Here is a 42678-nt window from a genome sequence, read left to right as displayed (position 1 = left end):
GACCGCCACAGCGACCACGGCGAAGCACACCCGAGGCCCAGCCCGGACCTGGAGGCCAAACCCCACAACGCGGAGCCCCCAGGTGGTGATTGCGGGTAACTTGTTTTACGCTACTAGCAGATTTAACCGCGATGCTGAGTTAAAATGGACGAAAAGAAACCAGGGGGTAATCCGCATGAAGATTTATACCAAAGTTGGGGACCATGGCCAGACAAAACAGGTGACGGGGCACATGGTGTCGAAAACCGACCCGCAGATTGAGGCACTGGGCGCTATTGACGAGTTCCAGTCTTACTTGGGTGTCGCCGTTGCCGCGCTAACACCAGCAACCAAGGAGCTTGGCCCAGTGTTGCAGGCGGTGCAGAGAAAACTTTACGTTCTGCAGGCCGACTTGGCGGTGCCGCGCAGTGACAAGATGACGCCGGAAGACACAACCTGGCTCGAGGCGAAAATCGATGAGTACTGGGGTGAGATGCCGCACCTGAACGCGTTCATCATCCCCGGCGGCCTGCCCGGTGGTGCCGGTGCCCACCTGCAGTTTGCGCGCACCCTGGCGCGGCGGGCGGAACGGGCCGCGGTGGCGCTGAGTAACCAGCAGGAGATTAGTGATGCGTGCATGACGTATCTGAATCGCGTGTCCGACTTCCTGTTCGCGGCGGCGCTGTATGCGAATTGGCGGGATGGATACACCGAAATCCCGAGCAAGTAGGGTGATTTACGAGTAAAGGACTGATAAAAATCGGCTACATTGAGGATTTGCGCGCGGTGATTGGTCCGCGCCCGATTATTTTGAACGGTTGCTGCGGGGTGCTGCTGAACAAGCGCGGTGAAGTGCTACTGCAGGAGCGGAACGAGCCGGCGCGGCGTTGGGGTTTGCCCGGCGGCCTCATGGAAATGGGGGAGACGACCCAGCAAACCGTCGTGCGTGAGGTCCGCGAAGAAAGCGGATTGGAGCTGGACCCAGAAGATTTGCACCTGCTAAACGTGTATTCGGGACCAGATCACCACGTGGTTGCCCCTAATGGTGACGAGTTTTTCAACGTGGTGATTGCCTACTACGCGCGGGGAATCGATGGTGCGGTGCGCGTCAGCGATGGTGAGTCCCTGGCGTATGCGTGGGTGCCATTGACCAGCTTGCCGGCAAATATGGTTGCGACCCACTTGCAGGCCATCAACGATTATTTAAAGTTGCACCAGTAATCAAATTATTGATGGCAAGAGGTACGCTGTGATTGTAGTTAATTAACGAAAAAATCGTAGAATGCAGAGGCGGGGAGCAAAATGACGAACGCAATTATTGGCACTTGGAGAATGGCGGCTGAGGGGGTTGAGCTTGCGGCCCCGGATTTGGTCAAGGGCGGCAGCGCGGCTGATGCCGTGACGCGCGGGATTATGGCGGTTGAAGATAATCCCGACAACATTTCCGTCGGCTTTGGCGGACTGCCCAATCGTGATGGGGTGCTCGAGATGGATTCGGCCTTTATGAACGGCGATGATTTTCAAATCGGGGCGGTTGCTGGCGTGCGGGATATCGCCAACCCAATTCTGGTTAGCCGGCGCTTAAGCCAGGAGCGGGTGAACAACGTGCTCGTTGGCATCGGGGCCGAGGAGTACGCGGCCGCGCAGGGCTTTGCGCGCAAGAACATGCTGACGGACAAGGCGCAGGCAGAATACACTAAGCGCAAGGCCGCATCTCAGCGGGGTGAGCGCCTCACGCCGTACGACGGCCACGACACGGTGGGCATGATCGCGCTCGACGAGGCCGGCACGATGGTCGCCGGCACCAGCACATCGGGCCTGTTCATGAAGCATGCGGGTCGGGTTGGCGATTCACCACTGGCCGGCAACGGCTTTTACGTCGATAGCGAAGTTGGTGGCGCCGTAGCGACCGGACTGGGCGAGGACATGATGAAGCGGCCCCTCTGTTTTGAGACGGTTGACCTGATGGCGCGGGGCCTTGGCGTGCAGGACGCGCTGGATCAGGCGGTGTACGGTTTTATCGCCAAGCTCCAGGCGCGTAACGGCAAGGTCGGCGAATTCTCGTACGTTGCCCTGGACAACCGTGGCAATTTCGCGGTGGCCTCCAACGTGGAATTTCAGTTCGCCGTCGCCGTGAACGGCGCAGCGCACCTGTACCTGGTGACACCACTTGATCTTGGTCAGGTGCAGCTCAGGCAGGAGTATTAGGTAAGGCGTCTGGCCGTGTGGTACCGGCAGATTCGCCGTTGCTCAACGGAAAAGTCGCCTTTTTGCAAATTTGATACACGACCTATTTAAATATATGCGCAGAAATCGCCCGAACCCTTGGGCCCACTCAACTTTCGGTCAACCTAACTTGCATTCTGCGCATATTTAAATATTTGTCCTGGGTCAAATTCACTTTTGCGCCACTTTTCCGTTGAGCAAGCGGCCAAAAGGGGGCCGCGCCGTGCTGCAATCTGGTGGGGCTCCTTGAGTGATTCCGGTGCGTGTCCGGACGGCGAGGCGAGTGATTACGGCCGCTGTGCGTGAAACCGGCGCGTAGATTGTGCTACGCTGCCGCAATATTGCCACTTTGTTGCGAGCGACGCCATTTTGTTCAGCCGCATCGATTTGCTTGTGCTTATCTACTTGGCCCTGCGTAAATCGGTGCGGTTTTTTGTATGAATGAGCGCATGCTCTTGAACGCGCCGTGGTGATCCGAACGCCATTTGGTAATTGCCAAATGGTGGTTTGCAGCATTTGCGCCGAAAATAAGCGACTAGTAACCTAGTGATTGACATAAGGGTTACTAGCCGCTATTATTAACCCCATCAATGAACGAAGGGTTGGGTTGATTATGAAAAATCGGGAAATGGTGCGGCAGCTCACGGCGACGGCAATGATGCTAGCGGTTCTGTTAGTCCTTGGGCTGCTTCCAGCAATTCCAATCGGCGTGATTCCGGTGCCAATCTTGCTGCAAAACATGGGCGTCATGCTGGCAGGACTGATTCTGGGACCGCGCTTTGGGACGGTGGCCGTGGGGCTGTTGCTCCTGCTCGTTGCGCTGGGGTTGCCCGTGCTCTCCGGTGGTCGCGGCGGGGCCGTGATGTTTGTCGGGCCAACTGCCGGGTACCTGCTTGGCTACTGCTTTGTGCCAGTCGTGGTGTGGCTGATGCAAAAGGTGCTGGGCAAACAGGGGCAAACGTGGTGGGGTGAATTACTGGCCGTGCTTGTTGCTGGGGTGCTCGTCGTCGACCTGAGCGGGACCTTGTGGCTGATGCACCAGGCGGACATGCCGTTTGCCGCCGCGCTAGTGTCGAACCTGGCCTTTATTCCCGGTGATATACTGAAAGCGGCGCTGACGGTAATAATTGCGCGGCGACTGAAGAAAACGAGGCGTTAAGATGGCAGACAGCACACGGAAACGAGTATTAATTGATTTGTTGCAGCACCAAGATGCGTGGCGTTCGGGTGATGAACTGGCGGCGGATTTAGGGGTCACGCGCGAGACGGTTTGGAAGGCAATTAACAATCTGCGCAAGGCTGGCCACCAGATTGAGGCCCGCAAGAGTCAGGGCTACCGCTATGCGGCCAGCCCGGTGCTCGATGCCGATGCGATTAGTTACCACGCGCACGCAGCAATTCCCGTGACGGTTTTGCCTTCAGTTGAATCAACGCAAATCTGCGCCAAGGCGGCCGTCAATTCGGGCGCATCCCTGCCGTTTGCGGTCATCGCGGACACGCAGACTTCGGGCTATGGGCGGCGCGGCCGGCAGTTTTATTCACCGGCACAAAGCGGACTCTACATGAGCATCGTGTTGCCCAACCAGGCGGATTCGCTGCAAAATGTCGGGTTGCTGACGACCGGGGTTGCTAACGCGGTGGTGGACGTGCTGGAGCAATATTTCCCCGGACATAATTTTGGCCTCAAGTGGGTCAACGACGTGCTGCTGGATGGGCATAAGGTGGGGGGCATCATCACCGAAGCCGTGCTGGAACTGGAATCTGCCTCCACCGCAGCCTTTGTGATTGGCATTGGCCTGAACCTGACGACGGCTAACTTCCCGCGCAATCTGGAGGCGATTGCCGGTGCGATTGCGACCGGGACCAATGTGGACCGCAGCGAACTGGCCGCCGCCATTCTTGATCACGTGGCGCAGATGGCCGGTGAATACCAAACCGGCGCTTTTTTGCCAGTGTACCGCAAACGGTCGGTCACCATCGGCCACCGCGTCACCCTGGATTTGGGGCTAACGCAGGTGACCGGGCTGGTGGTGGATATCGCGGCTAACGGTGGGCTGATGCTACAAGACGCGTTCGGGGAAACGACAACATACACGGCCGGCGAGGTGATTAAGGTTAATTAGCAGCGGGCGCGCCGTCCTGCTGTGCGTAAAATACCCGAACTGCGCGGCAAACCTGTGCCACGGGGTTGTTGCCATCATCTTGACGGTTCACCAGGTAGAATTGCCGCACGAATTTCGGCCCGAGCGAAACGTGCTGAATGCCCGCCGCGGCCCGGGCGGAAATGATTGACTGACCGAACCCGCTCCGGAGTAAATTGACGATGACCGCGTTGTTGTCAATCTCGATGACGTCGTTGGTGATGCCCTTTTCCGTCAAGAAGCGGTTCGTGTAATAGTAAACCCCTGATGCGTTTTCGCGGATGAGCCAAGGACCGGTCGTGCCGGCGTGGACCAGCTGATCGTTGATTAAGGTGTGCCGGTGCAACTGTTTGGTGGCGAGCGGTTTTTCGATGAACCCCAAATCCGCATCGCGGCGCAAGAGTGCATCCTGGACGCTTTGGGAGTTGGCCATCTGCACGCTGAACTGAACCGCGGGGAATTGGTCAACCAGCAGGGGCAACAGGTCCGGCAGCAGGTAGGTCGCAAATGTGTGCGAGCTGGCAATGCGGCAGATGGCTTGTTTACCGGTGGCGCCGGGCAAGCTCTGGTGTAATTTTGCCCACGTCCCGAGCATGGTTAGTGTTTCCTGGTACAGCTCCTTCGCGGCGGGGGTGATGCCGACCTCACCGCGGCCGTTGCGAATGAATAATTCGAGGCCGAATTCCGCCTCCAGCTGCTTGATTTGGGCCGAAACGGTCGGCTGAGCAATGAATAACAGGGTCGCGGCGCGGGAAAAGCTGCGAGTTTCGTAGACGGTCTTAAACGTGGTCAGATTTTTAAACATTGATTTCTCCATCAGTATTTGTGATAGCTCGTATTATAGCAATCAATCACATTAATGAAAACACTCCGGTATACTTGGTCGAGTATAGAAGGAGTGAACTTGATGGAAAACACTAAGACAATCAGCAAAATGATGGATCGTGCCCCGATAATTCCCGGACTGGCGGTGGCAATCATTGTTGCAATCGGCGCCAAGGTATTGGGCACGTACGTTCCGAGCGTCGGCGGGGCAACCTTTGCCATCTTGTTCGGAATTGTGCTCGGCAACACAGTTTGCCGCCAGCCAGCACTTGGCGTCGGGACCAAGTTTGCTGAAAGTAAGTTGCTGGAGGTGTCGGTGGTCCTGCTGGGACTGACCGTGACCTTCCAGACAATCGGGCAAATCGGGGTGCGGGGCGCGGTGTACGTCCTGCTGATGATGAGCGTCGTTATTTCCGCGGCGTACCTGCTCGGCCGCAAGCTTGGGTTCAGCGAAAAGATGGCGCTGATGATGGCGGGGGGCAACGCGGTCTGCGGTTCGTCCGCCATTGGGGCGATTGCGCCGGCGATTGACGCCGACGACGCGGACAAGGGCCAGATTATCACGCTGGTGAACCTGCTCGGGACGGTGATGATGTTGACGCTGCCGTTTCTGGGCACCGCGCTGTTTGGCAAGGCGGGCATGGCCACGAGTGCCCTGCTCGGGGGCACGTTGCAATCCGTTGGCCAAGTGGTTGCCGGTGCCAGCCTGGTTAACAGCCAGACGGTTCAGTTTGCGATGCTGTTCAAGATTATGCGCATCATCATGCTCGTCGTCGTGGTGTACTTGTTCACGAAGAAGGTGGAAGCTCACGGGTCAAAGCCAGCATCCAAGGCTGCGGGCCGAAAACTGCGCCTGCCGATTCAGTGGTACGTGCTGGGATTTTTACTGTTTTGCATTCTCGACAGCGCGATGACCCTCCCAGCATTCTTGGGCGATGGTGCGCACTTTTTGAGCACCTGGTGTGAGACGATTGCGCTTGCTGCCATTGGGTTGCGCTTGGATTTGGCGCGGTTCATTAAGGAAGGGCGCAGTTACGTGCTCTATGCGCTGGGTGTTGGTGCGGTGCAAACGGTCGCGGCAATCACGTTTATTAAGTTGCTGGGACTGTAAGGGCGACGTTTAAAACTCTGAACGGTCTTTTGCAGAAATTGATGATATTGCGACTTAGTGTCAAACAGCCGATAGTAAGGGCCGGTGTTCAAGCCAGTCCTTACTATCGGCTGTTTTTATTTGATCAATCAAAAAGGGAGCTGGGGGCAAGACGCCACCAACTCCTTTTGTGCTAGAATCCAAAGTTGCCGTCCGTGGATGGCATCATCTTTGCAGATTTGCGCTACTGTAGCTCGTCCACAGCACCAAGCCGACCGTAACTACGGCCAGTGCGCTGAAGCCCAGACCAACACGGGCAACTATGTAACCAGCGACGATTAGCACCACCAACAATAAAGAAGTGATTGGGAGCAGGCGACGGCAGTTAAAGATGCCCAGGCCAACCACCACCAGCAATAGTAGGGCAATCAGGGTGTTGATGATGTACAGGCCCTTGGCGCCAGTCACGAATTCCAGACTGGTCACGGCATCAAAGCCAAATGCGCTTACCACCCCGTTTAGCAAAAAGATTAGGGCGGTGCCAATCCCGATAACGGAAAAAAGCACCTTGATAAAAACGGTAAATGTATTATTTTGACGCATGGCACACACACTTGCATGTTCGCTGGTCCTGAACGGCCACGCACATGCATTCCTTTCTTCATCTTCAGAAACGTAATATCATCTTAGTGCTAATAATTGCGGAAGCGGGCAAGCTGTCACGAGTCAGGGGCGGCCGTCCGTTTTGTAACTGAGGTAATAATACCACAATCAGCCCAAAAAACATTTTTTTATGGTAGCATTTAATCTGAACTCAATTACCAGCTTATGGCAGCTGTCAGTCGATAATAACGGCCGCTTAATTTGTCAGCCACTGGTTGGTCATACATGATGCACTAACCTATGGCGGGCAAACAGCTGAACTGAGCAAGGCTTTGATTTAGCTTCAGTCTCCTAGTGTGTTATCAATTATTTTGGTTAATAATTATGAAGACATGACATCATATAAAATTACTTGATTTTTTTAAAAGGACATTTATACTTTATTTTGATAAGAAACCTTGGCGCAGTACGAGCAGCTTTGACTTGCCGTGCTAATCACGAGTACTAATTGGGATTGAGAGTTGCGGAAATGGTGTTTCAAGGTGTCGGCAATGAAGTCCCATGCCTTCAAAATGTGCACCAATAGTAATAACCGGCGCACAAAACTAGTCGGGACCAAGACGACTTACAAGAAAATGTTCTAGAAAGGACACGTTATGGAACAAGAATCAGGAATCAGCAGTTTAATCCTCTGGGGGATAGTTGCAACCTTCTTTATCTTCCTGTCGGGGTACGAATTTGCACAGTTCAAGGCAAATAGCGACTATTCCGCGTTGCTATGGGCAGGAGGTTCGATGATTTTAGGAATCTCCGTACTAATTCGCTTCAAGAGGACCAAGTTAAATTAACCAAATGGCGTGGTGGTAATGTCCGGTTGTCGATTAGCCAACCGTGGCAGTTGAGCACCTTAGCCAAGATGATCCAGGCAATTGGTCATTGTTATACTGCCTGGCTGACACCGGCGTGGTTTGTTTTGGTTTTTTGTTTGCTGGAGTGATCTGTGACGCCACAAAAAAGGGCCCCAAATCTGATTATTCAGATTCGGGGCCTTTTTATTTCGAAGCCGAATTAAGTTTCGACCTTAGTTATGCGGGTGAAAGGACTTGAACCTTCACGGCCGTAATTGGCCACAAGATCCTTAATCTTGCGCGTCTACCAGTTCCGCCACACCCGCATCATTGGTAGTTGTGCCTCAAGCACAAGAAATAGCATACCGGAAAATGGGGGTGTCTGTCAACCGTTCTGCGCAAAATTAATCGGTAATTGTCTAGCCGATGTACTTTCCGACCACGGGTTTGTCGTCAAGGAACTTTTTACCGTGTGGCGAGTGGGTGATGGCAACGGACAAATCCTGGCCGGCAACGTTGCCGTGGTGATTGTCGCCACTCCAGGCAGGCACGTTCGTTAAATCGTAAACGACACCGTCAACTGCGACGTATTTTTCTGGGTTCTTCTTGCCGTCGTATTCGGCAAGCTGTTCCTTAGTGAATTCACGCATGAATATCATCCTCCATTGCAGTAGTATTTGCATTCTTGCTTACTATTATATAGCAGTTGGCGGTGAAAAGGAAACCGTTTCAGCTTGTTGACGTACGGCGGTGGGAAAATGATTGGCATGTTCCCCATAATGATTGAAATATATTCAAAAAAACGAGCCGCGAACGCGACTCGTTGGTTCTTAATGTTCTAACTTGCATTTCTGATAATGCCCCTTGGCCTTAGCCTGCTTCAGGGTCATCTTGTACACGTGCTTGCTGCGCTTGAGGGAAGAGCAGTTGCGGGTTAGGTGGTAAACGTGGCCGCTACCGACGATGTAAACTGTAGTTTTGTCGGAAAGGGTTTTGGTTGTTTTCTTGGCAACTGACTTCTTCGCGGGCTTTTTGACCGGTTTCTTGGCGACGGATTTCTTTGCCGGCTTCTTGGCTGGTGCCTTAGTGGCCGCTTTTTTAGTCGTTTTCTTAGCGACTGTCTTCTTGGCCACAGTCTTCTTAGCTACTGTCTTCTTCGCTGGTTTCTTAGCCGGTGCCTTCGCAACCGACTTTTTAGCCGGTTTCTTAGTGGCGGTCTTCTTGACTGCTGCCGAGGCAGCCTTTGAAACCACGCTGTTACCAGTTCTGTAGTCTAGCTTAACCCCTTTTTGGACGTTGAAGATGTAAACGTTGAAGGCAATTGCCTTGCTGCCGAGGCTCTGGGCTTCCATGTGCACGCCGCGGGCCAACAATTCTTTGCCACGGAAGATTGGCTGCACGCGGTAGCGGACGTAATTCTTGTGGTTCTTGCGCAGGTACGCGGCCACCTGATTCTCGTAGTGTTCCATGCTCGGTGTGTTCAGTGAGGCAGTGCCGGTAATCAGGTTCTTCATGTTGTTGTTCTGGCCGGTCAGCTGGAAGCCAATCAGGTGGCTGCGATTGAAGAGATAGCCACCGCTGATTTTCTTGTTATGCCAGCCGGTTGGGTCAATGTACAGTGGCTGCCGGTCTTTCTTCGGCATCAGCTTGTAGTTCAAGTTGGCTTGGGCCATTGTCGCGCGATTGTAGTGGTCAAGGTTGCTGTAGGTTGCCCAAGCTTTCTTGCTTTTCAGATCTTTGGCGGAGAAATCGGTGCGATTGCCGTTAACGGTGATAATCTGCTTACTGTGGTAATTCTGAGCGGCAAACCACGCGTATGTATTGGGTTTTGGCGTAGTCGCTTGCGCTGGTTGCGGCGTTGCGTAGGCCAGGCCGAGGGTGACACCAATCATCGCCACGAAACCAGTGACGGCGCTGCGGAACTTAAATTTGTTTAGCAAAGTACTTCTCCTCCAAAGAAACTTACTAGCGACAAGCGCCAACCAATAGTGTGACCGGTTTGCCTGTAGATTGCAATCATTTTATTTATATCACGTTCCGCTGCGCCTTAATTCTCGCACTACCGGGATGGCGCGCAGAAGGCTTTGGACTGGAATTGAGTGGCCTCGGCGCAGACTGTGGCAGACACGGTGACGGAAAAATAACACGGTTGGTCAATTTTAGCTCAATAATTTGTGCACATAAGTTATAATAAGAATATTTGTTGGAGAGGTGGATAAATCATGAAGCTAAGGCGGGACAAAAATTTTGTTGTAACACTGGTTCTACTTACTGTGGGGCTGCTCTTGGGTCTGATGAGCACGCAATCTGAGCCGGCGCGCGCCGATACGGCTACAAGCCAGTACGGAACCGTTGTGCAGGCAGACGCGCCAATGTGGCGGGATGATTCGCTGCAGACGCAAAGTGGAACTGCGGCGGCGTTTGCCGGGCAGACGCTGACGATCACGCGGACCATGCAAATTGCGGGCAATGAATACGCACAGGTGGCTCGCGGACAAGCAAACCTCGGGATTATGCGCACAAGTGCGCTCAAGCTGAGCAATGGACCGCAAGGGGGCGCGCTCGGGTTTGGTAAGTACGTCACCATCACGAGTAAGAATTACAGCGTGTGGGGAAACTTTAACTGGGACAAGCGCAACTTGTCATCCAAGTTGTACCATCACACCTACCTCGCAAAGGTTGCTTACCACCACGTTAATGGTGGCACCTACTATTCGCTATATTCTGGTAAGCATTGGGTTGGCTACATCAACGCCGGCGCCGTGAAGGTCGGTCAAGGTAGTCAGGGTGCTGCAATTAGCACGAACCAGTACGTCACCATCACGAGTAAGAATTACACCGTGTGGGGTGATTTTGCCTGGCACAGCAAGCGTCACAAAACAGCTAACTACTACCACCATACTTTTAACGTGAAAGTTGCCTATTACCACAGCAATGGTTCGGTATATTATTCACTCTATCAAGGCAATAAGTGGTTTGGCTACCTCAACGCGAGTGGGGTGAAGGCCGCGAAGGGTGCTCAAGGAATTGCCGTGGGGACGAACAAGTACATCAAGATCTCCGGCAAAAGCGGGGCTGTCTGGGGTGATTTCAACTGGCGAAGTAAGCGGCACATGGTGAAGAACTGGTACAACCACGTGTTCCAAGTGAAGTGTACCTACTACCACAGCAACGGTAGCACGTACTACTCGCTCTACCTGGACGGCTTGTGGTTTGGTTACCTCAATGCCAGTGCCACTAAGCCAAGCAGCAAACCTAAGCCAACTGCGCGCAGTTACGCGGCGACAAGTAAGACGGCCAAGAAAACCGACCAGATTGTCGGCGTGGTCGGTAGTGGTTCGCACGCACGCGTGTACTTGTTCGAAAAATCCGGCGGGGTGTGGACGCAGGTATTCAGTGTCGCCGGTCGGGTCGGCTATAACGGTATCGGCACGGCGCACGAGGGTTCCGGCCGCACGCCGCGGGGGTCTTACCCGCTGACTTACGCGTTTGGTACCGGTAGTAATCCCGGGACCAAGCTCAGTTATCGCCGGATTACGCGCAAGTCGTATTATATTTCCAACACCAAGGACAAGCATTACAATACTTGGCAGGAACGCAGCAAGAGTAGCAGCAAAGACGAGCACATGGCCGATTATCCGACCCAGTATCAATACGGGATTGTTATCGGCTATAACCACGGTGTGGGTGGCGGCTCCGCGTTCTTCCTCCACGTCAACGGGCGGGGATCAACGGCGGGGTGCGTTTCCGTACCGCGCAGTACGATGCTCACATTCATGCGGCGGATTCATCGCGGTGCGTACATTATGAACGTCACCTCTACGGCGCAATTAGCTAAATATTAGGCACAAGGGCAAAGCTCAGATTAACCTAATTTGAGACTTTGCCTTTTTTGTTGCCATAAATATAAGCAATGTTGTCAGATAAACGTGCTGATTTCTGAAAATAAAATGAAGCCGAGTTCGCAAACCGAGTACACTTGTGTATAATGCTTATATTACTTTCGGAAATGCAGGAATTCGCGCAACCTTACTGGAGGGGGAACCATGGCAGACACCAAGCCAGCACTGGCAAGAAATCTGAAGAGTCGGCACATTCAACTGATGGCCATTGGGGGCACAATTGGGACGGGGCTGTTCCTTGGCGCTGGTCAGTCAATCCACCGCGCGGGGCCATCGATTATTTTTGCCTACCTGATTACCGGGTTAATCTGTTTTCTCATCATGCGGGCGCTCGGCGAACTGCTCGTGGCCGACCTGCACCAGCAGTCGTTCATTGAGAGCATTGACAAATACCTGGGGAAGACGTGGGCCGTTGTCACCGGCTGGACGTACTGGGTCTGCTGGCTCGCGCTGGCGATGGCGGAGGTCACGGCCATCGGGGTCTACGTGCGCAACTGGTGGCCGAGCCTGCCGCAGTGGCTACCGGGGCTGGTGGTTTTGGTGGTGTTGCTGCTCATGAATCTGATTTCCGTTGGCCTGTTCGGTGAGGCCGAGTTCTGGTTTGCGCTAATTAAGGTCGTCGCGATTGTTGCACTGATTGGCATTGGGATTGTGCTACTGGTATTGCACCACCCAACCCCGTACGGGCACGTCAGCTTGGGCAACCTGTGGAATTATGGTGGCCTGTTCCCCAAGGGGGCCCACGGATTCCTGCTCTCGTTCCAGATGGTCGTGTTCGCCTTCACCGGCATCGAGCTGGTGGGGATGACGGCGGGGGAAACGGCGGATCCGGGCAAAACAATCCCGGATGCGATTAACAAACTACCGGTGCGCGTCATTTTGTTCTACATTGGCGCACTGATTGTCATCATGGCCATCAATCCGTGGTCCAGTGTCAGCCCCGATAACAGTCCGTTCGTGCAGGTGTTCCAGCAGGTGGGGTTGCCCGCGGCCAGTGACATCATCAATTTCGTTGTCCTCACCGCGGCCGCATCCGCCTGCAATTCCGGTTTATTCAGCACCGGGCGGATGCTCTTTTCGCTCACCTACACCAGCAAGGATAAGCGCCTGCACAAGCTGGCCAAGTTGTCGAAAACGCAGGTGCCGGGGCGGGCGATTGCCCTGTCAGCGGCGGTGATTGCCATTGCCGTCATTTTGAACATCTTCCTGCCCGCGGCGGTCTTCTCGCTGGTTTCCAGTGTTGCCACGATTAGTTTCCTGTTCGTGTGGGTCATGATTGTGCTGGCCCATCTGCGTTACCGTAAGCTCAACCCCAAGGGCAGTGCGTTTCGGGCCCCGCTGTTTCCGTTTGCCGATTACCTGGTGCTGATATTCCTGGCGGGGGTAGCGGTGGTCATGCTGACAAGCGTCGAAACGGCGATTGCGACGCTGGCGGCGGTCATTTGGGTCATCGTGGTTTACGCCTTGGTCAAATTCAATCGTCAGTAAATAAACAGGCCCGGCTGGGATGAACAGATTGGTGTTCATCCCAGCCGGGCCTGTTTGTTTGCAATTAATTACTGATGTCTAGTTCTGCTTAGCTTTTGGCCGCCAGATACCGAGGATGAGCCCGGCAACGATTGCACCAACCAGCAGGGAAACGAGGAACCCAACCTTCTGATCGGTCAGGGCTAGGGCAACAATCCCCCCGTGCGGTGCGGGGACGTTGACCTTGAACAGCTGCGTCAGCCCACCGGCGATGGCAGAACCGATGACGGAGCTCCCAATGACGTGGACGGGGTCGGTTGCGGCGAACGGAATGGCACCTTCAGTGATGAACGTGAGCCCGAGGACATAGTTGGATAGCCCGGACTGGCGCTCGTTTTCCGTAAACTTTGCGGGGAATAAGGTGGAAGCAATGGCGATTGCAAGTGGTGGAATCATGCCCCCAACCATGACTGCGGCCATCCAGCGACCATCAGTGTAGTTGGATGCGGAGTAAATCCCAATGGCGAAGGTGTAAGCGGCCTTGTTGAAGGGACCACCCATATCGATACTCATCATGGCTGCCAGGATAATACCAACGAGGATGGCGTTACCCGTGCCCATGCCTTCAAGGAAGTTGATGAGGGCACCGTTAATTGCGGCGAAAATCGGGTTGACGACAAAGAACATGATAATCCCGATGAGCGCCAGGCCGACGACGGGGTAAAGCAGAATGGTTTTGAGCCCATCAAGCGACTTTGGCAGGCCCTTGAAGGCTTTCTTCAGGTAAACAACGAGCCAACCGGCGACGAACCCGGCAACCAGGCCGCCCAGGAACCCGGATGGGTTGCTGGCCTTGACGATGGACGCGGTGGCAATGGTTGCCATGTACCCACCGACGAACCCAGGCATGAGGGCTGGCCGGTCACCGATACTCATCGCGATGTAGGCGGCGAGGACTGGAACCAGGAAGCTAAAGGCGTAGTTCCCCAGGTTGTTGGTGAAGGTGAACCAGAGGGATTCCTTACCAGCATACTGTTCGAAGATGAAGGAGAGTGCCATGATAATCCCACCACCGACAACGAATGGTAGCATGTTGGAAACCCCGTTCATGAGGTCCTTGTAGATGCGGTTCCAGAGAGTGCCGTTGCTTTCGGTGTCCTCGGGTTCATCCTCGTCGTTGTTACCGGCGTAGATGCCGCCCTTTTCCTCGAGCGTGTCCTGAATCAGTTCCTCGGGCTTCTTGATGCCGTCGATTACGGGGTGGTTGATCAGATGCTTACCGGCAAACCGGTTCATGTCGACCTTCTTGTCGGCGGCGATGATCACCCCAACGGAGCGGTCGATGTCGGACTTGCTGAGGAGGTGCTTGACCCCCTCGGACCCGTTCGTTTCGACCTTGATGTCGACGCCCATCTTCGCGGCGGTTTCCTTGAGTGCGGCCTCGGCCATGTAGGTGTGCGCAATCCCGGTTGGGCAGGCGGTAACGGCGACGACGAATGGCTTCGTGCTTGCGGCCGTCGCTGCTGCGGCTCGGGCAGCTTCGTCAGCTTGCTCCTTTGCGGCTTCGGCGGCGTCCTTTTCGTCCTTGGCCTTCTGGGCTGCGGCAAATAGGCGCTGCACTTCATCGGGCGTCTTTGCCTGGCGCAGTTGGGCCACAAAATCAGGGTTGATCAGCAGCGAAGATAGTGCGGAAAGAGCGGCGAGGTGCGTGTTGTCGGCACCTTCCGGGGCAGCAATCATGAAGAACAGGTGCACGGGCTTGCCGTCGAGGGCGTCATATTCAACGCCGGCATCACTCTTGGCGAACAGCACGGCTGCCTGGCTCACGGCCTTGTCCTTGGCGTGGGGCATTGCGATGCCGTCGCCAATCCCGGTGGTGGACTCGGCTTCACGCTTCAGGATGTCCTGTTTGTATAGGTCCGCGTCGGTGATAATGCCACTTGCCGCGTATTTGGCCACCAATTCGTCAATCACATCGGCCTTGGTCGTGCTCTTCAGGTCCATGATCATGATGTCTTTGCGTAATAATTCACGGATGTCCATAGTTAATCTCCTTCAATTGGTATTTGTAGTTTAGCGTTAAAGTTCGGTAATTGTGATGGTTGCTTCCACTTCGTCAATCTTGTCGCGGTCTGCCAGGTCGGTGGAAAAGGCGGTGGCACTTCCGCAGGCGATTGCCTTCTTGAAGCTTAGCAGTGGGTCATGGGTAAGGGCGAACGTCCCGGTGAAGCCGGCGAGCATGCTGTCACCAGCGCCAACTGAGTTCTTGACCTTGCCCTTGGGAACGCTGCCGTGCCACGCCTTGTCCTGCGTAATCATCAGGGCACCGGCGCCGGCCATGGAGACGAGCACGTGTTGGGCGCCAAGGCCAAGGAGCTTGCGGCCAGCCGCAACGGTTGCCTGCAGGTCGGGGTATTCGGCGTCACCGAAAAGTTCGGCGAGTTCGTGGTGATTAGGCTTAACCACAAGTGGCTTGCTGGGCAGGGTGTCAAGGAGCGCCTGGCCGGTGGTGTCAATCACGAAGTCGGCGCCGTGAGCTTGAATCAGCGGAATGAGGTCGCGGTAGAATGATTCCGGCAAACCGGCGGGAATACTGCCGGCCATGATGACCACGTCACCTTTTTTCAGCTGGTCAAAGCGGGCCCGAAACGCTGCCACTTCGCCATCCGTAATCTCTGGACCGGGTGCGTTCAGTTCGGTTTCCTGATCCGCCTTGAGCTTGACGTTGATGCGCGTGTCCCCGCCGATGTGGGTGAAGTTCGTCCGCAGGTTTAGCGCCCGCAGCTGTTCCTCCACGAAGCGACCAGGCAATCCGCCGGTGAAGCCCCAGGCCGTGGTGTCAATGTCCAGCTCTTTTAAAATCCGCGAAACGTTGATGCCCTTGCCGCCGGGAAGTTTAATGGCGGTTTCGAGCCGGTTGACTAGGCCCAGTTCAAGCTTGGGCAGACCAACCACGTAGTCAATGGCCGGATTTAAGGTGATGGAGTAGATCAAAATGTTGCCTCCTTGATATTGTCGAGTTTGGTGAATTCAGAATCAATTGCCGCAAAGTCGTCGGTAATGATGGTGGTGCTTGCGAGGGGCGCAATTTGGGCGAACGAGACGTTACCGAACTTGCTGGCGTCGGCCAAGATGAAGCTGGCTGCGGACTGACCGATTGCCACGCGCTTGGTGGCTGCTTCTTCGGGGTCGGGGGTCGTGCATCCGTAATCGATGTGGACGCTGTTGGCCCCGATGAAGGCACTGTTGAAGCGGTATTGCGCGAGCTGCTGGGTCGCGGCCGCGCCAATAATGGCTTTGGTCAGCGGCTTGATGGTGCCGCCGAGCATGATGGTCTTGACGCCGTAATCGGCGAGCAGTGAGGCGTTATCCACACCCGTTGTGACCACCGTGACGTCCTTGCCCTGTAGCAGGGGCACCATCTGGGCGGTTGTGGTGCCGGCGTCGAGGAAAATCAGGTCACCGTTTTGCACCATTTCGGCTGCACAGCGGGCAATTGATGCCTTGGCCGTCGTGTGCGCCGTGGCCTTCTCCTGCACCCCGGGCTCATCACGCAGCGAGCTAATCTTCTGCGCGCCGCCGTGGACCCGCCGCAGCAGGCCCTCCTTGGCCAATTCGCCAAGATCGCGGCGGATGGTGGATTCGGACGCAGCCAGTTGCACGGTCAGGTCCCGGATGTGGACGGTGCCGTTATGTTCAATATCGGTCAAAATCCGTTGTTTGCGTTCCTCAGTAAGCACTTTCAATCACCTCTTGACTCTTATTATACACAGCAACCGGTTACAATCAACCAGAAAACGTCAAAATCAGTCAAAAAAGTTCAAAAATATCCGCCAAATCGGGCCGATTCAGCCCAAAATGGGGTTAACACGCAAAATAAACGCTCAATTGGTCAAAAACCGTCACGTTCATTCAACTTGTTTGCTTCAGCCGTTTCGTCTATATTGGAAGCAACAACTATACATATATGGAGGCAAACATGGGCTTAATTATTCGGGCGCCAAGAACTGACGACTTGGCGGCAGTCATGCAGATTGAACGGGCGGGGTTCACGCCGGCGGAAGCGGCAAGTGAGACCAGCATGGCCGAGCGTATCGCCGTGATTCCGGACACGTTCTTCGTAGCAGAGCTGGACAAGGTGGTGGCCGGTTTCATCGTTGGGCCCGCGATTGACCGGCGTTACCTGACTGATGACTTATTTGACCACCTCACGCCGAATGCGCCAGCCGATGATTATGCGGCGGTGCTCAGTATTGCCGTTGCCCCCAGTCACCGCAACGAGGGGCTGGGTTCAGCGCTCCTGACGGCATTTGCGCACCGGGCCAAGGAGCAGGGCCGCAAGCTGGTTTCACTGACCTGCTTGGACCGCTTAATGCCGTATTACGAGAAGAACGGCTATGTTAATGAAGGCGTGGCCGAATCCACGCACGCGGGCGAAGTTTGGTTCAACATGACTAAGATAATCTAAGCGTGGCGGCAGCTGGCGGCGTGCGGTTGCACCGGCTTACATCAATGATTGCGCACGCTTAATTCGGATTAAAACAACAAGGCGGGGTGCACTGGTATGGTTACCGGTGCATCCCGCCTTTGTGTTTATTTAATTAACTTGGAAGTGGTCAGGGAATTTGCTGACGGCGTTCGAATTTGGAGTAGCACCGCCATCATGTTCACGCGTTACAGCGCCTCGATAAAATCATCCAGTGTAGCTTGTTTCTCCTTGAGTGCAGCGTTAAGGCCAGGAAACTGGTTGAGGTATTCGGGGATGTTCAGTTGTTCGAGGGCGGCCTGGGGCATTGCACGCACCAGCCGCGCCACAGCGCCGATTTCCTGGTTCCGCCACTGCGTGTGAATACCAAAGCTGGTGAGAATGTGGCGCCGGTTGTCAATCATTCCGTCCGCCATGACGGGTTCATTGAAGTTGCGCCAAGCTTCGATCATGGGGTCCGTTACCGCGTACACGGCATTTGCATTTGGTAACGCGGCGGTCAAGCTTGTCATGAAGAGCCGAACCTGCTTGGCGTCACCGGGCAGAGTGGTAAGGCTTTGCCAGCGCTTCACGACCCGCATTGCTTCGGTGCGCTTGCCCATGAACAACAGGGTGAACAGGCGGTTGTGGCACCAATCACTGGCGAGCTCATTGTAGCGCGACAGTTCGCTAAAAACTTGGAGGCGTCGCCAGATTTTTTCGGCTTGCTGGGGGAAGACGGGAATCAAAGGAATCATCGCCTCAATCTGGGCTAAGGTGGTGACGGGTGCGGTGAGGGCATAGCGCGTGATTGCCGCGCGCTCCATTTCCGTTAGCGGCCAGTCGCCCCAAGAGGTGAACTCACCCAGCGCCTTGGCCAGCAACTGCGGCAACGGTTTGGCCTCCGTCACCGTGTCCCCTTGTTCGTGCGTTAGGAGCGCGTTGAACTCGTCGGCGGACATGTGCAGCCGCTCCAGAATTGGGAAGAGTAACTGGGCCTTGATGTCATTACTGCCGGATTCCAGCCGAATTGCCTGACGCTGACTGAGCAGACCGGAATACAGACGGTCCTGCTGGATGCTTTGGCCCAAACGCACTGCACGCAGTAGTTTGCCAGTTTCACCTGCCACTTCTGTCACCTCTTTCTTGTTTTGCTTAGTGTAGCAGATACACTAGCAACATGAAAGGACGTGGTTCAAATGATGATCAACGTGAAATGGGTGCTGCACAGACTGCCGCACTGGGAAATCTTGTTATTACTGGTATTTGCCCTTCTGGGGAGTTTTGAAGGGGTGCTCAACGGCTTTGTTCTGGGGCGGCTACCAAGCCTAACGCAGGCGACGACCGTGCAACGCTATCAGTATCTGGGTGTGGCATTGCTTGCTTACGCCGGAACGTACACTTGTCTGTTTGTTTTCCAGCTGCTGATTCAGGATGCACTAAGGCGCCTGAACATTGCGCTGAAGGAAACTCTGCTGACGGTCAGTTTTGAGATGGGGGAAGAGCCCGCAGCGGGCCTGAACCGATTAACCAATGATGCAGCGCAAATTCAGGGCCGCTATTTTGAAGTAATTCTCGCTATTTTATCCGCCGGGTTCGGTGCCATTACCGCCGCCTTGTTCGTTCTGGCGACCAACTGGGTGATGGGTATTATCAGCATTGCCTTTTCCGCGTTGACCATGGTCCCGATGCTTTTTGGTCAGGCCAGGCTAGCTGCACTGGGGGAGCGCTGGAGTACCGCGAGCCAGGCGACACTTGCGGCTGGCAGCGACTGGCTTAACGGCCGCGGTGACTTGGTTCAATACCAGGCTGCAGGCAGCTTCTTCGGTCGGGTTAAGCAGCGGCTGGCCGTCAGCGAAAAAAGGCTTCAGCAGCAGACTAACGGTCAGTTGCGGGTACAGTACGGTAACTGGATGTTGACCGTGCTCACGCTAATTGGTCCGCTTGCAATTGGTTTTTGGTTGATTCACATTGGCGGGTTTGGTGTCACCATCAGTGTGCTGTTGACGTTGTTATTATCAGTTGATCACGTCACCATGAATATTCGCATGCTGATTCAGTACTGGAGCCAGCTGACGGGGACGCGGGAACTGCGGCACCTACCGCAAGCACCAACGCCGCTGGCCGGTCAGAACGCAGCCACGCACGGCAAAGGACAAGTAGATCTCCAGGACCTGACCATCGCATATGGTGAACGCAAGATTTTGAATGGGACTGATTTGACGCTGGCCCCAGGCTCGAAGCTACTGATTTCGGGTCCGTCTGGGGCTGGAAAATCGAGCTTGCTGCGCGTTCTTGGCGGGTGGCAGCAGCCCAGTTCTGGTGTAGTGCGGCTAGATGGTGAAACGCCGACACCGGCAGATGCGACGTACATTAACCAAACGCCGTGGATCTTTGACGGTACCGTGCGGGAGAACCTGACGCTCGGCCAATCTTTTCCTGACGGTACACTCCTCGCGGCATTGGATCAGGTGGGGCTGACAACAGAACTTGGGGACAACCCATTAGACCGAGCCATCCATCCCAATCAAACAAGCGTTTCTGGTGGTCAGATGCAGCGCCTCGTTCTTGCCCGGGGGTTGCTCCGGAAACGGCCGGTCATGCTACTCGATGAAATTACGGCCGGGGTGGACGACCAAAATGCGCAGCGGATTCGCGACTTAATCTACCGTTTGCCCAACACTGTGATTGAAGTCGCACACCACTTTGATGACGCGCAACTACAAGCCAATCAGGTGCTACATTACGAACTGACACCGGCGCACACCTTGGTATTTTTAGGGTGAAGCGCGACTGATGCACCGCTGACATTGCTATTTGTGCCTGTTAATTAGTAATCTACCGCTAGCAAAAAATTGCCAGCTTCCGAATGGGAGGCTGGCAATTTTAATGCTGTTGAGGGCCACTGAGTCTGTCTGCATATTGCTGGCCATTTTACAAAATCAATAAGTAGGTTCGTTCCATATATGACTGCGTAATCGTGAAATCGGCCATAGCAGCCTCAGTGAAAAAGCTGAACCATTGTGGGTACTGGGGGATGACTTCAACGCGGTCGGTAGCAGTTGTAACCACTAGCTCTTTAGTGTTAGTGTTCAGTGTCCATTTAGCCTTTGGGAAATCATAGTTCTTTGGCGTGGCTAGTGCCCGCCAGTTGTGGGCAATCTCGTGGGCACCGATACTCTGATACAAGTGGTTAGCGGGCAGGTCACTGCGAGTGAAGATTTCAACAAAATCAGCACCTGCAGCTTTCAATTCTGTTAGACACGATTTAAGCAGTGCACGTCCGACGCCTTGACCCTGTGCGGCGGGGTTAACGGCAAAGACTTCGATGTAACTGCCCCGGCCGCCTAATTTTCATTGGATTTCCTTTCTGGGGACAAGAGTAGTAACGCGTGCAGTGTTCGAGCCGAAGCTGCATTGCTTTTAAAATTGGGCTAATTATACCAAATCGGTCATTATTTTTGAACCGACAAAGCTAGCACCCCATCGAGCCGTTGCGCCGTTGCGTCTGTCAGGTGGTGCGTCACGCTGATCACGGTCAGTGGCAGACTCAGGACCAGTTCGTCGATGGCTTTAGCGGCGGGTGCGTCCAGACTGGCGGTTGCCTCATCGAGCAGCAGTACCGAGCGCCCTGCCAGCAGGGCCCGCGCGATTGCAATCCGCTGTTTTTGGCCGCCGGAAAGCTTGGCACTGGCAAAACTGATGCTGGTGTCCAGGCCATTTGGCAATTGATTGACGAACGTGGTCAGGCCGACCTGAGTGAGGACGGCGGTGATTTCGGCGGTCGACGCCGCACGCCCCAGCAATAAGTTGTCGCGCAGGGTAGTGTTGAATAGTAGCGGCTGCTGGTCAACCACGGCAATTTGGTCATGGAGCGACCGAGCAGCAATCGTTGCTAGCGGCTGGCCGTCAAACAGAATTTGCCCACCAGTTGGCTCTAGGTTGCTGTCAATTAGTTTAAGCAGCGTCGACTTACCGATACCGCTCGGGCCGGTGATTGCGTAATGCTGCCCGGCGCAGAATTCGTAGCTGATATCGGTGAGCGTTGCCTGGTCATTATCTGGGTAATGGAAACTAACGTGGTCGAGGACTAAGGCGTCATGCAGGGGCGTAGTGGGCTTCCCCTGCGTGTCATCGGTGGTCGGGACAGCCTGGTACTTGTCCAGTAATGGCTGGACGGTTTGTCTTTCCGCCAAATTCTCGGTGAGGCCCATCACGGAGCTGAAGATGGCACCGGCGAGGGATTCACTGGTGGAGAACACCCCCAGCGGGACCTTACCGTGCAGGTAGAGGTAGGCAGTCAGAATCAGGACCGCCAGCATGCACGCGGAGACGGCACCACGGTTCACCGCGTAGAAGCGGTTGCTGGCCTTCGCGTAGGCCACGCGTTTGTCCGCGCGCTGCTGCCCGGCCCCCTGCACGCCAGCAGTCAGGCGGGTTGTCTGGTTTAGCATCAGTAGTTGGCCGAAGCCGCTGAGCAGATCGGTTGCGACCGTGGTTAAGTGCTCGTTTGCCGTTGAAACCGCGGCGTTAGCGGCATTCATTTTTTTAGTGAAAAAGCGCGGAACCAGTAACATGAGCAGACTCAGCGCGATGACCAGCACGGTGAGTGACCAGTTGTAGTGCAGCAGTGCCGCCCCGCCGATGACAACCTGCAGGGCCTGCCCGAACGCCATCCAGGTGTTTTCGAATCCATAGTCGTTAATTGTTGCTAGGTCGTTCGTCAGCCAGGACACGTATTCCGGGACCGGGCGCTGGTGAAATTGCGGGGCGCTCGTGTGTGCCAGCCGCGTGGTGATGTCTCGCCGCACGCTGAGGCCCATCGCCTCGTTCGTGTGCATCTCGACCACGGGCTCGATGTAGCACTGCAAGCAGTAAAGAATCAGGACGACGCCGGTGGATGCCATCCAGATAACCACACCGGTTGCGGAGTGATGCCCCAGTGCGGTCAGAATATTCCCGAGGGTGATGGTGTACGCCGTGTTGAGGACGGTGCCGACAATCAGTAGTAGTGAGACGAGCAGTCCCATGTGCCAGTGGCGAACAAAATAGTGGTTAAGGCGCATGTTAAATTACCCCCTTTCCCGGGTGATTGAGGGTCAAAGGGTTAGCCGCCAGAAATGCTTTGGCCGCTGGGAGCGGGGCAGGGCAGTTCAAAGCCCGCAGCAAGACGTGACTGCATGCAAAATTTGAATCAGTATTTATCAAGTGGAATCCTCCAAGGAATCATTGCACAAAAAAACAAGCCGACACGTGTCGACTTGCTACATGGTCCCTTAGCGGAGATGTCTGATAGTTCAGAGATTGTTCCCAAGGCGGCAGAGCGTGAATCGACGCGTTTTGAATAACTTATGAGGTGTTTCATTCTTAATGTATTTCATCATGAGTGCCTCCTTGTGAAGATTTTATTTTTAAAACACTGCGAGTGTACCACTTGGCTTTTTCTTTTACAACAAGATAATTGCGGGTGAACTTGACCACTCACGGGTGACTCAAGCAAACGGTCAACATATTCTGCAGCCTGTTTGCTGCTAGTTGTGGATTGCCGTCTGAATCCGTGGGTCCACGGTCTCGTCAATGGAGAAGTCGGCATCAACTTGCAATTCGTGAATGCGCGCCTTACCCCAGGCACACATGCCGTTAATAATTGGCATTAATGAATGACCAAGTGGGGTGATTGAGTAATAGACTTTCGGCTGCTTTCCCGGTTCCACGGTGCGGGTAATTAGGTGGTCCTGTTCGAGCTCCCGCAATTGATTGGTCAGGACCTTGTGCGTGATTTTAGGCAGGAGGCGCCGCAAATCGTTGAACCGATACGTCCCGTCATCGAGGTGACAGATGATCGGCAGCTTCCATTTTCCAGAAAACATCGCCAGGGTCATTTCCTTTTCACAACTGTAATCGCCGTCAGCAAGGCGTGCGAGAACATCTTTGCGGATAATGTCGGTCATTTTTTCTCCAATCGTCATCAAGGCACCTATAAGTGCGTTATTGTCACAAACAGGTAGTAAGTATAAATTAGATACCTGTAAGGAGCAAGCTTAACTTGCCCGGAAAGGACGACAACATGAAATACCGTAAGCTAGGAAAAACAGGCTTTAACATCAGTGAGGTATCACTGGGAACGTGGCAATTAGGGGGTAAATGGGGCGCACCGTTTGACCCAGCAGACGCAGAGGCAACGCTGCAGGCGGCATACGATCACGGGGTTAATTTCTTTGACACTGCCGATGGGTACCAAGACGGTGCGAGTGAACGGGCCGTGGGGGCGTTTGTCAAGCAGCACCCAGACGTACACTACACCACCAAAATTGGGCGGAAGGAAACCCCACTTAGTTTGGCCCACTTCACCCCTGAGGCGCTGCGGCGTTACGTTGATGATTCGCTGCAGAATATGGGGGTTGATTCACTGGATTTGGTCTTACTGCACTGCCCACCAATGCAAAAATACTACGACCCAGAAATGTTTGCGACGCTGGATGCACTGCAGGCAGAAGGCAAGATTCAGCACTACGGGGTCAGTGTTGAACGCGTGGAAGAGGCAATTAAGGCCTTGGATTACAACGTTGCGGTGGTGGAGATTATTTTCAACATGTTCCGGCTGCGTCCTGCAGAACTATTCTTCAAGCTGGCCAAGGAACACAACGTTGGGATTTTGGCCCGCGTCCCACTGGCTAGTGGCCTGCTGACGGGGAAGATGACCGCGGACACCAAGTTCGCGCCAACGGACCAGCGCGCAAACAACCGGCACGGGGAGCTGTTTGATAAGGGCGAAACGTTCTCCGGTGTGGACTTTCTTACCGGGGTGGCGGCAGCGGACGAACTCAAGACGCGGCTGCACACCGACAATTTGGCGGCGACCGCACTGCGGTATATTTTGATGTACGATGCCGTTTCCGCCGTGATTCCTGGTGCCAGCAACCCACACCAGATTGAACGCAACACGATTGCCTCTGATTTAGCACCACTGACCGCTGACCAGATGGCGGTTGTGCAGGATGTTTATGACACCAAAATCAAGAATCCCGTTCACTATCTCTGGTAGGAGGTAACGAGACCTGATGCGGTGAAAAATGGGTACAGAAAAGCGCATCCGCTTAGGCGGGTGCGCTTTTTAGATTCTACATAATGGGTGCTACACGTTCGGGCTGAAAAAAGCACAATTAATTTGGGCTTTTAGATTGCTCGCATGCAGTCCACCTTCGCTTTGTACGCAGATTAGCACTATTTTCCGAGTAATTCTTTGTGAGACCCAGAACGAATTAATTCCAGAATTAACTCAGATTTCTCGATGCGATATATTAGTAGCCAGTCGTTATTGTAACTTGAATCTACGTGTAGCTCATGGTGCCCGCGCCATTCACTGTTTCCAGACAGCAGATGATCGGCGTATTGTGTGCGTAATATTTCTTGATTCGATCCAGATAGCAGTAGATCAATTACTGTTTTTAGGGAATCAATTGGGTAGTGTTTCTTGGCAAGGCGTTTAACATCACGTTTAAATGTTGGGGTGGGATTAGGCTTATACATCTAAATCAGACCACATTTCTTCGGCAGAGTCATATGTTTTGTAATCGTTATGATGCTCAGCCTCGCGCAATGCTTGTAACGTTTCAGTGGGCAGCCCAGTTGGTGTAAATGGAAGACGCTGCTCTTTAACCATGCTCGTGAGGAACATTTTAACTGCGGTTGTCAGGTCCATGCCCATGTTATTCGCAACGTCCTGTGCTGCAGATTTCAAAGAGGGATCGATACGGATGCTGAGACGCGTGTCTTTATATTTTGTGTCCATAGATTATCACCCTCCATGAGATAATGATACACCAATGTGTTACCAATGTACACCAGTGTGTATCTCGATTCTTGCTTATAATCGCTGTGGATACAATAATCAATTTGTTGTTTCTGCATATAAAAACCGATAGTAAATGCCAGCGTGCAGTGCCACCAACTTTCACTATCGGTTAATTTAATTATTAAAGCTTACTTGTACATGTATTCGCGGGTCATTGGCAACGTCTTCCCTGAGGCACCCTTGTTGAGCAGGTACTGGATGACGTCGATGTTCCCGGATTCGAATGATGCAGAGCAGGCCTGCAGGTACAGGTCCCACATGCGGGTGAATTCTTCGCCCATCATGTCCTGGACCTTGTCGCGGGCGGCGTTGAAGTTGTCGTCCCAGATTTCGGTAGTCTTCTGGTAGTGACGGCGCAGGGGCTCGAGGTCGTTAATCTGCAGGCCGGCGTCGATAATGTGGCCGATGTTTTCTTGCAGACCGGGCACGTAACCACCTGGGAAAATGTACTTGGTGAGCCAAGCGTTCGTGGCACCGCCTTGCTGCCGGGTAATCCCGTGAATCAGCGCGGTCCCGTCATTTTTCAAGAAGCGAGCGACGTCCTTGAAGTACAGGCCGAGGTTTTCCTCACCGACGTGTTCGAACATGCCGACGGAAGTAACGTAATCAAATGGTTCGTGCTTGAGTTCGCGGTAGTCACACAGGAAAATTTCTGCTTGATCTTCCAGGTGGTCTTCCTTAATTCGCGCCTGAACAAAGTCGAACTGTTCCTGAGAGAGGGTGATACCGGCAACTTTGAGGTTGTATTCCTTCGCCGCCGTGAGCATCAACGTACCCCAGCCGCAACCGATGTCGAGCAGGGTTTTACCAGGCTGGGGGTCGAGCTTCCGCAAAATGTGGTGAACCTTGTGCATCTGCGCCTTTTCGAGCGTGTCATCAGGGTGTTCGAAGTAGGCACAGGAGTAGGTCATGGTTGGGTCCAGCCACAACTTGTAGAAGTCGTTACCGACGTCGTAGTGTTTTTGAATATCTTTCTTGCTGGCGCGTTCAGTGTGGGATTGCTTGGGAATAATCCGCATCAACTTGCTGTTACGCATGAATGAATCGGCGCTTTCATATGCGGCCGTCAAAATTTTCTGGAGTGGGTGGCCCTGACCAACGACTTCGATCCGGCCCTGCTGGTACGCTTCACCCAGCGCAAGGGAGGCGTTCTTCGTGAGTTCCTTAACGGGGATTTCTTCGTGGAACGTGATGGTGGCGTCAGGAGTGCCGTCGCCATAGGTTTCAGTGGTGCCGTCCCAATAGTTCACAGTAACGGTGAGGCCAGTAAAAGAGCTGGCGAACATCTTGCTGTACAGTGTTTTCTCGAGCATAAGATACCTCCATCTATGTTTTCACGATTAGTTTACATCTAATAGTAAAAGCATGTAAGCAAAACTAGACGGAACGTCATAATTGTCCTATCTGGGTTTGGAAGATGGCTGCGGCTGGCAATGTGACGCTGGAAGTTTCAGCGTAGTGTGCAAAATGTGTGGAAATAAAACCGGGAAATTGGTGATTGCGCCCATGAATTTGGGTGAGGTTGGTATTAATATATTCGTATTTTCTGTAAACTTTTAACGCATTGGGTCCCCATTGCCGGAATCTTTCCGGGCGAGGGCCACAGCGCTGAAAATGACAGTGGAACTGAATCGACGCAAAAAAAGCACACCAAGAAGTGATGTGCCGGGATTTCTGTTAGTTGCTTTCAAGTACGTACAATGCGTAGTCACCATGGTGTTTGATAATCACACACAGTTGCTTATCCTTGTTCGGGAAGGCGTACGTGGCACTGCGCATTTCGTATTTCACCGTCGTGGCACGGGTTGGTCCCTGAACGATTTGGTAAGAGGTTGAACTTGCTTGGTTTTGCCAACTGTTACGCGCCAAGATGAGGGCGGCGCCAATGGCTAACCCAAGGATGAACGTAAATAGCGGGATTAGCTTTTTCATTATTGATACCTCCAAAGATTAAGCTTAACGGTAAAAGAATAGCAACTTTGCGGCATTATTTGAATTGCGACTAATCCTAAATTCATGAGCCTGCAACGGCACGATTAGACAACCCTGTTGAAAAGTTAACCAAACAACTGGCTTTACAGCGCTAGATAATCATTCAGCTCATCAGGATATCGCTGCGCATAATCACGTCGCTAATTGGTCGTAATTTTTGTGACGTTGTATTACCACTTGGAGCGGCGCCTAGGGGAGGAAGAAGAATCGCCTTGATTAGGCTTGTTATTGGTTTGCGCCGATTATCTTTTAATAATAACAGTGGCCGCGGACAAACTGTAAATGTAAAAAATGGTTTCACACATTTTTTCAACGTCTGAAATCTCCCAGTTCACCCACATTCGTTTATCTCTAAGCAAAAAGATGGCCGAACCAGAAATTCGAACAATTTCTGGTTCGGCCATCTTTGCTGATGAGCCTGTCACTTTGGTTTCTTCACTTAAATGGAGCAACTCTCGCAGGCGTTGGCCCCAACTTCCTCTGCACTGTCCGTGAACGTGCGGATGTAGTAGATGGACTTGACGCCCTTGTAGTGTGCGTAGTTGCGCAGGATGTTCAGGTCGCGGGTGGTCATCTTGTTCGTACGGCCCTTTTTCCACGGGTAGAGCCCTTCTGGAATGGTGCTGCGCATGAAGAGGGTCATCGCCATCCCCTGATCGATGTGCTCCTGCGCCGCCGCGTAGACGTCAATGACCTTGCGCATGTCCGTATCGTAAGCACTCTGGTAGTACGGCAGGGTGTCGTTGGCCAGACCGGAAGCGGGGTAGTAAATCGTCCCAATCTTCTTTTCCTGCCGGTCTTCAATCCGGTTCACGATTGGGTGCAGGGAACTCGACGTGTCGTTGATGTAGCTAATGGACCCGTTCGGCGCCACGGCCAGCCGGTTCTGGTGGTAGAGGCCGTCACGCATGATTGCGTCTCTGAGCTGCCGCCAGTCGTCTTGCGTTGGCACGTGGATGCCGGCGAACTGCTTGGCAACCTCTGCGCTCTTTGGGCCCCAGTCCTGGTTGATGTACTTATCGAAGTAGGAGCCGTCCGCGTACTTGCTCTTGTCAAAATTGTGGAACGTGGTGTGGCGCTCCCGAGCAATCGCATTGGAGGACTTCAGTGTGTAGTAGTTCAAAAGCATGAAGTAAACGCTGGTGAAGTCGATGGATTCGGGGCTCCCGTAGTGCATGTGCTGCTTGGCGAAGTACGTGTGCAGCCCCATGCCACCGAGACCGATGGAGTGGGCGAGGTTGTTCCCATTTTGCACGGATGGCACGACGTCGATGTCGGAGTGGTCGGTGACGAAGGTCAGGGCCCGGACCATAGCGTCGACGCTCTTGCCGAAGTCGGGGCTGTGCATCAGGTTCGGGATGTTGGTTGAGCCCAGGTTGCAGGAAACGTCGGTGCCGAGCACGTCGTATTCCTGGCGGTTGTTCAGCTTGCTTGGGGTCTGGACCTGCAGGATTTCGGAACACAGATTGCTCATGATAATCTTGCCGTCAATTGGGTTGGCGGCGTTGACCGTGTCGATGTTCAGAATGTATGGGTAACCTGATTCCTGCTGCAACTTGCTGATTTCGTTCTCCAAATCGCGCGCGTGAATCTTGGTTTTGCGGATGTCGGGGTCGACGACCAGCTTGTCGTATTCCTTCGTGATGTCGATGTAGGAGAACGGCTTGCCGTATTTACGCTCAACGCTGTAAGGGGAGAACAGGTACATGTCCTCGTTATTGCGCACCAGTTCGTAGTACTTGTCGGGCACAATCACGCCGAGGCTCAGGGTCTTGAGCCGGTACTTTTCGTCCGCGTTTTCCTTCTTGGCTCCCAGGAAGGCGATGATGTCGGGGTGGAACACGTTGAGGTAAACAACGCCGGCACCCTGGCGCTGGCCAAGCTGGTTGGAGTAGGAGAATGAGTCTTCCAGCAGCTTCATGACTGGCAGAACACCGCTGGCCGCGCCCTCGATGCCCTTAATTGGGGCCCCGGCTTCACGGAGGTTGGACAGGGTGAGCCCGACACCACCACCAATCCGGGACAGCTCGAGTGCCGAGTTAACGGCCCGGCCAATGCTGTTCATGTCATCGGTCACCTGGAGCAGGAAACAGGAAACCAGTTCACCGCGGCGGGCCCGGCCGGCGTTCAGAAATGATGGGGTGGCGGGCTGGTAGCGCTGGTGAATCATTTCGTCGGCCAGCGTCATGGCTAGCTCCTCATTACCATCCGCGAAGAACAGGGCGTTGGCAAACACCCGATCCTTGAAGCCTTCGAGGTACTGCTCGTTGTCGTCAGTTTTGAGGGCATACTGCGCGTGAAACTTGTAGGCGGCCATGAAACTCTGGAAGTGGAAATCCTGGGCGTTCAGGTAGTCATCAAGTTGCTGCTTGAATTCATCCGTGTACTTGGCCAGAAAATCGGCTTCGTAATAGTTATTCGCCACGAGCCAGTCCAGCCGTTCCTTCAAAGACGCGAACTTCTTGGTGTTCGGGTTAACGTTTTCCGTGAAGAAGGCAGCGAGTGCTTCCTTGTCCTTGTTCAGCGGAATCTGGCCATTGACGGGGATGTTGATTTCGTTATTGAGCTTATAATAGGTGACTTGCTCGGGGTCGATTTCTTTGAGTCCCATGATTTCCTCCTTAATATAGAAAGGTGGAGTTAAAACTTTACGTTTTAACTCCACCCCAAAGCGCTGTTATGTGCGTCGATTATGCTAGTTTGGATAAAGCGTCGGGGCGAAAACCAGAAAAGGCGCTCATTCCTTCTGCTTCAACAACGGGGACAGCCTGGAAGCCCTGGGCCTTCAGGTAGTCAACACATTCGGGCTCCTTGTTGATGTTGTGTTCGGTGAAGGGAATGTTATGTGATTCAAGGAAGTTCCGCGTCATCCGGCACTGAGGGCAACCGTTTTTGGTGAAAAGTGTAATGTTCTTCATAAATAATGACCTCTTTTACTTAACGGTAACACCGCCAACCACAACCTGTAGTGGGTGTTCCTTACTTAATGTCAACATTGTACTTGATATTGATTGTGAGTTCAATCCCACCCCAATATCTTGTATGCATGAAAAAGCCATGTAAACGGCGGCGTCAATGCCTTTTACCCAAATTGGGTCCGGAATATTAAATTTTTCCGGAAAATTGTAACTTGTTACCCCTATATATATGAGTTAAAGTTTGGCTATACGAATTCAAATAGGACGATATTTTTTGCGAGAACTGGTGTTATTTATCGGTGATGACAGCAAAGCGGAGGTTAAGTTATGACGGACAAACTAAGCGAGATTGGCAACTACAAGACGGTCAACTGGGACCGGGTTGACGATGCAATTGATAAGGCAACCTGGGAAAAACTGACTGAGCAGTTTTGGCTGGACACCCGGATTCCGGTATCTAACGACATGAACGACTGGCGTGATTTGGATTCCGACCACCAGTGGGTCGTCGGGCACGTGTTTGGTGGCCTCACGCTCCTTGATACCGTGCAGTCCCAAGACGGGATGCGCTCGCTGCAACTGGGCGCGGTCACCCCGCACGAAAAGGCCGTGCTGAACAACATCCAGTTTATGGAATCGGTCCACGCCAAGTCCTACTCCACCATTTTTTCAACGTTGAACACCCAAAACGAGATTGACGAAATCTTTAACTGGTCCGACTCGGAAGAATTCCTGCAGAACAAGGCGCGCTGGATTGTTGACCTGTACCGCAACGATCCGGACCCGCTGCACAAGAAGGTGGCCAACGTCTTCCTCGAAACCTGCCTGTTTTACTCCGGGTTCTACACGCCACTTTATTACCTGGGCAATAACAAGCTGGTGAACGTGGCCGAAATCATCAAGCTGATTCTGCGTGACGAATCCGTCCACGGCACGTACATCGGTTACAAGTACCAGGTGCGCTACAACCAATTGAGCAAGGCCGAGCAGCAGAAGCAGGACGACTGGGCCTACGATTTGCTCTACAAGCTGTACGCGAACGAGGAGAAGTACGCGGCGCTTTGCTACGACCAGGTTGGCTGGACCAAGGACGTCATGACCTTTGTGGAATACAACGCCAACAAGGCCCTCATGAACCTGGGTAAGGGCGGGCTGTTCCCAACAACGGCCAGCGACGTTAACCCAATCATTATGAACGGGATTAACACGACCACGTCCAACCACGACTTCTTCTCGCAGGTTGGGAATGGTTACCTGCTCGGGCAGGTGGAAGCCATGAGCGATGATGACTACACCATCGGGATTGACGACTCCCTAGACGCAAAGTAGGAGGGCGTACACATGGATAACGCATTAAGAATTGTCTACATCAGCATCTCCGGCAACACCGAGGCCTTTGTTGAACGCGTTGCCGAATACGCGGCGCAAAAGCACGCCAAGGATGCCAGCCAGCCACTGGTCGAGGCCTACGAATACACCGAGCAGTTCGATGAGCAGATTTTGGATCAGCCCTACTTTGTTTTCGTGCCGACCTACCTTGATGGGGGCGATGGCATTCACACTGGCTACCACGAAATCCTGACCGTTGATCTGCGCGACGAACTTGACGCCGGCAACACCGATAACATGCTCGGGATTGTTGGTAGTGGTAACCGCAACTTCAACGCCCAGTTCGGGCTGACGGCAAAGCACTACGCCCGCCGCTTCAACACGCCACTCATCGGGCTGTACGAGCTGCGGGGCAACGCCGAAGAGGCCGCTACGATTTACGCCCGGATGGTGAAGTACGCCAATAACTTCCACGCGACCGGCCAGAAACTGGTGCTCGCTTAATCAAAAGAATGTAAGGCCAAGTTCACCGCCAGTTTGAGGTGTGACTTGGTCTTTTTTGATGGGCGCTGGCGTCTAAAACGGCCGTGGAGATATTGCGGCGCCAAAATAAAATAAGCAGTTTTGCATAACTGTAATGTTATCTTATCGCAAAAATTCGGGAAAAATTTTTCGCATATCGGTTGGCACTGGTTGCTGAACTTGTTATTATATTCGTGTAAGGAAAGTCTCCCCAACTTTCCTGCAGTTCTAAACTTACACTCCCTATGTTCCCCATATACATCCCAATGGTAACGGACTTCGCCAGCTTTGACTCCTAATGTGCTGGCGGCTTCCGTTATTTTTATTTTCTGGTGATTTATTTCACGATAGTTATCTTAAAAACAAAAAAGCGTTTCGTATAGTTGCTGCCACAGCCAAAAACGCCCCCGCAATGAATAGCGGCCAATAGCCGACTATCGCTTGCGGGGGCGTTTGCGCTAGTTCGGGGAAACCGGCGCGCGCGACAATACACAAATCTGGTTGGAATCCCGTTAGGCCAGACCCTGTCGCGGAGGAATGGCCCGGAATAATTGAGTTAGTGCTTGGTGACCATTGCGGGGGCGTCGCTGAGTGCAATCAGGAACGCATTGATGGTATCCAGGCAGGTGAACAGCGGAATTTTGTGGACAATGGCCTGTTCACGGACGGCGATGGCCTCGGCGTCTTCGCCCGGATCGGTGCTGATTACAATTGCCAGCTTGCCGGACTTAATTGCCGTCAGCGGGTCGGTGCAAAGCGGCGCCTTGATGCCAGCACCAGCCAGGAACATGGCGGTGTCGTGGCCGGCACAGATGGTGTAGCCGGCAGCTTGCAGGTGCTTTGCGAGGGGGACGGTTTCGCTGAGGGTGTGTTCGTCGACACTGATGTAGGCGGTGCCCCCGTTAGCTGGCACCGTGAATTTGGCTCCGGCAAAGGCGCGGGCCAGCGCGTCGGCGAATGTGGCGCCACTACCCATGACTTCCCCGGTGGACTTCATTTCGGGGACGAGAAGCGGATCAACACCCGGCAACTTGGCGAACGAGAAGACCGGGGACTTGACGTGGATGCGGCCGGTTTCGGGGACTAAGCCGGTGTGGTAACCGTAATCGCTTAATTTGTGTCCCAGCATTGCGGCCGTGGCCAGCTGCGTCATTGGCACGTTCGTCACCTTCGAGATGAACGGGACGGTCCGGGAAGAACGCGGGTTGACTTCAATCACGTAGGCCGTGTCGTTGTGGATGACGAACTGCACGTTCATGATGCCGACCGTGTGCAACTCCTTCCCCAGCGCGATGGCGGCGTCAACGATTTCGCCCTTCACCTTGGCGGACATGGTTTGCGGCGGGTAGACCGACATCGAGTCCCCGGAGTGCACCCCGGCGCGCTCGATGTGCTCCATGATGCCGGGGATGACGACCGTTTCGCCGTCAGCGATGATGTCCGTTTCAGCTTCCTGGCCCGTGAGGTAGGAATCAATGAGCACGGGGTGGTTGTCCGAGATTTTGACGGCCCGGTCGATGTAATCGCGCAGCTCGAACTCGTTGTGGACGATTTCCATGGCGCGTCCGCCCAGCACGTACGATGGCCGAATGAGGACGGGGTAGCCCAGCGCATCTGCCGCGGCCACGGCACCTGCGCTTGTCATCGCCGTTTTGCCCTGCGGCTGCGGCAGATTGAGCTTGTTGATGACCCGATTGAACTCATCTCGGTCCTCGGCCCGGTTGAGGTCCGCCAGCGAGGTGCCAAGAATCTTGACGCCCGCTTCAGCGAGGCTTGCGGCCAGGTTGATGGCGGTTTGGCCGCCGAACTGGACGACGACGCCGACTGGGTGCTCGAGGTTGATGACGTTCATGACGTCCTCAAACGACAGGGGCTCGAAGTAAAGCTTGTCGGAAACGGAAAAATCGGTTGAGACCGTCTCGGGATTGGAGTTGATGATGATGGCCGCATAGCCGGCTTTGCGAATGCTTTCGGCGGCGTGCACCGTGGCGTAGTCGAACTCCACGCCCTGACCGATACGAATGGGGCCGGACCCGAGCACGAGCACGGACGGTTTGGTCAGTGGTGTCGACTCGGTGTACTGGTCGTAGGTGCTGTAAAAATACGGGGTCGAGGACGCAAACTCGGCGGCGACGGTGTCCACCATTTTGTAGACCGGCTGCAGCTTGAGCTTCGCCCGCTGCGCCCGGATGGTCGCCGCGTCGCTGCTTGTCAGCTCGGCGATGGTTTGGTCCGCCAGTCCGTACTTCTTGGCTTCCGTCAGCATCTTTGCATCAAGGGTCTTGGCTGCAGCAAGTGCCGCCTCTAATTCGGTGATGTGCAGCAGCTTATCGAGGAAGAATTCGTCAATCTTGGTGATGGCGTGGATCTGGTCAATAGTAATCCCGCGCCGCAGCAGTTCGGTGACGACAAAGAGGCGGTCATCTTTGGCTGGCATCAGCTGGTTTAACAACGTTTCAGTGCTGGCATCCGCGTACCGCTTATCGTTCAGGCCGACCACGCCGATTTCGAGGGAGCGGACGGCCTTGTTGATGGCTTCTTCGAGGTTACGGCCAATTGCCATTACCTCCCCAGTTGCCTTCATCTGGGTCCCGAGTGTGCGGTCCGCCGTCGTGAACTTGTCGAAGGGCCAGCGGGGAATCTTGCAGACGACGTAATCCAGCGCTGGTTCCAGTTCGGCCATGGTTGCGCCGGTCACGGGGTTGGTGATTTCATCGAGCGTTAACCCAACGGCAATCTTGGCCGCCATCTTGGCAATCGGGTAGCCGGTCGCCTTGGACGCGAGGGCACTTGACCTAGAGACCCGCGGGTTAACTTCGATGATGTAGTACTGGTAACTCTCGTGGTCAAGGGCCATCTGGATGTTGCAGCCACCCTCAATCTTGAGGGCGCGGATGATGCGCAGGGCCGCGTCACGCAGCATCTGCAGTTCCTTGTCCGACAGTGTTTGCACCGGCGCCACGACGATGGAATCACCGGTGTGGATACCGACCGGGTCGAAGTTCTCCATTGACGCCACAATCAGGGCGTTGTCGTGCCGGTCGCGCATGACCTCGAATTCGATTTCCTTGAAGCCGGCGATTGACTGTTCAATCAGTACCTGGGTGACGGGGGACAAATCCAGACCGTTAGCGGCGATGGTCGCGAGTTCCGTGGCGTTAGCGGCAATCCCGCCCCCGGTGCCGCCCATGGTGTAGGCGGGCCGAACGATGACGGGGTAGCCAATCTGGTTACTGAAATCGAGGGCTTCTTGCACCGTGGTCGCAACCGTGGATTCGGGAATTGGTTCGCCGAGCTGGTTCATCAGTTCCTTGAACTCCTCACGGTCCTCAGCCTGGGCAATTGCACTCATCTTCGTGCCGAGCAGCTCAATGCCCAGCTCATCGAGGAGGCCGGATTCGGCCAGTTCGCGGGCCATGTTGAGGCCGGTCTGCCCGCCGAGAGTTGGCAGGATTGCGTCGGGGCGCTCTTTTTCGATAATTGGCTTCAGGCCGTCGAAGGTGAGGGGCTCGAGGTAAATCTTGTCGGCCATTTCCGCATCCGTCATGATGGTTGCCGGGTTGGAGTTGACCAAGATAACGTTGTAGCCCTCTTCGCGCAGGGCGATGGCGGCCTGGGAGCCCGAGTAGTCGAACTCGGCGGCCTGACCGATGATGATGGGGCCGGAGCCGATAATCAGAATTTTGTGGATATCTGTGCGTTTAGGCATGTTGCACCTCCTTTTGGTGCGCGACGATGTTGGCCTTGAACTGGTCGAACAGGTTTGCGTAGTCGTGCGGACCAGGAGCCGCGTCCGGGTGGAACTGAACGGAAAATGCCGCGTGGTTCGCCAGGCGCAGGCCCTCAACGGTGTGGTCGTTAATTTCTTCGTGCGTGATGGTTAGCTTCGTGCAGGCCAGGGAGTTCGCATCCACGGCGTACCCGTGGTTTTGCGAGGTGAAGCCGATGCTGCCATCTTGCAGATTGCGGACCGCGTGGTTGAACCCGCGGTGACCGAATTTCATCTTGAACGTCTTTGCCCCATTTGCGAGCGCGAACAGCTGGTGACCCAGGCAGATGGCCATGAGGGGCAGTTTGTCCTCAAGCTCACGGATGACGGGCAAAACTGCGGGCAGCGATTCTGGGTCGCCCGGCCCGTTCGACAGCATGACCCCCGCTACGTCGGCCGCGAGCACCGCGGCGGCGGTGGTGTCCGCGGGGAACACGACGCACTCCAGACCGCGCTGTTTCAGTGCACGCAAAATCGAGTCTTTGAGGCCAAAATCAAGCACCGCAACGCGAATAGTGCCGGCGAACGCGCTTCTGGTTGCAGGCATAACCTGGTCGGTGACGTTTGCTACCTGATTGGTCGCTGGGCGCAGACTTGCTGCCTTGGCGAGCACGCTGGGCGTGACCTCATCAACAAGCAGCGCCTGCATGACCCCATCTTCACGGATTTCGCGGGTGAGGGCCCGGGTGTCCACGTCGGTGATGCCGGGCAGGTCTTCGGCAGCTGCCCAGTCCGCAATGCTCATCGTGCTGCGCCAGTTGGACGGACGGCGCGCGATTTCGTGGCAGACGATGGCACAGGGCTTGGGGGTGCCAGATTCGTAGTCGTCGGGATTGACGCCGTAGTTACCGATTAGCGGGTAGGTGAAGGTGAGAATCTGGCCGTAGTATGACGCGTCGGTGATTGCTTCCTGGTAGCCGGTCATTCCGGTGTTAAAAACCACTTCGCCCTGAATAGATTTGGTGCTACCAAACGCGGTTCCGGCGAATACCTTGCCATTTGCAAGAACTAGAAAACGTTGCATAGTTGTACTTCCTTAAGTGTGAAATTTGCTTTGCTTTGGTTGCGGAATTGGCGGGCGCAAGGCAAACGCCAATATGTATGGGGTGGCCGGCGCAATTGATTCCGCCGGCCATCGTTATTCGTTACTCTTCCGCTAAGACGGGGATGAAGACGTGGCCGAGGCTTGCCGCCATGACGGCCTTAATGGTGTGCATCCGGTTTGCCGCCTGCTGGAACTGCTTGGCAAACGGGGCATTGAACACTTCATCCGTGATTTCCAGTTCACTCAGGCCGAACTGGTCGTGGATGTCCTGGGCCAGCTTGGTGTTCAGATCGTGGTAGGCGGGCAGATCGTGCATCACGATTGTGTCTGCCTTGCCTGTCTTCTTGACCGCCGCCATGTTCAACTGGTATGGCTGCAACAACTTAATCCGGCTGGCCCACTGATCTTCTTCGCCCATGGACGCCCAGATGTCGGTGTAAAGCACGTCGCTGCCGGTCAGACCCTTTTCCAGGTCGTCGGTGATAAGCAGCTGGCTGCCAGAATCTTGGGCAAATTTGGTGGCGATGTCCTGCACTTCCTGGCTTGGCTGTAGGGAAGCCGGACCCACCAGGTGGACGTTGACCCCGAGCATGGCGCCGGTGACGAGCAGCGAGTTGGCGACGTTGTTGCGCGCGTCACCTAAATAGGTAAGCGTGATGCCCTTGATGTGGCCGAACACTTCGTCGATGGTCATGAAGTCGGCGAGCATCTGGGTCGGGTGCCACTCATCGGTGAGCCCGTTCCAGACGGGGACACCGGAGTACTTGGCCAGGCCTTCGACAACTGACTGCTCATAGCCGCGGTATTCAATGCCGTCGTACATGGAACCGAGCACCTTGGCCGTATCAACCAGCGATTCCTTCTTGCCGAACTGAATGTCCTGCGCACCGAGAAACTCGGGGTGGGCACCCAGATCAGTTGCAGCCACCGTGAAGGATGAGCGCGTCCGCGTCGAGGTCTTGGCGAAGAGAAGGGCGATGTTCTTCCCCTGCAGGAAGTGGTGTTCAATATTGTTACTCTTTAGGTACTTGAGGTGCTCCGCAAACTTGATTAACGTGTACAGCTCGGCGCCGCTGAAGTCTTTTTCAGCCAGTAGGGATTTGCCCTGGAAGGGTTCAAGCATATTAATTTCCTCCGTTTATATAGTAGATTTTGATTTTTGGGGTGCTAATTCGGTGATTGAATGCCCGTCAATTTGCAAAACCCGATATTTATTCATAAATGCAGTATACACCAAGTGCAATAATATGCAATAATTTGACGGATATTTGCGTAAAATTGCGAATTATTTGCATATTAGGTGTTTATTTTCTGGCCAGCAGGTGCTATGATACATTCATCGAGTTAATAAAACTAAAAGATGTTGCATAATATTATGCATAAATGCGGAGGATATACATTATGACAAAGAAAATCGTTTTGGCTTACTCAGGCGGCTTGGATACATCAGTTGCAATTCCCTGGCTCATGGATCGGGGCTACGAAGTCATTGCCGTTAACCTGAACGTTGGGGAAATGGACAAGGACGTCGACTTCATTAAGTCCAAGGCGATTTCCATTGGCGCCATCGCTAGTTACGCCATCGATGCGCAGGCGGAATTCGCCGCGAATTACGTGGCACCAGTCATCAAGGCCAACGCACTGTACGAGGGTGAGTACCCACTGGTTTCGGCGCTGTCCCGGCCACTAATCATCAAGAAGCTCGTTGACATCGCCCACGAAAACGGCGCAACGGCAATCGCCCACGGTTCAACCGGGAAGGGGAACGACCAGGTTCGGTTTGAGGCCGCAATTCACGCGCTCGACCCCGACATGGCAATCGAGGCCCCAATCCGTGAATTCCACTGGAGCCGTGAAGAAGAAATCGACTACGCCAAGGAACACAACGTGCCGGTGCCAATCGGGAAGAAGTCCCCATACTCCATTGACCAGAACCTCTGGGGCCGCGCCAACGAATGCGGGATTCTCGAAAACCCTTGGAACCAGGCACCAGAAGACGCGTACGCTTTGACCGTACCCGTTGAAGCGGCACCGGATACCCCTAAATTCATTGACCTGACCTTCAAGGAAGGCCTGCCAGTCGCGATTAATGGGGAGAGCCTGCCACTGCACACGTTGATTCTGAAGCTCAACAAGATTGCCGGTGTCCACGGGATTGGCCGGATTGACCACATCGAAAACCGGCTCGTCGGTATCAAGTCACGGGAAATCTACGAAGCACCGGGTGCGGCGGTCATCATGACGGCACACAAGGACCTTGAAGACTTGACCTTCGAACGTGACGTGGCCCACTTCAAGCCAATCATTGAGCAGCAGATTACGAACACTATTTACAACGGTCTCTGGTACTCACCACTGATGGATTCCCTGATGGCCTTCATCGACGATACGCAGAAGGTGGTCAATGGGGTCGTGAAGATGAAGCTCTTCAAGGGGATGGCCACGGCCGTTGCCCGGAAGTCCGACACGAACTCCCTGTACGACGAGAACCTGGCAACGTACACTTCCGCCGATTCTTTCGACCAGGAGGCGGCGGTTGGCTTCATCAAGCTCTGGAGCCTGCCAAGCACCGTTTACTCACAGGTCAACGGCAAGAACGCGAAGAAGCCGGAACTTGCAGACTAGGAATTAACATAAAAAATAGCTCCATCAAGCACCTAGTTTGAGGAGCGGCGGGCTTACGAACTCGCCTACATATTCGGCGGCGTCAACTGAAGCGCAATTGCGTTTTGGTTGACGCTGCTTCTTCAGGAGGACATTATGGCAGTTAAAAAAATGTGGGGTGGCCGGTTTACGGCCGTCAGTCCCGAATTTGCACAGGAGTTTGGCGCGTCAATCAGCTTTGATCAGGTCATGGCTGCCGAAGATATCGAGGGCTCCATCGCGCACGTGACGATGCTCGGCACCACTGGGATTCTGCCCCAGGCGGATGCGGACACAATCAAGGCGGGCCTGATTGAAATCCAAGATGAGCTAAAGGCGGGTAAGATTGAGTTCGATGTGGCCAACGAAGATATCCACATGAACATCGAAGCAATCTTGACGGCCAAGATTGGCCCGGTGGCCGGCAAATTGCACACTGCTCGTTCGCGTAACGACCAGGTGGCCACTGATTTTCATCTGTGGGTGACGCACCGGTTGCCCGAGGTAATCAAGGCAATTGAGGCGCTGCAGACGGTGCTGGTGCACCTCGCCGAAACGCACGTTGAAACCATTTTGCCCGGGACTACCCACCTGCAGCACGCCCAGCCGATTTCGCTAGGCCATTACTTCATGGCCTACTACTCCATGCTGCAGCGGGACAAGGAACGCTTCCAGTTTAACCTTGAACACGCCAGCGTCTCGCCATTGGGGGCCGCAGCACTGGCGGGGACGACCTTCCCGATTGACCGGGCCCAGACGGCGGATTTGCTCGGATTTAAGTATGTTTACAACAATTCTCTCGACGCGGTTTCCGACCGGGATTTTGCAATTGAGTACCTGAGCAATGCGTCCATGCTGATGATGCACCTGTCGCGCCTGTCCGAAGAGCTGATTATTTGGGCCAGCTATGAGTACCAGTACGTTGAACTCGATGATGCATATTCCACCGGTTCGTCCATCATGCCGCAGAAGAAGAATGCGGATTACGCCGAACTCATTCGCGGGAAGGTTGGCCGGGTGTACGGCGATTTGACCAGTTTGCTCACGGTGATGAAGGGGCTGCCGCTTGCCTACAACAAGGACATGCAGGAGGACAAGGAGGGCGTGTTTGACGCCACGACCACCATCCTCGGCAGTCTGCACGTCATGACCGGCATGATGTCGACCCTCCACATCAAGGAGGACAACATGCTGGCTGCGGTGCAAAACGACTTCAGCAACGCCACCGAACTGGCGGATTACTTAGCGACCAAGGGGATGCCGTTCCGCCAGGCGCACGCGGTGGTGGGGCACCTGGTGCTCACAGGCATCAAGACGCACACCGCGCTCCAGAACATGCCGCTCGAGCAGTTGCAGGCGGCCAGTGATTTGATTGAACAGGACGTTTACACCGACCTGGATCCGTACGAAGCGGTTGTGCGGCGGACGAGTTTCGGCGGCACGGGGTTCGATTCCGTGAAGCAGCAGATTAAAACCGCCAAGCAGCAACTCGATTTGGGCTAACTTTGAGGCCAGAGGTTGATATATGAAGAAACTCACACATTTTGGGTTAGTCGTGCTGGCCGGCCTGGCGCTCGCACTGGGCCTGTCGCACCAGTACGTTCACGCGGCGGAAAAGAGCGATCCGACCCTCACGAAGATTAAGAAGGCGGGCGTGGTGCGCATCGGCCTGTCGCCGGATTACGCCCCGTATGAATTCCACAGCAGCGCAACGGGCAAGGACAAAATCGTTGGCTTCGACGTCACGATGGACCGCCTGATTGCAAAGCGCCTGGGCGTGAAGCTGAAGCTTGTGGAAATGAGCAACGACGCACTCTTGTCAGCACTTGAATCCGGGAAGGTTGATCTTGTTGTTTCTGGCATCACGCCAACACCGGAACGGGACAAGATGGTGGACTTCACCGTGCCGTATTTAAACGACCCCAACGTGGTTCTGGTCAAGAAGGTGGACAAAAACAAGTACAATTCACTGAAGGACTTCAACAACGCCAAAATTGGTGCGCAGATCACCACGATTCAGGAAGATCAGGCGAAAAAGTACCTCAAGGGCGCCACAATCACCTCGCTGAAGAAGGTTACCGATGAGGCGGCGCAGCTAAGTCAGGGCAAACTGGACGGGATTGTGGTCCCAACCACAACGGCCAAGTCCTACATCATGCAGGACAGCAGCTTTGCCATCGCTGGCGCCAAGATTCCGGGTGGCGGCGGTGAGTCGGCCGTCGTGCTGCCAGAGGGGTCCAAGGTCTTGCAGGCCAAGCTCAACCATATTTTGGAAAAAGAGGTCATCGGCAAACCCATCAAGCGCTGGCGCGACGCCGCAATCAAGCAGATGACGGTGAAAAAGTCCTTTATTCAGGAGTATGGCCCGTACTTCCTGAAGGGGACCGAATACACGCTGGGTCTGGCCATTATTGGGGTGTCAATCGGGTTTGTGCTCGGCACCTTCTTGGCGCTTATGAAGCGGTCAAAAATTTGGATCTTGAAGGCAATTGCCAATGTGTACATTGAGTTCGTCCGGGGCACGCCCTTGCTGATTCAGGTGTTCATCGTGTTCTTCGGCACCCAGATAATTGGGCTGACGGTTTCCGGGTTCGTGTCCGGGGCAATTGCGATGTTCCTGAACTCGGGGGCATATGTGGCCGAAATCATTCGGTCCGGGCTCAATTCGGTGCCAAAGGGGCAGGAGGAAGCGGCACGGTCACTTGGCTTGAGCGGGGGCAAGACGATGCAGCTGGTTATTTTGCCCCAGGCGCTACGGACGATTTTGCCCGCCCTGGGGAATGAATTCGTTTCAGTCATCAAGGAAGGGTCGGTAATATCGGTAATCGGGGTTGGCGAACTCACCTTCCAGACCTCAGTGGTGCAGGGCGCATCGTTCCGGGCATTCCTGCCACTCATGGTCAGTGCCGGGATTTACTTCGTCCTGACGTTCGGCCTCACGAGCATCCTCCACGCGACCGAGCGGCATTTCGCGAGGTAAGGGGGGCCGCGACTGGGCGGGGCCGGTGCGCGTTCCGTGCGGCTGGGATTTTCCGTGCGGCCGGTTGAAGCCCCAAAAG

36 protein-coding genes and 1 tRNA gene are annotated in these 42678 nt (G+C 54.4%); 16 read left to right on the top strand and 21 right to left on the bottom strand.

Going from position 1 to position 42678, the window contains the following annotated elements; all coding sequences use genetic code 11:
• The first annotated feature begins 175 nt into the window (after positions 1-175).
• The 5 genes from EKN00_RS07835 (at position 176) to EKN00_RS07815 (ending at position 4328) form a co-directional block, all read left to right on the top strand.
• Positions 176-709, top strand: coding sequence for a cob(I)yrinic acid a,c-diamide adenosyltransferase (locus EKN00_RS07835; RefSeq protein ID WP_127849579.1), 534 nt, complete (start codon positions 176-178; stop codon positions 707-709).
• 56 nt (positions 710-765) lie between these two features.
• Entirely contained in the window at positions 766-1200 is a 435-nt protein-coding gene (locus tag EKN00_RS07830; protein WP_164848072.1) for an NUDIX hydrolase, read from the top strand.
• A gap of 81 nt (positions 1201-1281) precedes the next feature.
• Entirely contained in the window at positions 1282-2187 is a 906-nt protein-coding gene (locus EKN00_RS07825) for a glycosylasparaginase (RefSeq protein WP_127849577.1), read from the top strand.
• A gap of 631 nt (positions 2188-2818) precedes the next feature.
• Positions 2819-3364: a biotin transporter BioY gene (locus EKN00_RS07820; RefSeq protein ID WP_127849576.1), complete on the top strand. Its 546-nt coding sequence runs from the start codon at positions 2819-2821 to the stop codon at positions 3362-3364.
• 1 nt (position 3365) lies between these two features.
• The gene (locus EKN00_RS07815) at positions 3366-4328 is read left to right on the top strand and encodes a biotin--[acetyl-CoA-carboxylase] ligase (RefSeq protein WP_127849575.1); all 963 of its coding nucleotides are present in this window, start codon (positions 3366-3368) and stop codon (positions 4326-4328) included.
• Here EKN00_RS07815 and EKN00_RS07810 read toward each other — a convergent pair.
• A complete protein-coding gene (locus EKN00_RS07810; RefSeq protein WP_164848071.1) occupies positions 4321-5151 on the bottom strand; it encodes a LysR family transcriptional regulator in 831 nt (276 codons plus the stop codon). The two genes, EKN00_RS07815 and EKN00_RS07810, sit on opposite strands and share 8 nt — an antisense overlap.
• A gap of 102 nt (positions 5152-5253) precedes the next feature.
• Here EKN00_RS07810 and EKN00_RS07805 point away from each other — a divergent pair, with 102 nt between their 5' ends.
• Positions 5254-6282, top strand: a complete 1029-nt coding sequence (locus EKN00_RS07805; RefSeq protein ID WP_241559474.1) for a YeiH family protein — start codon at positions 5254-5256, stop codon at positions 6280-6282.
• A gap of 204 nt (positions 6283-6486) precedes the next feature.
• On the opposite strand, the gene EKN00_RS07800 is transcribed toward EKN00_RS07805, so the two are convergent.
• From EKN00_RS07800 to EKN00_RS07785, 4 genes are all read right to left on the bottom strand, one after another.
• Positions 6487-6864, bottom strand: coding sequence for a hypothetical protein (locus EKN00_RS07800; protein ID WP_127849573.1), 378 nt, complete (start codon positions 6862-6864; stop codon positions 6487-6489).
• 1088 nt (positions 6865-7952) lie between these two features.
• Positions 7953-8038 (bottom strand) — tRNA-Leu (locus tag EKN00_RS07795).
• Positions 8039-8131: 93 nt separating this feature from the next.
• Complete coding sequence (locus EKN00_RS07790) at positions 8132-8362, bottom strand: cytochrome b5 domain-containing protein (RefSeq protein ID WP_127849572.1); 231 nt, start codon at positions 8360-8362, stop codon at positions 8132-8134.
• Positions 8363-8542: 180 nt separating this feature from the next.
• Positions 8543-9652 carry a DNA/RNA non-specific endonuclease gene (locus EKN00_RS07785; protein WP_241559473.1) on the bottom strand — a complete coding sequence of 370 codons (1110 nt, stop codon included), beginning with the start codon at positions 9650-9652 and terminating at the stop codon, positions 8543-8545.
• Positions 9653-9934: 282 nt separating this feature from the next.
• On the opposite strand from EKN00_RS07785, the gene EKN00_RS07780 reads away from it, so the two are divergent.
• The gene (locus tag EKN00_RS07780; RefSeq protein WP_127849571.1) at positions 9935-11557 is read left to right on the top strand and encodes a L,D-transpeptidase family protein; all 1623 of its coding nucleotides are present in this window, start codon (positions 9935-9937) and stop codon (positions 11555-11557) included.
• A 201-nt stretch (positions 11558-11758) separates the two neighbouring features.
• On the top strand, positions 11759-13102 hold the full coding sequence (locus EKN00_RS07775) for an amino acid permease (RefSeq protein WP_127849570.1): 1344 nt from the start codon (positions 11759-11761) through the stop codon (positions 13100-13102).
• A gap of 78 nt (positions 13103-13180) precedes the next feature.
• Here the strand turns inward: EKN00_RS07775 and EKN00_RS07770 are convergent, their stop codons facing one another.
• Genes EKN00_RS07770 through EKN00_RS07760 form a run of 3 tightly spaced genes read right to left on the bottom strand, consistent with a single transcriptional unit; the run spans position 13181 to position 16821 of the window.
• Complete coding sequence (locus EKN00_RS07770; RefSeq protein ID WP_127849569.1) at positions 13181-15124, bottom strand: PTS fructose transporter subunit IIABC; 1944 nt, start codon at positions 15122-15124, stop codon at positions 13181-13183.
• A 36-nt stretch (positions 15125-15160) separates the two neighbouring features.
• Positions 15161-16075: a 1-phosphofructokinase gene (gene pfkB / locus EKN00_RS07765; RefSeq protein ID WP_127849568.1), complete on the bottom strand. Its 915-nt coding sequence runs from the start codon at positions 16073-16075 to the stop codon at positions 15161-15163.
• On the bottom strand, positions 16072-16821 hold the full coding sequence (locus tag EKN00_RS07760; RefSeq protein ID WP_127849567.1) for a DeoR/GlpR family DNA-binding transcription regulator: 750 nt from the start codon (positions 16819-16821) through the stop codon (positions 16072-16074). Before EKN00_RS07760 ends, pfkB begins: the two co-directional genes overlap by 4 nt.
• Positions 16822-17060: 239 nt before the next feature.
• Between EKN00_RS07760 and EKN00_RS07755 the strand changes: the two genes are divergently transcribed.
• Positions 17061-17549, top strand: a complete 489-nt coding sequence (locus EKN00_RS07755; RefSeq protein WP_127849566.1) for a GNAT family N-acetyltransferase — start codon at positions 17061-17063, stop codon at positions 17547-17549.
• 206 nt (positions 17550-17755) lie between these two features.
• On the opposite strand, the gene EKN00_RS07750 is transcribed toward EKN00_RS07755, so the two are convergent.
• Positions 17756-18676 carry a hypothetical protein gene (locus EKN00_RS07750; protein ID WP_127849565.1) on the bottom strand — a complete coding sequence of 307 codons (921 nt, stop codon included), beginning with the start codon at positions 18674-18676 and terminating at the stop codon, positions 17756-17758.
• Positions 18677-18745: 69 nt separating this feature from the next.
• Between EKN00_RS07750 and EKN00_RS07745 the strand changes: the two genes are divergently transcribed.
• Complete coding sequence (locus EKN00_RS07745) at positions 18746-20332, top strand: ATP-binding cassette domain-containing protein (protein WP_127849564.1); 1587 nt, start codon at positions 18746-18748, stop codon at positions 20330-20332.
• A gap of 148 nt (positions 20333-20480) precedes the next feature.
• Here EKN00_RS07745 and EKN00_RS07740 read toward each other — a convergent pair whose 3' ends face one another.
• The 3 genes from EKN00_RS07740 to EKN00_RS07730 all read right to left on the bottom strand — a co-directional run bounded on the left by EKN00_RS07740 (position 20481) and on the right by EKN00_RS07730 (position 23515).
• Positions 20481-20876 (bottom strand): GNAT family N-acetyltransferase, encoded by a 396-nt coding sequence (locus tag EKN00_RS07740; RefSeq protein WP_127849563.1) that lies wholly within the window; start codon positions 20874-20876, stop codon positions 20481-20483.
• Positions 20877-21001: 125 nt separating this feature from the next.
• A complete protein-coding gene (locus EKN00_RS07735; RefSeq protein WP_127849562.1) occupies positions 21002-22612 on the bottom strand; it encodes an ABC transporter ATP-binding protein in 1611 nt (536 codons plus the stop codon).
• A 465-nt stretch (positions 22613-23077) separates the two neighbouring features.
• Positions 23078-23515: a winged helix-turn-helix transcriptional regulator gene (locus tag EKN00_RS07730; RefSeq protein WP_479680743.1), complete on the bottom strand. Its 438-nt coding sequence runs from the start codon at positions 23513-23515 to the stop codon at positions 23078-23080.
• 98 nt (positions 23516-23613) lie between these two features.
• Between EKN00_RS07730 and EKN00_RS07725 the strand changes: the two genes are divergently transcribed.
• Positions 23614-24591: an aldo/keto reductase gene (locus tag EKN00_RS07725; RefSeq protein ID WP_127849561.1), complete on the top strand. Its 978-nt coding sequence runs from the start codon at positions 23614-23616 to the stop codon at positions 24589-24591.
• A 179-nt stretch (positions 24592-24770) separates the two neighbouring features.
• On the opposite strand, the gene EKN00_RS07720 is transcribed toward EKN00_RS07725, so the two are convergent.
• The 6 genes from EKN00_RS07720 to nrdH all read right to left on the bottom strand — a co-directional run bounded on the left by EKN00_RS07720 (position 24771) and on the right by nrdH (position 30311).
• Positions 24771-25076, bottom strand: a complete 306-nt coding sequence (locus EKN00_RS07720; protein ID WP_127849560.1) for a type II toxin-antitoxin system YafQ family toxin — start codon at positions 25074-25076, stop codon at positions 24771-24773.
• Positions 25069-25338, bottom strand: a complete 270-nt coding sequence (locus EKN00_RS07715; RefSeq protein ID WP_127849559.1) for a type II toxin-antitoxin system RelB/DinJ family antitoxin — start codon at positions 25336-25338, stop codon at positions 25069-25071. The genes EKN00_RS07720 and EKN00_RS07715 overlap by 8 nt, the downstream gene beginning before the upstream one ends.
• A gap of 191 nt (positions 25339-25529) precedes the next feature.
• Positions 25530-26714, bottom strand: coding sequence for an SAM-dependent methyltransferase (locus tag EKN00_RS07710; RefSeq protein ID WP_127849558.1), 1185 nt, complete (start codon positions 26712-26714; stop codon positions 25530-25532).
• A gap of 364 nt (positions 26715-27078) precedes the next feature.
• Positions 27079-27333 carry a hypothetical protein gene (locus tag EKN00_RS07705; protein WP_127849557.1) on the bottom strand — a complete coding sequence of 85 codons (255 nt, stop codon included), beginning with the start codon at positions 27331-27333 and terminating at the stop codon, positions 27079-27081.
• 499 nt (positions 27334-27832) lie between these two features.
• Positions 27833-30004, bottom strand: a complete 2172-nt coding sequence (gene nrdE / locus EKN00_RS07700; RefSeq protein ID WP_127849556.1) for a class 1b ribonucleoside-diphosphate reductase subunit alpha — start codon at positions 30002-30004, stop codon at positions 27833-27835.
• 79 nt (positions 30005-30083) lie between these two features.
• Entirely contained in the window at positions 30084-30311 is a 228-nt protein-coding gene (gene nrdH, locus EKN00_RS07695) for a glutaredoxin-like protein NrdH (protein WP_127849555.1), read from the bottom strand.
• A gap of 327 nt (positions 30312-30638) precedes the next feature.
• Between nrdH and nrdF the strand changes: the two genes are divergently transcribed.
• Complete coding sequence (gene nrdF / locus EKN00_RS07690; RefSeq protein WP_127849554.1) at positions 30639-31640, top strand: class 1b ribonucleoside-diphosphate reductase subunit beta; 1002 nt, start codon at positions 30639-30641, stop codon at positions 31638-31640.
• 12 nt (positions 31641-31652) lie between these two features.
• Positions 31653-32144 carry a class Ib ribonucleoside-diphosphate reductase assembly flavoprotein NrdI gene (locus EKN00_RS07685; protein WP_127849553.1) on the top strand — a complete coding sequence of 164 codons (492 nt, stop codon included), beginning with the start codon at positions 31653-31655 and terminating at the stop codon, positions 32142-32144.
• Between the two features lie 574 nt (positions 32145-32718).
• Here EKN00_RS07685 and carB read toward each other — a convergent pair.
• The 3 genes from carB to argF form a co-directional block, all read right to left on the bottom strand.
• Positions 32719-35871, bottom strand: coding sequence for a carbamoyl-phosphate synthase large subunit (gene carB / locus EKN00_RS07680; protein ID WP_127849552.1), 3153 nt, complete (start codon positions 35869-35871; stop codon positions 32719-32721).
• The gene (locus tag EKN00_RS07675; protein ID WP_127849551.1) at positions 35864-36955 is read right to left on the bottom strand and encodes a carbamoyl phosphate synthase small subunit; all 1092 of its coding nucleotides are present in this window, start codon (positions 36953-36955) and stop codon (positions 35864-35866) included. Before EKN00_RS07675 ends, carB begins: the two co-directional genes overlap by 8 nt.
• A 121-nt stretch (positions 36956-37076) precedes the next feature.
• Positions 37077-38099, bottom strand: a complete 1023-nt coding sequence (argF, locus tag EKN00_RS07670; RefSeq protein ID WP_127849550.1) for an ornithine carbamoyltransferase — start codon at positions 38097-38099, stop codon at positions 37077-37079.
• 278 nt (positions 38100-38377) lie between these two features.
• Here argF and EKN00_RS07665 point away from each other — a divergent pair, with 278 nt between their 5' ends.
• The 3 genes from EKN00_RS07665 to EKN00_RS07655 all read left to right on the top strand — a co-directional run bounded on the left by EKN00_RS07665 (position 38378) and on the right by EKN00_RS07655 (position 42599).
• Positions 38378-39601 carry an argininosuccinate synthase gene (locus tag EKN00_RS07665; protein ID WP_127849549.1) on the top strand — a complete coding sequence of 408 codons (1224 nt, stop codon included), beginning with the start codon at positions 38378-38380 and terminating at the stop codon, positions 39599-39601.
• A 135-nt stretch (positions 39602-39736) separates the two neighbouring features.
• On the top strand, positions 39737-41122 hold the full coding sequence (argH, locus tag EKN00_RS07660; protein WP_127849548.1) for an argininosuccinate lyase: 1386 nt from the start codon (positions 39737-39739) through the stop codon (positions 41120-41122).
• A 22-nt stretch (positions 41123-41144) separates the two neighbouring features.
• Positions 41145-42599 carry an ABC transporter substrate-binding protein/permease gene (locus EKN00_RS07655; protein ID WP_127849547.1) on the top strand — a complete coding sequence of 485 codons (1455 nt, stop codon included), beginning with the start codon at positions 41145-41147 and terminating at the stop codon, positions 42597-42599.
• Positions 42600-42678: the final 79 nt, after the last annotated feature.

The sequence above is a fragment of the Lacticaseibacillus hulanensis genome, from assembly GCF_004010095.1.
Classification (GTDB): domain Bacteria; phylum Bacillota; class Bacilli; order Lactobacillales; family Lactobacillaceae; genus Lacticaseibacillus; species Lacticaseibacillus hulanensis.
The sequence above is the reverse complement of the archived record's forward strand: the minus strand, read 5'-3'. Positions and strand labels throughout refer to the sequence as shown.

What these genes read in the sequence shown, in the direction of transcription:
- nrdH (WP_127849555.1), bottom strand. Translation starts at nt 30,311, where the DNA reads ATGAAGAACATTACACTTTTCACCAAAAACGGTTGCCCTCAGTGCCGG.
- nrdE (WP_127849556.1), bottom strand. Translation starts at nt 30,004, where the DNA reads ATGGGACTCAAAGAAATCGACCCCGAGCAAGTCACCTATTATAAGCTC.
- carB (WP_127849552.1), bottom strand. Translation starts at nt 35,871, where the DNA reads ATGCCTAAACGCACAGATATCCACAAAATTCTGATTATCGGCTCCGGC.
- EKN00_RS07655 (WP_127849547.1), top strand. Translation starts at nt 41,145, where the DNA reads ATGAAGAAACTCACACATTTTGGGTTAGTCGTGCTGGCCGGCCTGGCG.
- EKN00_RS07800 (WP_127849573.1), bottom strand. Translation starts at nt 6,864, where the DNA reads ATGCGTCAAAATAATACATTTACCGTTTTTATCAAGGTGCTTTTTTCC.
- EKN00_RS07780 (WP_127849571.1), top strand. Translation starts at nt 9,935, where the DNA reads ATGAAGCTAAGGCGGGACAAAAATTTTGTTGTAACACTGGTTCTACTT.
- EKN00_RS07790 (WP_127849572.1), bottom strand. Translation starts at nt 8,362, where the DNA reads ATGCGTGAATTCACTAAGGAACAGCTTGCCGAATACGACGGCAAGAAG.
- EKN00_RS07710 (WP_127849558.1), bottom strand. Translation starts at nt 26,714, where the DNA reads ATGCTCGAGAAAACACTGTACAGCAAGATGTTCGCCAGCTCTTTTACT.
- EKN00_RS07815 (WP_127849575.1), top strand. Translation starts at nt 3,366, where the DNA reads ATGGCAGACAGCACACGGAAACGAGTATTAATTGATTTGTTGCAGCAC.
- EKN00_RS07825 (WP_127849577.1), top strand. Translation starts at nt 1,282, where the DNA reads ATGACGAACGCAATTATTGGCACTTGGAGAATGGCGGCTGAGGGGGTT.
- EKN00_RS07730 (WP_479680743.1), bottom strand. Translation starts at nt 23,515, where the DNA reads ATGACGATTGGAGAAAAAATGACCGACATTATCCGCAAAGATGTTCTC.
- EKN00_RS07755 (WP_127849566.1), top strand. Translation starts at nt 17,061, where the DNA reads ATGGGCTTAATTATTCGGGCGCCAAGAACTGACGACTTGGCGGCAGTC.
- EKN00_RS07775 (WP_127849570.1), top strand. Translation starts at nt 11,759, where the DNA reads ATGGCAGACACCAAGCCAGCACTGGCAAGAAATCTGAAGAGTCGGCAC.
- EKN00_RS07770 (WP_127849569.1), bottom strand. Translation starts at nt 15,124, where the DNA reads ATGGACATCCGTGAATTATTACGCAAAGACATCATGATCATGGACCTG.
- EKN00_RS07745 (WP_127849564.1), top strand. Translation starts at nt 18,746, where the DNA reads ATGATGATCAACGTGAAATGGGTGCTGCACAGACTGCCGCACTGGGAA.
- EKN00_RS07835 (WP_127849579.1), top strand. Translation starts at nt 176, where the DNA reads ATGAAGATTTATACCAAAGTTGGGGACCATGGCCAGACAAAACAGGTG.
- EKN00_RS07715 (WP_127849559.1), bottom strand. Translation starts at nt 25,338, where the DNA reads ATGGACACAAAATATAAAGACACGCGTCTCAGCATCCGTATCGATCCC.
- EKN00_RS07805 (WP_241559474.1), top strand. Translation starts at nt 5,254, where the DNA reads ATGGAAAACACTAAGACAATCAGCAAAATGATGGATCGTGCCCCGATA.
- argF (WP_127849550.1), bottom strand. Translation starts at nt 38,099, where the DNA reads ATGCTTGAACCCTTCCAGGGCAAATCCCTACTGGCTGAAAAAGACTTC.
- EKN00_RS07820 (WP_127849576.1), top strand. Translation starts at nt 2,819, where the DNA reads ATGAAAAATCGGGAAATGGTGCGGCAGCTCACGGCGACGGCAATGATG.
- EKN00_RS07665 (WP_127849549.1), top strand. Translation starts at nt 38,378, where the DNA reads ATGACAAAGAAAATCGTTTTGGCTTACTCAGGCGGCTTGGATACATCA.
- EKN00_RS07705 (WP_127849557.1), bottom strand. Translation starts at nt 27,333, where the DNA reads ATGAAAAAGCTAATCCCGCTATTTACGTTCATCCTTGGGTTAGCCATT.
- EKN00_RS07720 (WP_127849560.1), bottom strand. Translation starts at nt 25,076, where the DNA reads ATGTATAAGCCTAATCCCACCCCAACATTTAAACGTGATGTTAAACGC.
- EKN00_RS07810 (WP_164848071.1), bottom strand. Translation starts at nt 5,151, where the DNA reads ATGTTTAAAAATCTGACCACGTTTAAGACCGTCTACGAAACTCGCAGC.
- EKN00_RS07685 (WP_127849553.1), top strand. Translation starts at nt 31,653, where the DNA reads ATGGATAACGCATTAAGAATTGTCTACATCAGCATCTCCGGCAACACC.
- EKN00_RS07735 (WP_127849562.1), bottom strand. Translation starts at nt 22,612, where the DNA reads ATGCGCCTTAACCACTATTTTGTTCGCCACTGGCACATGGGACTGCTC.
- nrdF (WP_127849554.1), top strand. Translation starts at nt 30,639, where the DNA reads ATGACGGACAAACTAAGCGAGATTGGCAACTACAAGACGGTCAACTGG.
- EKN00_RS07675 (WP_127849551.1), bottom strand. Translation starts at nt 36,955, where the DNA reads ATGCAACGTTTTCTAGTTCTTGCAAATGGCAAGGTATTCGCCGGAACC.
- argH (WP_127849548.1), top strand. Translation starts at nt 39,737, where the DNA reads ATGGCAGTTAAAAAAATGTGGGGTGGCCGGTTTACGGCCGTCAGTCCC.
- EKN00_RS07725 (WP_127849561.1), top strand. Translation starts at nt 23,614, where the DNA reads ATGAAATACCGTAAGCTAGGAAAAACAGGCTTTAACATCAGTGAGGTA.